At 44.6% G+C, this 57,671-nt stretch carries 53 protein-coding genes (1 of these 53 running past the window's edge); 39 read left to right on the top strand and 14 right to left on the bottom strand.

The window, feature by feature from the left end; genetic code table 11:
- The first annotated feature begins 99 nt into the window (after positions 1–99).
- The 18 genes from motB (at position 100) to motD (ending at position 19,598) form a co-directional block, all read left to right on the top strand.
- Positions 100–1,029, top strand: coding sequence for a flagellar motor protein MotB (motB, locus tag QN395_RS11905; RefSeq protein ID WP_322119058.1), 930 nt, complete (start codon positions 100–102; stop codon positions 1,027–1,029).
- 49 nt (positions 1,030–1,078) lie between these two features.
- A complete protein-coding gene (locus QN395_RS11910) occupies positions 1,079–1,627 on the top strand; it encodes a chemotaxis protein (RefSeq protein ID WP_322119057.1) in 549 nt (182 codons plus the stop codon).
- A 53-nt stretch (positions 1,628–1,680) separates the two neighbouring features.
- Positions 1,681–2,046 carry a response regulator gene (locus tag QN395_RS11915; protein ID WP_322119056.1) on the top strand — a complete coding sequence of 122 codons (366 nt, stop codon included), beginning with the start codon at positions 1,681–1,683 and terminating at the stop codon, positions 2,044–2,046.
- A 50-nt stretch (positions 2,047–2,096) separates the two neighbouring features.
- Positions 2,097–4,148, top strand: coding sequence for a chemotaxis protein CheA (gene cheA, locus QN395_RS11920; RefSeq protein ID WP_322119055.1), 2,052 nt, complete (start codon positions 2,097–2,099; stop codon positions 4,146–4,148).
- A 39-nt stretch (positions 4,149–4,187) separates the two neighbouring features.
- Positions 4,188–4,700 (top strand): chemotaxis protein CheW, encoded by a 513-nt coding sequence (locus QN395_RS11925; protein WP_322119054.1) that lies wholly within the window; start codon positions 4,188–4,190, stop codon positions 4,698–4,700.
- 91 nt (positions 4,701–4,791) lie between these two features.
- On the top strand, positions 4,792–6,498 hold the full coding sequence (locus tag QN395_RS11930) for a methyl-accepting chemotaxis protein (RefSeq protein ID WP_322119053.1): 1,707 nt from the start codon (positions 4,792–4,794) through the stop codon (positions 6,496–6,498).
- Positions 6,499–6,705: 207 nt separating this feature from the next.
- The gene (locus tag QN395_RS11935; RefSeq protein ID WP_322119052.1) at positions 6,706–7,599 is read left to right on the top strand and encodes a CheR family methyltransferase; all 894 of its coding nucleotides are present in this window, start codon (positions 6,706–6,708) and stop codon (positions 7,597–7,599) included.
- Positions 7,600–7,602: 3 nt separating this feature from the next.
- On the top strand, positions 7,603–8,211 hold the full coding sequence (gene cheD, locus QN395_RS11940) for a chemoreceptor glutamine deamidase CheD (RefSeq protein WP_322119051.1): 609 nt from the start codon (positions 7,603–7,605) through the stop codon (positions 8,209–8,211).
- Positions 8,212–8,251: 40 nt separating this feature from the next.
- Positions 8,252–9,328: a chemotaxis response regulator protein-glutamate methylesterase gene (locus tag QN395_RS11945; RefSeq protein ID WP_322119050.1), complete on the top strand. Its 1,077-nt coding sequence runs from the start codon at positions 8,252–8,254 to the stop codon at positions 9,326–9,328.
- A gap of 99 nt (positions 9,329–9,427) precedes the next feature.
- Positions 9,428–9,823 (top strand): chemotaxis response regulator CheY, encoded by a 396-nt coding sequence (cheY, locus tag QN395_RS11950; RefSeq protein WP_322119049.1) that lies wholly within the window; start codon positions 9,428–9,430, stop codon positions 9,821–9,823.
- A 267-nt stretch (positions 9,824–10,090) separates the two neighbouring features.
- A complete protein-coding gene (locus QN395_RS11955) occupies positions 10,091–11,272 on the top strand; it encodes an EAL and HDOD domain-containing protein (protein ID WP_323492434.1) in 1,182 nt (393 codons plus the stop codon).
- 701 nt (positions 11,273–11,973) lie between these two features.
- Entirely contained in the window at positions 11,974–13,143 is a 1,170-nt protein-coding gene (gene flhB / locus QN395_RS11960; RefSeq protein WP_322119047.1) for a flagellar biosynthesis protein FlhB, read from the top strand.
- Positions 13,140–15,224 (top strand): flagellar biosynthesis protein FlhA, encoded by a 2,085-nt coding sequence (flhA, locus tag QN395_RS11965; RefSeq protein WP_322119046.1) that lies wholly within the window; start codon positions 13,140–13,142, stop codon positions 15,222–15,224. Before flhB ends, flhA begins: the two co-directional genes overlap by 4 nt.
- On the top strand, positions 15,221–16,498 hold the full coding sequence (gene flhF / locus QN395_RS11970) for a flagellar biosynthesis protein FlhF (RefSeq protein ID WP_322119045.1): 1,278 nt from the start codon (positions 15,221–15,223) through the stop codon (positions 16,496–16,498). Before flhA ends, flhF begins: the two co-directional genes overlap by 4 nt.
- Positions 16,491–17,345, top strand: a complete 855-nt coding sequence (locus QN395_RS11975) for a MinD/ParA family ATP-binding protein (RefSeq protein WP_322119044.1) — start codon at positions 16,491–16,493, stop codon at positions 17,343–17,345. The genes flhF and QN395_RS11975 overlap by 8 nt, the downstream gene beginning before the upstream one ends.
- Positions 17,346–17,351: 6 nt before the next feature.
- The gene (locus QN395_RS11980; RefSeq protein WP_322119043.1) at positions 17,352–18,083 is read left to right on the top strand and encodes an RNA polymerase sigma factor FliA; all 732 of its coding nucleotides are present in this window, start codon (positions 17,352–17,354) and stop codon (positions 18,081–18,083) included.
- On the top strand, positions 18,065–18,805 hold the full coding sequence (locus tag QN395_RS11985; protein ID WP_322119042.1) for a flagellar motor protein: 741 nt from the start codon (positions 18,065–18,067) through the stop codon (positions 18,803–18,805). Before QN395_RS11980 ends, QN395_RS11985 begins: the two co-directional genes overlap by 19 nt.
- Positions 18,806–18,812: 7 nt before the next feature.
- On the top strand, positions 18,813–19,598 hold the full coding sequence (motD, locus tag QN395_RS11990) for a flagellar motor protein MotD (protein WP_322119041.1): 786 nt from the start codon (positions 18,813–18,815) through the stop codon (positions 19,596–19,598).
- A gap of 340 nt (positions 19,599–19,938) precedes the next feature.
- Here the strand turns inward: motD and QN395_RS11995 are convergent, their stop codons facing one another.
- The 3 genes from QN395_RS11995 to flgA form a co-directional block, all read right to left on the bottom strand.
- Complete coding sequence (locus QN395_RS11995; RefSeq protein WP_322119040.1) at positions 19,939–20,427, bottom strand: flagellar protein FlgN; 489 nt, start codon at positions 20,425–20,427, stop codon at positions 19,939–19,941.
- A complete protein-coding gene (gene flgM / locus QN395_RS12000) occupies positions 20,424–20,735 on the bottom strand; it encodes a flagellar biosynthesis anti-sigma factor FlgM (protein WP_322119039.1) in 312 nt (103 codons plus the stop codon). Before flgM ends, QN395_RS11995 begins: the two co-directional genes overlap by 4 nt.
- A gap of 113 nt (positions 20,736–20,848) precedes the next feature.
- Positions 20,849–21,508, bottom strand: coding sequence for a flagellar basal body P-ring formation chaperone FlgA (flgA, locus tag QN395_RS12005; protein ID WP_322119038.1), 660 nt, complete (start codon positions 21,506–21,508; stop codon positions 20,849–20,851).
- Positions 21,509–21,788: 280 nt separating this feature from the next.
- Here flgA and flgB point away from each other — a divergent pair, with 280 nt between their 5' ends.
- The 11 genes from flgB to flgL all read left to right on the top strand — a co-directional run bounded on the left by flgB (position 21,789) and on the right by flgL (position 32,883).
- Entirely contained in the window at positions 21,789–22,265 is a 477-nt protein-coding gene (gene flgB, locus QN395_RS12010; RefSeq protein ID WP_322119037.1) for a flagellar basal body rod protein FlgB, read from the top strand.
- 2 nt (positions 22,266–22,267) lie between these two features.
- Positions 22,268–22,672 (top strand): flagellar basal body rod protein FlgC, encoded by a 405-nt coding sequence (flgC, locus tag QN395_RS12015; protein WP_322119036.1) that lies wholly within the window; start codon positions 22,268–22,270, stop codon positions 22,670–22,672.
- A gap of 132 nt (positions 22,673–22,804) precedes the next feature.
- Positions 22,805–23,470: a flagellar hook assembly protein FlgD gene (locus QN395_RS12020; RefSeq protein ID WP_322119035.1), complete on the top strand. Its 666-nt coding sequence runs from the start codon at positions 22,805–22,807 to the stop codon at positions 23,468–23,470.
- A gap of 81 nt (positions 23,471–23,551) precedes the next feature.
- Positions 23,552–24,835, top strand: coding sequence for a flagellar hook protein FlgE (gene flgE / locus QN395_RS12025; protein ID WP_322119034.1), 1,284 nt, complete (start codon positions 23,552–23,554; stop codon positions 24,833–24,835).
- 347 nt (positions 24,836–25,182) lie between these two features.
- Positions 25,183–25,923, top strand: coding sequence for a flagellar basal body rod protein FlgF (locus tag QN395_RS12030; protein ID WP_322119033.1), 741 nt, complete (start codon positions 25,183–25,185; stop codon positions 25,921–25,923).
- 62 nt (positions 25,924–25,985) lie between these two features.
- Positions 25,986–26,768, top strand: coding sequence for a flagellar basal-body rod protein FlgG (flgG, locus tag QN395_RS12035; RefSeq protein ID WP_322119032.1), 783 nt, complete (start codon positions 25,986–25,988; stop codon positions 26,766–26,768).
- A gap of 7 nt (positions 26,769–26,775) precedes the next feature.
- Positions 26,776–27,450 carry a flagellar basal body L-ring protein FlgH gene (locus QN395_RS12040; RefSeq protein WP_322119031.1) on the top strand — a complete coding sequence of 225 codons (675 nt, stop codon included), beginning with the start codon at positions 26,776–26,778 and terminating at the stop codon, positions 27,448–27,450.
- A gap of 49 nt (positions 27,451–27,499) precedes the next feature.
- Entirely contained in the window at positions 27,500–28,618 is a 1,119-nt protein-coding gene (locus QN395_RS12045) for a flagellar basal body P-ring protein FlgI (protein ID WP_416200106.1), read from the top strand.
- Between the two features lie 9 nt (positions 28,619–28,627).
- Positions 28,628–29,545, top strand: a complete 918-nt coding sequence (gene flgJ / locus QN395_RS12050; RefSeq protein WP_322119030.1) for a flagellar assembly peptidoglycan hydrolase FlgJ — start codon at positions 28,628–28,630, stop codon at positions 29,543–29,545.
- Between the two features lie 132 nt (positions 29,546–29,677).
- Positions 29,678–31,651 (top strand): flagellar hook-associated protein FlgK, encoded by a 1,974-nt coding sequence (gene flgK / locus QN395_RS12055; RefSeq protein WP_322119029.1) that lies wholly within the window; start codon positions 29,678–29,680, stop codon positions 31,649–31,651.
- A 17-nt stretch (positions 31,652–31,668) separates the two neighbouring features.
- Positions 31,669–32,883: a flagellar hook-associated protein FlgL gene (gene flgL, locus QN395_RS12060; RefSeq protein WP_322119028.1), complete on the top strand. Its 1,215-nt coding sequence runs from the start codon at positions 31,669–31,671 to the stop codon at positions 32,881–32,883.
- Positions 32,884–33,117: 234 nt separating this feature from the next.
- On the opposite strand, the gene QN395_RS12065 is transcribed toward flgL, so the two are convergent.
- Entirely contained in the window at positions 33,118–34,443 is a 1,326-nt protein-coding gene (locus QN395_RS12065) for an amidase (protein WP_322119027.1), read from the bottom strand.
- Positions 34,444–34,726: 283 nt separating this feature from the next.
- Between QN395_RS12065 and QN395_RS12070 the strand changes: the two genes are divergently transcribed.
- Both QN395_RS12070 and purL read left to right on the top strand, forming a co-directional pair.
- Positions 34,727–36,412, top strand: coding sequence for a glycosyltransferase family 39 protein (locus QN395_RS12070; protein ID WP_322119026.1), 1,686 nt, complete (start codon positions 34,727–34,729; stop codon positions 36,410–36,412).
- A 243-nt stretch (positions 36,413–36,655) separates the two neighbouring features.
- On the top strand, positions 36,656–40,660 hold the full coding sequence (gene purL / locus QN395_RS12075) for a phosphoribosylformylglycinamidine synthase (RefSeq protein WP_322121574.1): 4,005 nt from the start codon (positions 36,656–36,658) through the stop codon (positions 40,658–40,660).
- Between the two features lie 304 nt (positions 40,661–40,964).
- On the opposite strand, the gene QN395_RS12080 is transcribed toward purL, so the two are convergent.
- The 8 genes from QN395_RS12080 to QN395_RS12115 all read right to left on the bottom strand — a co-directional run bounded on the left by QN395_RS12080 (position 40,965) and on the right by QN395_RS12115 (position 48,621).
- Positions 40,965–41,738: a peptidylprolyl isomerase gene (locus QN395_RS12080; protein ID WP_322119025.1), complete on the bottom strand. Its 774-nt coding sequence runs from the start codon at positions 41,736–41,738 to the stop codon at positions 40,965–40,967.
- Positions 41,739–41,779: 41 nt separating this feature from the next.
- Positions 41,780–42,055, bottom strand: a complete 276-nt coding sequence (locus QN395_RS12085; RefSeq protein ID WP_322119024.1) for a BolA family protein — start codon at positions 42,053–42,055, stop codon at positions 41,780–41,782.
- Positions 42,052–42,669: a septation protein A gene (locus tag QN395_RS12090; protein WP_322119023.1), complete on the bottom strand. Its 618-nt coding sequence runs from the start codon at positions 42,667–42,669 to the stop codon at positions 42,052–42,054. Before QN395_RS12090 ends, QN395_RS12085 begins: the two co-directional genes overlap by 4 nt.
- A gap of 32 nt (positions 42,670–42,701) precedes the next feature.
- Entirely contained in the window at positions 42,702–43,097 is a 396-nt protein-coding gene (gene msrB / locus QN395_RS12095) for a peptide-methionine (R)-S-oxide reductase MsrB (protein ID WP_322119022.1), read from the bottom strand.
- Positions 43,098–43,126: 29 nt separating this feature from the next.
- Complete coding sequence (locus tag QN395_RS12100) at positions 43,127–44,671, bottom strand: protein adenylyltransferase SelO (protein ID WP_323492948.1); 1,545 nt, start codon at positions 44,669–44,671, stop codon at positions 43,127–43,129.
- 587 nt (positions 44,672–45,258) lie between these two features.
- Positions 45,259–47,073 carry a chemotaxis protein CheA gene (locus QN395_RS12105; RefSeq protein WP_322119020.1) on the bottom strand — a complete coding sequence of 605 codons (1,815 nt, stop codon included), beginning with the start codon at positions 47,071–47,073 and terminating at the stop codon, positions 45,259–45,261.
- Positions 47,073–47,831 (bottom strand): protein phosphatase CheZ, encoded by a 759-nt coding sequence (locus QN395_RS12110; protein WP_322119019.1) that lies wholly within the window; start codon positions 47,829–47,831, stop codon positions 47,073–47,075. The genes QN395_RS12105 and QN395_RS12110 overlap by 1 nt, the downstream gene beginning before the upstream one ends.
- A 337-nt stretch (positions 47,832–48,168) precedes the next feature.
- On the bottom strand, positions 48,169–48,621 hold the full coding sequence (locus QN395_RS12115) for a putative toxin-antitoxin system toxin component, PIN family (protein ID WP_322119018.1): 453 nt from the start codon (positions 48,619–48,621) through the stop codon (positions 48,169–48,171).
- A 28-nt stretch (positions 48,622–48,649) separates the two neighbouring features.
- On the opposite strand from QN395_RS12115, the gene yaaA reads away from it, so the two are divergent.
- Entirely contained in the window at positions 48,650–49,426 is a 777-nt protein-coding gene (gene yaaA, locus QN395_RS12120; protein WP_322119017.1) for a peroxide stress protein YaaA, read from the top strand.
- A gap of 101 nt (positions 49,427–49,527) precedes the next feature.
- Here the strand turns inward: yaaA and QN395_RS12125 are convergent, their stop codons facing one another.
- Entirely contained in the window at positions 49,528–50,325 is a 798-nt protein-coding gene (locus QN395_RS12125; RefSeq protein WP_322119016.1) for an outer membrane protein assembly factor BamD, read from the bottom strand.
- A gap of 43 nt (positions 50,326–50,368) precedes the next feature.
- On the opposite strand from QN395_RS12125, the gene QN395_RS12130 reads away from it, so the two are divergent.
- Positions 50,369–51,415, top strand: a complete 1,047-nt coding sequence (locus QN395_RS12130) for an RluA family pseudouridine synthase (protein ID WP_322119015.1) — start codon at positions 50,369–50,371, stop codon at positions 51,413–51,415.
- Complete coding sequence (gene pgeF, locus QN395_RS12135) at positions 51,412–52,203, top strand: peptidoglycan editing factor PgeF (protein ID WP_322119014.1); 792 nt, start codon at positions 51,412–51,414, stop codon at positions 52,201–52,203. The genes QN395_RS12130 and pgeF overlap by 4 nt, the downstream gene beginning before the upstream one ends.
- Position 52,204: 1 nt before the next feature.
- Here the strand turns inward: pgeF and QN395_RS12140 are convergent, their stop codons facing one another.
- Positions 52,205–52,462 (bottom strand): hypothetical protein, encoded by a 258-nt coding sequence (locus QN395_RS12140; RefSeq protein ID WP_322119013.1) that lies wholly within the window; start codon positions 52,460–52,462, stop codon positions 52,205–52,207.
- A gap of 146 nt (positions 52,463–52,608) precedes the next feature.
- Here QN395_RS12140 and phaC point away from each other — a divergent pair, with 146 nt between their 5' ends.
- From phaC to QN395_RS12165, 5 genes are all read left to right on the top strand, one after another.
- Entirely contained in the window at positions 52,609–54,327 is a 1,719-nt protein-coding gene (phaC, locus tag QN395_RS12145; RefSeq protein WP_322119012.1) for a class I poly(R)-hydroxyalkanoic acid synthase, read from the top strand.
- Between the two features lie 22 nt (positions 54,328–54,349).
- The gene (locus QN395_RS12150; RefSeq protein ID WP_322119011.1) at positions 54,350–55,090 is read left to right on the top strand and encodes a 3-ketoacyl-ACP reductase; all 741 of its coding nucleotides are present in this window, start codon (positions 54,350–54,352) and stop codon (positions 55,088–55,090) included.
- Between the two features lie 245 nt (positions 55,091–55,335).
- Positions 55,336–55,890, top strand: a complete 555-nt coding sequence (gene phaR / locus QN395_RS12155) for a polyhydroxyalkanoate synthesis repressor PhaR (RefSeq protein ID WP_322119010.1) — start codon at positions 55,336–55,338, stop codon at positions 55,888–55,890.
- Between the two features lie 111 nt (positions 55,891–56,001).
- Positions 56,002–57,390, top strand: coding sequence for a 30S ribosomal protein S12 methylthiotransferase RimO (gene rimO / locus QN395_RS12160; protein WP_322119009.1), 1,389 nt, complete (start codon positions 56,002–56,004; stop codon positions 57,388–57,390).
- 4 nt (positions 57,391–57,394) lie between these two features.
- A protein-coding gene (locus tag QN395_RS12165; protein WP_322119008.1) for a hypothetical protein crosses the window boundary here: on the top strand, positions 57,395–57,671 show its 5' portion. 245 nt of this gene lie beyond the right edge of the window; 277 of the gene's 522 nt are visible here — the first part of the coding sequence; it begins with the start codon at positions 57,395–57,397; its stop codon lies beyond the right edge, outside the window.

Genomic DNA, 57,671 nt, shown 5'->3' on the forward strand with positions numbered 1-57,671 from the left:
CAAACAAGAAAACCAATCGCAACAGTGGCCACACCCATGCTCGACTTTACTGGTTTGGGTATTTTGCAAGAAGCTCGATAGTCTGATCAGGAATGCAGAATGGCTAATGAGGAACTAAGACCGATTATCGTCAAGCGAATAAAAAAGGTCGCTGGCGGGCATCATGGTGGAGCATGGAAAATTGCCTATGCTGACTTTGTTACCGCGATGATGGCGTTTTTTCTGTTGATGTGGTTGCTCGGTTCAACAGCAAAAGGTAATCTTAATGGGATTGCGGAGTATTTCCAAACTCCGCTCAAGGTCGCCATGGCCGGCGGTGATGGTAGTGGCGACAGCTCGAGTGTCATTAAAGGTGGCGGTAAAGATCTTACTTTGCGTGATGGTCAAAATAAAAAAGGCGATGTTGAGGCGCAAAAAAAGAGTTATAACCTTCAAGCTGCAGAGGCCGCATTAGCAAAAGCAGATGCCGAGCGGCTTAAGGTTTTGAAGGGCAAGATTGAGACGGCAATCGAGTCAAATGCGATATTAAAGCAGTATAAGAAGCAGCTATTATTAGATATTACAACCGACGGTTTACGTATCCAGATGGTTGACGAGCAAAACAGACCGATGTTTGCCTCTGCAAAAGCTGATTTGCAACCCTATACAAGAGAAATTCTGCATGAGATTGGTAAGGCATTAAACGATGTGCCAAACAGAATCAGTTTGTCTGGGCACACCGATGCAGCACCTTATGGCAGTGGCGAGAAGGGATATAGTAATTGGGAGCTGTCTGCTGACAGAGCAAATGCGTCTCGTCGTGAACTGATTTACGGCGGTATGGATGAAACTAAGGTTCTAAGAGTCGTCGGTTTATCATCATCGGTTTTGTTTGATAAAGAAGATCCTCTCAATCCGATTAATCGACGCATAAGTATCATCGTTATGAATAAAAAAGCTGAACAATCTGCTTCACAAGACGGTGGTTCAATTGAACTGACAAATCCTTCTGAGCCCTCAGCTGAAGTTCCTGTAAAAGTGGTGCAATAGTTACACGGGCATAATCGGATCAGATGAATAGAAAATTGGGATGCTGAATATGTCAAAAAAGAAAGTATTAGGGTCTCATGTAAAAGAGCTCTTGTCTGGCGTCTCAAGTCATGGGAACGAACATCTGCTGGAAGTAGAGACTGATCTAGTTCAAACTACTATTCTGCTCGCTGAGGCGATCGAAAAACTTGGGGCGAGTTTTTTGGCCTTGCATGCAGCCATAACCAGTCAGCAAGAAGAAATTGATTTGGTTATTTCCTCTGGCGCGGCACCAACTGCCAGTATTGATCGACTTAAAGTGATACAAGTTGACATTGCTGTTCATATTAATGCTGCTGTTACTAGCCTTCAATTCCAGGATCTTACTAGCCAGCTTATTTCCCGAACTGTTCAACGCAGTGCCGGTTTACGAGAGGTTTTGAGCAATCTAGGTTTGGTTGGCGATGGCATTCCGCTTGATAGTGAAACGGATGAAATAGCCTTATTGCTCAAAGATATAACCCAGCGGTTAGAAAAACAAAGCATTGAATTAAAAAGTTTATTGCGTAAAGCTGTAAATCAAAAACATTTAGATAGTGGTGACATTGAGTTATTTTAACTACTCAATGATGATGGGATGTGTGTCCCTTTAATCTGCATAACGGAGTGATGATGGCCAAGACAATTTTAGCAGTGGATGATTCTGGTTCTTTGAGACAAATGGTGGCGTTTAGTCTCAAAGCAGCTGGTTATCTAGTTATCGAGGCGGTCGATGGGCAAGATGGTTTGGAGAAAGCGAGAAATCAAGTAGTTGATCTCGTTTTAACTGATCAAAATATGCCCAGAATGGATGGCTTAACCTTGATTAAGTCCTTGCGTGCTCTACCAACCTATCAGCGAGTACCCATCCTTATGTTGACTACGGAGTCGAGTGACGATATGAAGGCGAAAGGTCGAGCTGCCGGTGCAAACGGTTGGTTGGTAAAACCTTTTGATCCTCAGAAGTTAACTGAGGTCGTTAAAAAAGTCATTGGATAAACCTCCTTTGAGACTACTTTTTTAATGCGAGCCAATCACGGAGTACGACAATGACGATTGACATGAGTCAGTTTTTTCAAGTTTTTTTCGACGAGGCAGAAGAGCTGCTTGCGGAGAAAGAAAAACTATTGCTGGCCGTCGATATTTCCTCCCCCGATCCTGAAGATCTGAATGCCATATTTCGTGCAGCACACTCCATCAAAGGTGGCGCCTCTACATTTGGCTTAACTGATATGACTGAAGTGACACATATACTTGAGTCACTTTTAGATAAGATCAGAAAAGGGGAGATGGCCTTAACATCTGAACACGTCGACGCTTTTTTGATTGCAAAAGATATCTTAAAAATGCAATTGGATGGACATAAGCATGGCAGCCCAGTGGATCAGGATGCCGTAGCAGATGTCAGAATGTTGCTGCAATCTTTGTCGCAAGACGCTGTACCCATTGCTGCGCCAGTTGCTAGTTTTGCGGATAGATCGAGAGATGTAGACCACGAGAACGTGATTTACACATCTTGTTTTCGGGTAGAGCTACCTCCGATATCTGCCGATGACATTAAAGCTATCGTATCTGAATTAGGTTTACTCGGATTTATTAGCAAAGAGGAAGTTGAAAAAGGTCGTACGGTCGTTACCTTGAACACCAACGAAAGTCAGGACGATATTATTGCAATATGTTCTTTTATCTTGAACCCTGATGATTTAAAAATTACTAGAACCGATTTTGTTTCAGCTAAAGCTAGTTCAAAAAATAATCAATCTGACGACGATTTAGGTTATGGCTTTTTCGAGCCAATTGAATCAATGTTTCCTCCTCTGGCGGGTGGTGAACAATCGCCGGCAGCTACTAATAAAGAGCCTGTATCCGGTTCTAATCTTGTCGGTGCTGATAAGAAAAATTTAGTTAAGAAAGAAGTTGAAAAAGCATCGGTATCGCAGGAGTCGTCGACGATCAGGGTTGGTATTGAAAAAGTGGATCAGCTGATCAATTTGATCGGTGAGCTAGTGATTACGCAAGCGATGTTGGAGCAACGCACCCAAGTACTGGATCCTATTGAACACGAGCGCTTAGTTAGTAGCGTGGCACACCTGACCAGAAATACGCGTGATCTGCAAGAGGCAGTGATGTCTATACGTATGATGCCTATGGACTATGTTTTTTCCCGTTTCCCGCGAATGGTGCGTGACCTAGCGAGCAAACTTGGTAAAAAAGTTGAGTTCGTCACTTATGGCGCCTCTACCGAGTTAGACAAAGGATTGATCGAAAGAATCGTTGATCCCTTAACTCATCTGGTCAGAAATAGCATTGATCATGGTATTGAGATGCCAGCGTCCAGGCTAAAGGCAGGTAAACACGAGGCCGGTAAGTTATCGTTATCTGCAGTTCACCAAGGCGGTAATATTGTCATCGAAGTTAGTGATGATGGCGGTGGATTGCACCGTGAAAAAATACTCGCTAAAGCCAAGCAAAATGGTTTGCCCGTATCTGATGCTATGTCTGACAGCGAAGTTTGGTTGCTTATTTTTGCGCCAGGATTTTCAACTGCGGAGGCCGTTACCGATGTTTCCGGGCGTGGCGTTGGTATGGACGTGGTTAAACGCAATATTACTGCCATGGGAGGCGTGGTCGATATTCGATCAGCTAAAGGATTTGGTACGACCATCACTATCTCGTTGCCGCTGACACTGGCAATCTTAGATGGCATGTCGATTAAGGTCGGTGAGGAAGTTTATATATTACCTCTTGGCTTTGTGATGGAATCATTGCAGCCTGCGATGCAAGATATCAAAGAAATTAGTGGTAAGGGGCGAGTAGTTAAAGTGCGTGGAGAATACTTACCCTTAATTCCTCTATACGAATGTTTTGATATCCAACCTAAATTTACACAGCCTTCTGATGGTATTGCTGTAATCGTAGAAGTTGATGGGAAAAAAGCAGCGCTATTTGTTGATGATTTAGTAGGGCAGCAGCAGGTAGTCGTTAAAAATATTGAATCCAATTATCGTAAAATCCCAGGAATTTCTGGTGCTACTATTTTGGGTGATGGTGGCGTATCTTTGATTCTTGATGTCGCTGCTTTATTGAGATCAGCTAGGTAGTTTTAGTATTTACAGTTAATAACAAGGGGTAGAAATATGATGCAGTCTGCGCAAACGTCTGACAATAAAGATGCCAAACTCGATGCTTCGGGATCAGATATAGCTACACACGAATTTTTAGCGTTTACTCTCGGCAACGAGGAATACGGAATTGATATTCTGAAGGTTCAGGAAATTCGTGGATACGAAGCCGTAACACGTATTGCTAACGCACCAAATTTTCTTAAAGGTGTTATCAATCTGCGCGGAATTATCGTTCCGGTTGTTGATATGCGGATTAAATTTAATTTGGGTGAGCCAACTTACGATCAGTTCACGGTCGTTATTATTTTAAATATTGGCGGACGTATTGTCGGCATGGTTGTTGATAGTGTCTCCGATGTGACAACTTTGTTGCCAGAGCAAGTACGACCGGCACCAGAGATGGGAACAACATTTAGTTCAGATTTTCTGATTGGTTTGGGTACCTTAGAAGAGCGCATGCTCATTTTGGTCGACATCGATAAATTAATGTCGAGTCCAGAAATGGGGCTTGTTGATTCTCAAGTTTAGAAGTGTAGACGTGTAATTAAGCGCGGTATTTTTGTCTAGTTGCAACAAGTGTCTGTAAAAATTAAACCTAAAAAATTGAGAGACTCGGGCTATGAATTTACGTCATTTTCGGATCGGTGCAAGACTAGGTATAGGTTTTGGCTTCATCATTGGCGGACTGATTATTGTGTTGATACTGGCTAGCCTGTTATCTTCACAAAACAGAAATACCATGATTCAAGGCTTAAATACAGCGAGCCAAAAGCAGGCCTTGGTTAATTCTATGAAAAGCTCTTTGCTCGAGGGTGGTATTGCGATGCGAAATATTGGCATTCAATCCGATGTCTCAGAGATGCAGAAAGAAGATGCCAAAGTAAAACTGCAACGCAAACGCTACGACGACGCAAAGGATAAACTGTCAAAGCTTGGGTTGAATGATGATGAGAAGAAAATTCTTGCAGAGATTGCGAGAATTGATCAGGAAATAGACAAGCCGTTTAAAGACGCTGTCGGTCAGGCTCTAGCGTTTAATGCTGAAGGCGCGATTAAAATTATCTCCTCGGTTATTGATCCATTAAGTACTAAATCTATCTTGGAAATGAACAAGTTAGTTGATCTGCAGGAGTCTGCATCAAAGCAAGTATTTGAAATCTCAGGCGCCAACAGCACCAAGCTAAACTTTTGGTTGTTCGTTGTATTAGCTGGTGCGCTAGCCATTGCCGTATTTTTTGCATGGATTATTACTAAGAGTATTACGCAGCCTTTAAAAGAAGCTATTTCTGTTACTGAACAGGTTGCATCTGGTGATTTATCTGCCCATGTTAGTGTGAGTGGTAAAGACGAAGTTTCATCTCTTTTATTCGCTTTAAAAGAGATGACAGAAAGTTTGGCTAATACTGTTGGTCAAGTACGAACTGGCACAGAAACGATCACAGTCGCATCCCAAGAGATTGCCTCAGGCAACGCCGATCTCTCCAGCAGAACAGAATCCCAAGCCAGCTCGCTAGAAGAAACTGCCAGCTCCATGGAAGAGCTCACCAGCACCGTCAGGCAAAATGCAGATAACGCCCGGCAAGCCAATCAACTCGTTGTCTCCGCTACTGGTGTTGCCGTCAAAGGTGGTGCTGTTGTCAATCAAGTCGTTAGCACCATGGGCTCGATTAAAGAAAGCTCCCGCAAGATTGTCGACATTATCAGCGTCATCGACAGCATCGCCTTCCAGACCAACATCCTCGCCCTCAATGCCGCAGTAGAAGCTGCCAGAGCCGGAGAGCAAGGACGAGGATTTGCCGTTGTCGCCTCAGAGGTGCGTAATCTCGCCCAACGCAGTGCCAGCGCTGCCAAAGAAATCAAATCTCTGATCGACGACTCGGTCGACAAAGTCAACCAAGGCGGCAAACTGGTAGACGAAGCTGGCAAAACCATGGACGAGATTGTCACCAGCGTCCAGCATGTCGCCGACATCATGAGCGAGATCACCGCCGCCAGCCAAGAGCAAAGTGCAGGGATAGAACAAGTCAATCTAGCGATTACGCAGATGGATGAAATGACGCAGCAAAATGCAGCGTTGGTAGAGCAGGCAGCAGCGGCAGCAGAGAGTATGGAAGAGCAGGCGCAGGCCTTGGCGCAGGCGGTTAGCGTATTTAAACTTACCTCCGCAAGTAACACTCCCCCGGCAAAGTCAATACGAGTGAATCCTGTGGTCCAGAAAAAAGACCTTAAACCAAAATTAAAACAAATCGCCTCTCGGGCAGAGTCTTCCGTATCAACTGGTAAAAGTGCAAAAAAGGAGAATACGGATGACTGGGAAGAGTTTTAATTTAGTATTTAATAATGACTAAAATGATTAAATTTACTTTTTTTGTTATATCGAATTTTGGTTAATCATAAAAATTAAAACACCTAAGCATCAAAGTGCAAATTTAATCTGATTAACTACCCTAGGCAGGTATATGCATATTTTTCTGAAATTAACTTAATCTAGGATGATGAGTTAATCAATATGCTTAATATTAAGGATAATTTAATGACCAAGTCTGCTGAAAAGGGTAAGAGCGAGACCTCAAAGGAATTTGACTTTAATGCAAAAGACTTTAATCGCGTCAGAGACTTGATTTATCAAAAGGCTGGAATTTCTCTTGCTGATAGTAAACAAGAGATGGTTTACAGCCGCTTAGCTCGTCGTCTTCGGGCAACAGGAATGAACTCGTTTTCTATTTATCTCGATAGTTTGGAGACCGATAATTCTGAAGCTGAGTGGGAGGCTTTTACTAATGCGCTTACCACCAACCTGACCTCTTTCTTTCGAGAGGAGCATCACTTTCCCTTACTTGCCGAACACGTTAAAAAAATAAAAGAGCCAATTAACGTCTGGTGCTCTGCTAGCTCCACTGGCGAGGAGCCTTATTCAATCGCAATGACCTTGTGCGAGGCATTTGGTACTCTGAAGCCTCCAGTGCATATTATCGCAACCGACATAGATACCAACGTATTAGCGACCGCCTCAAGAGGAGTCTACAACCTTGATCGCTTGGATAAGATGTCGCCAGATAGAGCGAAGAAATTTTTCCTAAGAGGGAAGGGCGCGCAAGATGGATTGGTTAGGGTTAGGCCAGAGTTGAGAGATTTAATCACTTTTAAACAGCTGAATCTGTTAGCCGATGTTTGGCCAATTAATGGTGTTTTTGATGCTATTTTTTGTCGCAATGTGATGATCTACTTCGATAAGCCGACCCAAGGTGCAATTCTAAAAAAATTCGTCCCATTAATGAAATCAGATGGTTTACTCTTTGCTGGACATTCTGAGAATTTTTTGTACGTATCTGATGACTTCAAACTTAGAGGCAAAACAGTCTACGAGCTGGCAAGTGAACATGAAGTACGTAGTAAAGCAGTTTCGCGCCATTCGAACAAAGGTTAAGCCATGAGCCAGTTAAGTGAAGAGCATTTCGCTACGAATATTTATTACGACCGTACCTTTGATTGTGACGCTGCAAAAATTTTGCCTGGTGAGTTTTATTTCACAGGAAAAGATATGTTGATTGTTACCGTTCTTGGTTCTTGCGTCTCCGCTTGCATAAGGGATCGTGTTTCTGGTGTCGGAGGGATGAATCATTTCATGCTGCCAGATGGCGGAGCAGATTCTGATAATCCTGTTTCTGCATCAATGCGCTACGGTACCTATGCAATGGAAGTTCTGATCAATGAATTATTAAAAGCGGGTGCTAAACGCGAAAACATGGAGGCCAAAGTATTTGGCGGGGGTAATGTTTTGAGAGGGTTTACTGCGATCAATGTTGGTGAAAGAAACGCGAAATTTGTGCTCGATTATTTGCGCGCTGAGCGAATGCGCGTTATTGCTGAGGACTTAAACGACATCTACCCTCGCAAAGTATATTTTTTTCCAAAAACAGGTAAGGTTCTTGTGAAGAAGCTCAAAGTTGAACACAATGATACGTTGAGGAAACGCGAAAATGATTACGCCAGTCGACTCAAAGCCACGCCTGTTAGTGGTGAAATTGATTTGTTTTAAGCAAAAATAATAAGAGACTGTTGTACGCGCGGAGTATGTGATGAAAATTAAAGTATTGATTGTGGACGATTCGGCGCTAATACGGAGCGTTCTCAGTGAGATCATTAGCAGACAGCCCGATATGGAAGTCGTTGGCGTCGCGCCCGATCCGTTGGTCGCCAGGGATTTGATCAAGCAAACAAATCCAGATGTTTTGACGCTTGATGTTGAAATGCCAAAGATGGATGGGCTAGATTTTTTAGAAAAACTCATGCGCCTTAGACCGATGCCAGTCATTATGGTTTCGTCTTTGACTGAGCGTGGATCTGAAATCACCATGCGAGCGCTAGAACTGGGCGCAGTCGATTTTGTTACCAAACCAAAGCTATCGATTCAAAGCGGTATGTTGGAATATGCAGAACTGATTGCCGATAAAATTCGTGCTGCTTCAAAGGCGCGAATTCGACCACGGGCAGTTCATGCAAGTGATTTGAATAAAGGTGACTTAACTGCACTGCCAATGGTGAAAAATCCGCTGACCAGTAGTGAAAAACTCATCATCATTGGCGCTTCTACTGGTGGAACAGAAGCGATCAAGAATTTTTTAGTTCAAATGCCCTCGGATTGCCCTGGGATTTTAATCACTCAACATATGCCTGAGGGTTTTACTCGTTCTTTCGCTAAAAGATTAGACGGGCTTTGTAAAATTTCAGTTAGTGAGGCCGCTGGTGGCGAGCGTGTATTGCCAGGACATGCTTATATTGCGCCTGGCCATTCCCACTTGCTTTTGGCCAGGAGTGGCGCAAATTATGTGACCCAGCTAGATGCCGGTCCTGCAGTGAACCGACATCGCCCCTCTGTAGATGTTTTGTTTCGCTCTGCGGCCACCTATGCCGGTAAAAATGCAGTTGGCGTTATTCTGACCGGAATGGGCAAGGATGGTGCTGTTGGTATGTTGGAGATGAAAAACGCAGGCGCCTATAATTTTGCCCAAGACGAAGCAACTTGTGTAGTATTTGGAATGCCTCGAGAAGCAATCGCAATCGGTGCGACACATGAAGTTGGTCCCTTAAATGAGTTGCCAACCAAGGTTTTGCATTATCTTGCGTTACACGGTAGTCGAGCCTTGCGCGTTTAAGTGAGCAAAATTCATATTCTTGTGGATTTTGCTCACCACTTTGTATTAATTTGACAGATAATGTTTATAACTATACTTAAAGAAATAATGGAGTAATTTATGGCCGATCAGAATCTCAAATTTTTAGTTGTTGATGACTTTTCAACGATGCGCCGTATTGTACGTAATTTGCTTAAAGAGCTTGGATACTCTAATGTCGATGAGGCAGAGGATGGTGCCATGGGATTAGCCAAATTGAAAAGTGGTGATTTCGATTTCGTGATTTCTGACTGGAATATGCCTAACATGGATGGGCTGACGATGTTGCAACACATTCGTGCTGATCCAGCGCTTGCTAAGTTGCCAGTATTAATGGTGACTGCCGAGGCGAAAAAAGAAAATATTATTGCGGCTGCTCAAGCAGGTGCAAATGGTTATGTTGTAAAACCATTTACAGCAGCGACTCTTGATGAGAAATTATCGAAAATTTTTGAAAAATTAGGAAAGCCTGCATAGCAGAACTTGTATTTATTAAGAAGTAAATATGAGTGTAGATATGGACAACACTATTCCATAAAATGAGCTCTGTACCAAAGTCGTTAATATGACCAGGCTGTTGCATGACAGCCGTCATCGTCTAAGCTTAGTTACCTGAACGAGCTGTGTAAGAATTGCTTGATAGCGTTGCTTTTTAATTACTGAATCTTGTATCTTTTTTTCTGTTTAATTCCACTATACCTATTGTGCCTTATGAGTGACGCTAATTTCATTGTAAGAGAGCCGTTGCTTGATCCCAAACAGCGCGTTATCGGCTTCCAGTTATCTTGGCAAAGTCCAAGTCAATCTGCGCCAATGAGTATTCAGGATCTGGATTCCTTGATGGAGTTTGTTGCTGAGAATTTGAACGATGAAGAAACTGGATTTTTACTAGGAGATAGCGTCTTATTTTTAGAGGCAGCGCCAGAACTATTGCTTACCGACGGCCTGAAATTATTACCACCTAAAAACACGGTATTGATATTGTCAAAACGTGATTTTACTAACCCGACTACCTTAGAGGCGATAAAAGAACTACGTGCTTTGGGTTATGGTATTTGTATGCGTGGCGCTGATCTGAGCACCTTGGAGAGATCTTTCTTCATGCAGATTTCTCATATTGAAGTCCAGTTGAACGCGTCTAACTTTGCATCTCAGGCAAAGGTGTATGCAGCGTTAAAACAATCCGCCATACATATGGTTGCTCGCAATGTGTCAACTTGGCAGGATTTTGATGCATGCTCTGCGCTTGGCTTAGAGTCGTTCGTTGGTAAGCTACATTTAACGCCTCGCCCTAGCGCGGACAAAAAAGGATTAAATACAGCGCAGACGACCATTTTGCAGTTAATGGAAATGATCAGGAAAAACGCTGACATTCAACAATTAGAATCTGTTGTAAAGAGAGATGCTACTTTAGCGTATAAATTATTGCGTTACATCAACTCTGCTGGTTTTGGTTTGCGTACAGAAGTGCAATCCCTCAAGCATGCTGTGCAGATACTAGGTTATAGCCCTTTATATCGCTGGCTATCTGTATTGCTGGCGACCGCAAGTACCAGCGGTTACTCACCAGTTTTATTAGAAACAGCCATTGTCCGTGGTCGATTTGCAGAGTTACTTGGACAGCCTCACATGTCCAAATCTGAAGCTGAAAATCTTTTCGTTGCCGGTATGTTCTCTTTGCTGGATAGATTGCTGGGCGTGCCTATGGATGAGGTTTTATCAACGATCCAATTACCAGAAGCTGTTACCGAAGCGCTGATTTCCAGAGGCGGAAGCTATGGCCCTTATTTGGCATTAGCCGAGGCTTGTGAGTTAAATAGTATGTTGGTTGGCTCTTTAGCAGAGTCGCTGCGTATTACACCAACAGATGTCAACACGGCACATCTTGCGGCTTTAGTTTGGGCTAAAAACATTGCCTCGCTTTAACAGAGGCAGGCAAAACAAGTCTTAATTACGATATCTTAATTGCAGAGATGAGGAGCCATGTTTTTCCTCATCTCGCGCAAGCTGTAACACTTCTTTTTTTAAATCAAAATTTTCCAGTAGAACAACGCAAGGCAGTTCGCCAAAGGTGCAATTGTAGGTGTAGCGTTTGTACTTAAACCGTGATGGCGTTAATCCCCTGGGCGCCGTACGCTATCTGGGTTGCAAAGAAGTGGTAGCGGTCTAATAGAAAGTCTAAATTTAATATACTCCCCACCATTTCTGATAAATATGCTCTATTGTCCAGTGATTACCTGGACAATAAAATATACCCGTGGAGAGTATATTTTCTTTCTCTAATTCCTCTTTAATGCATTCGCGTTTAATTCAACTATTTGAACGATAGATAAAAGCCATCGTTCTATCTCTGATTCCGCTCTTCAATATTGCTTGTTCTAATCACGCCATCGCTATTGCGCGTGCAGATCAAGAGTGCTTCGTCGCTTTTAAAAAAGCTGTCTTTTCTGAAAATCTAAGTTTACGTCACATCTCACTCGCTCCGTTTTTTTTGGTTTACTGAAATAGGGGGTAAATCGTCACTTGTTCGGCGCATCTACAGAATGCAACATCGCCAATAATCACACTTGTATAAATGTGTAATAGCAGCGTTTTGCTTGCTTCTTAGAAATAGATGGGAGTCGGTAATGGCCGAAGATAGCGATCTCGAAAGAACCGAACCGGCGTCGCCCAAGCGCTTAGAGCAGGCGCGTGAGGAGGGTGATGTCCCGCGCTCAAGAGAGTTGTCTACTTGCACGATCTTGCTTGCTGCGGGCGCTGGCTTGTGGATGTCCGGCGGTTCTTTAATCAGACAGTTGAATCATATGCTCATCGATGGATTATCGATGGAGCGAACTTTGGCGTTTGATCACGATATGTTGTTTTCTCACATCGGCATGATCTTGATGGATGTGTTGCTTGCTTTTGCTCCGCTAGGTGGTTTGTTGATGCTGGTTGCGATTGGATCTCCGTTACTAATCGGTGGCTGGCTTTTTAGTGCTAAAGCCTTGCAACCTAATTTTAGTCGTATGAATCCTTTGTCTGGTCTGACGAATATGATTTCGTCCAAGGCCGGTGTGGAGTTAGTTAAGGCAATTCTCAAAGCGCTGATTGTTGGAACGGTTGCTTGGATCGTCGTAATGAATCAAAAAGATGCCATCTTCGGCCTTGCTTCCGAGCCTTTGGCCGCTGGCAGCGCGCACATGGCAACCATGCTTGCGATCTGTTTTTTATCGATCGTCGGTGCCTTGGTATTGATTGCCGGAATTGATGTTCCATACCAAATGTGGAGTTATGCCAAAAAGCTCAAAATGACACATCAAGAGGTTATACAAGAATCAAAAGAAGCCAATGGTAATCCCCAGATTAAAGCCAAAATCCGCGCGCAACAGCGTGAAATGGCACGTCGCCGGATGATGTCAGAAGTGCCGACAGCGGATGTCGTGGTCACCAACCCAACGCATTATGCAGTCGCTTTAAAATATAAAGATGGTAGCAACGGTGCGCCAAGAGTGGTCGCCAAAGGCGCTGACGCCGTCGCTGCAAAAATTCGTGAATTGGCCGCTGAGAACAATATTCCTTTGCTGGAGGCACCACCGTTAGCACGTGCTTTGTTCAAGCACACAGAGTTAGGCGACGAAATCCCAGAAACACTTTACGCCGCCGTTGCAGAAGTGTTGGCTTACGTCTTCCAGTTAAAAACATTCCGTCAGCATGGTGGCCTCAGGCCGTCTGCGCCTTTCGATCTGGCAGTTCCTGCCGAACTTGATCCAAATAACGCTCCTCAACCAGCCAATACCGTCGGAGCTAATCCATGAATGGTTTTAAATTACCCGCTTGGATGAGCATATTTAGCAATAAGGCCATTGCTGCACCGATACTCATCATCATGATGTTGTCGATGATGATATTGCCGCTGCCCGCCTTTGTGCTCGATGTCTTTTTTAGCTTCAATATTGCCTTGGCAATCATTGTTTTGCTGACCAGCTTATACACCATCAAGCCACTAGATTTTATGGTGTTTCCAACCGTGTTATTGGTAAGCACGATGTTGCGCTTGTCACTCAACGTGGCATCAACCCGGGTAGTGTTGACCGAGGGGCATACTGGTCCAGATGCTGCCGGTAAAGTGATTGAGGCCTTTGGTCATTTTCTGATTGGCGGTAACTATACAGTTGGTATTGTGGTATTCGTTATTTTGACGATTATTAACTTTACTGTCGTTACCAAAGGTGCTGGCCGTATTGCGGAGGTCGGTGCCAGATTTGCATTGGATGCGATGCCTGGTAAGCAAATGGCGATTGATGCAGATTTAAATGCAGGTCTGATTGTAGAACAAGAAGCACGTCGTCGCCGTACCGAAGTCGCGCAAGAAGCTGAGTTTTATGGCGCGATGGACGGTGCTAGTAAGTATGTGCGTGGCGATGCCGTGGCAGGCATTATGGTCACTATCATCAATATTGTCGGTGGCTTAATTGTAGGTATGGTGCAGCATGATCTGGATTTTGCAACGGCGCTAAAAAACTATACTTTGCTGGCGATCGGTGATGGTTTGGTTGCGCAGATCCCATCACTGATTATTTCAACAGCAGCAGGTATCGTCGTATCTCGGGTTGCCAGTGATCAGGATATTGGCGGTCAACTGATAGGCCAATTATTCGCTAAACCACAGGTGCTGTTTATTACAGGTGGTATCGTTGGTGGAATGGGTCTGATTCCAGGTATGCCACATGTGGCTTTTTTATTGTTAGCCTTACTTTTGATCGGTGGCGGTTATTTATTAACCAAAAAATCGGATGTCGTCGCAAAGCCTGAAGAGCAAGTTGTAGCGCCAGTTGCGCCATCTGAAATGGAAGAAGCAACATGGCAAGACATCCTGCCAGTAGATACTTTAGGTTTAGAAGTTGGTTATCGCCTCATTCCTTTAGTTGATAAAGGGCAGGGCGGGGAGCTGCTTAGACGCATTAAAGGTATCCGCAAGAAGTTTGCGCAAGAGGTGGGGTTCTTGTCGCCTCCTGTGCATATCAGAGACAACTTAGAATTGAAACCGTCTGCTTATAGGATCACGCTCAAAGGTGTTGAGGTTGGCGTTGGTGAGGCAATTACTGGTCAGTATCTGGCGATTAATCCTGGCATGGTATCTGGTACCTTGCCGGGTCCGATTACTACAGATCCAGCGTTCGGATTGCCTGCAACCTGGATTGACGCTGCCATGCGCGAGCAAGCCCAGACGATGGGTTATACCGTAGTGGATGCCGGTACTGTCATTGCTACTCATCTCAACCATTTAATTACATCGCATGCGGCTGAATTGTTAGGTCGTCATGAAGTTCAGCAATTGATGGATCACCTTGCAAAAGATACGCCAAAGTTAGTCGAGGAATTGGTGCCCAAACTATTGCCACTCTCTATTTTGCAGAAGGTATTACAAAACCTCTTGATCGAGGGTGTGCACATCCGCGATATGCGCACCATTATCGAAACCTTGTCAGAGCATGGCATGCATACCCAAGACGCGAACGAGCTAACGACTTACGTTCGTATTGCATTAGGTCGTGCAATTGTGCAGCAGATATTCCCGTCCACCAATGAGTTGACTGTCATGACATTAGATAACCGGTTAGAACGTTTGCTGATGCAAGCATTGCAAACGAGTGGCTCTGATGGTGCTGGTATTGAGCCAGGATTGGCCGATACCTTGGCAACACAGACAGAGGCCGCAGCCAAGCATCAAGAGCAGATGGGTTTAGCGCCGGTTCTCTTAGTACCCGGTCCTTTAAGAGCGCTGTTGTCGCGTTTCTTGAGACGCACTTTGCCTCAGTTAAAAGTGTTATCGCAAGCAGAATTACCAGAAACAAAAACAATTAGAGTTACCGGCCTGGTTGGAGGGCAATTATGAACGTGAAGAAATTTTCAGCGAATACATCGCGCGAGGCAATTCGTATGGTGAAGGATGCACTCGGTTCGGATGCGGTCATTCTCTCTAACCGTAATGTCGATGGAAAAGTGGAAATACTGGCGATGACAGATGAGACGATGAGTTCAATTGCGACATCATCGGATTCGCGTACGATCCCAGAGATTGCGAAATTTCCACCACGGTTACAGCAGGCTGAACAGGGACGGCAAGCCAGCGAATCGCCTCTGTTCTCAAAATCTCAGCCACACGCCTTAGATAACTTAGTCAGTGGCGGTGAATTAGCCGACGTGATGACTGAAATCCGGTCTATGCGCAGTATGCTGGAAGCGCAGCTGGCGGAGATATCCTGGACGAATACCCAAAAGCGTCAACCTCAAAAAACAGAAGTAATGCGGGAGATGCTGGCAACGGGTTTCAGTGCAAGCTTGTCCCGTTATCTCGTCGATAAAATGCCAGATTCAGAAACTGTCGCTAGCAGCATGGATTGGATTAAAGCGGTCTTAAATCGCAATTTATCTACCATCAATAATGAGAGCGAAATCTTAGAAAAAGGCGGCGTTTATGCTTTGGTTGGCCCTACAGGCGTAGGCAAAACCACCACCACAGCAAAACTCGCTGCCCGCTGCGTGATGCGCCATGGCCCTGCCAAACTGGCATTGATTACGACGGATGGTTATCGTATTGGTGGCTACGAACAATTGCGTATTTACGGCAAAATATTAGGCGTGATGGTGCACTCGGTCAAAGATGAATCTGATTTACGAATTGCTTTGTCTGAACTAAAAAATAAACATACCGTATTAATCGATACGGTCGGCGTCAGCCAACGCGACAAAATGGTGACGGAGCAGGTTGCTATGTTGTCTGGTGCAGATGCCAATGTGAAACGCTTATTGTGTTTAAACGCGACCTCTACAGGCGAGACACTCAGTGAGGTCGTTCGGGCTTATCAGGGTAGCGGGTTGGCGGGATGTATTTTGACCAAGCTTGATGAGGCCGCGACTATCGGCGGCGTGTTAGATATCGCAATTCGTCAAAAGCTTCATATCTATTATCTCGCCAGTGGCCAGCGTGTGCCTGAGGATTTGCACATCGCAAACAAGCAGTACCTGGTTGATCGCGCATTCAAATTAAAACGAGAGACATCTGCCTATCGATTGCAAGATGAAGAGCTACCGATGGTGATGGCAAATGCGGCTATCGCCTCCGCCGCGAATACCAATAATGGTTTGAGGGAGGTGTCTTTTGGCTAGTTTTGATCAGGCAGAAGGCTTGCGCCGGATGTTAGAGGCGCCAAGACCTCGTGTGCTCACGTTTTTATCCGCTTTGCGTGACGAAGAAAAAAGTGGCATGCTTATTAATTTAGGTGCTTCTCTTGCGAGAAAAGGGCAGCAAGTCTTGATGGTTGACGCCAGATCTTCGGCCAATAGTATTGGCGCGTGGCTCAATGCAAATACCGAGCAGACCTTGTTGGACGTTGCAAGACAACGGCGTACAATGCAAGAGGCAGTAAAAATTGTATCAGCAGGCTTATCTGTGACGATGCTCTCAAAATATGCGACTGCATTGGCGCGACTGCCGGCCGAAAATACTAAGCGTTTATCCCGTGTTTTTGATGTTGCTGCAAACAGTGCGGACTTAGTCATTGTGGACAGCGAAATTGATGGCGATGATGCGTTCCCGCTAGCTTCATTTGAAGAGAGCGAAGTCGTAATACAAGTATCTGCCAATGCGGCCACGATTAAAGATGCTTATGGTTTGATTAAACGTGTCAATAACCGCGTAGGCCGTCGTTCTTATGGTATTTTAGTATCGGGTGTAACAGAACCGGAAGCACGATTGGTTTATACCAATATGGCACAAGCAGCTAGTCGATATTTAGCAGTACCTTTGCATTTTGTTGGCTACGTGCCAGAGGACGATCACATGAAAAAAGCAGCGCATTTAGGTCGTTCGGTGATTGATGCATTCCCATTGGCGGGTGCCTCTATTGCGTTTTCTCAATTAGCTGAGCGGCTTGCCTTGACCGCAAGATCAACAGCCCGCTCAACATTAGGTTTACATGGATTGCCAGAGTTAGGTATTCGTCTCGGAATTTGATTGATTATGTACACCGCTAGCGGAAAATCAGATAAAAATTCCCTACTTACGGAGCATGCTCCACTAGTGAAGCGACTCGCTTATCAATTAAAAGCGAGATTGCCCCCCAGCGTCGAAGTTGATGACTTAGTGCAGGCCGGTATGATAGGTCTGCTAGATGCCGTTAACCGTTATGAAGACAATCACGGCGCACAATTTGAAACCTATGCAGTGCAACGCATACGCGGTGCAATGCTGGATGAATTGCGCAGCAGTGATTGGCTGCCGCGTGGTGTGCGCCAAAACATGCGCAAAATTGAAAACGCAATGAACGCATTGCAGCAAAAATTAGGACGTCCACCGCTAGAAACGGAAGTTGCTAAGTTGCTGAAATTGAGTCTGGCCGAATACCAGGATTTGCTGGGTGAGAGTGGCGGACATCAACTCGTGTATTACGAAGATTTTCATGATGCAGATACCAAAGAGCATTTCCTCGATCATTACTGTAACGATCGTTCAGGCGATCCTTTAGAAGATCTTTTGCATGGCGATTTTCGTGATGCTGTGATCTTCGCGATTGATAGTTTGCCCGAGCGAGAAAAGCTACTCATGGGTTTGTATTACGAACAAGAGCTCAATTTAAAAGAGATAGGCGCCGTCATGGGCGTATCCGAATCCCGGATATCGCAACTTCATAGCCAGGCAGTAGCCCGACTCAGGGCTTCGTTAAGGGAGAAAGCGTGGACTGGGCTAGCCTAATTGGATTTATCTTAGTAGTTGTCGGCATCTTTTCAGGCCAGCTGATTGAGGGTGGACGCTTATCCTCCTTAGTGCAGCCTGCTGCGTTTGTTATCGTTGTCGTCGGCACGATTGGCGCTGTTTTGTTGCAAAGCCGGATGCCCACGTTTATCCGTGGCATAAAAATGCTACGGTGGATCATCTCCATGCCAATAGATACAAGTAAAAAAACTATACAAGAAGCCTTGATCTGGAGTGTTGTCGCACGTCGTGAGGGTTTCCTCAGTCTTGAGCGCTACATGGATTCTAGTAAAGATCAATTTATTAGCAAAGGCTTACGCCTGGTGATTGACGGTGTTGATCCATCCCGCTTAAAAGACATTCTTGACGTCGATATTTCTTTGTACGAGATGGAGCAAAGACAAGCAATAAAAATTTGGGAAGCCGCGGGAGGCTACTCGCCGACGATAGGAATCTTGGGGGCGGTACTCGGCTTAATCCATGTTATGGAGAATCTGACAGACCCAAGCAAACTCGGTAGTGGTATTGCAGTCGCTTTTGTCGCGACTATTTACGGTGTTGGATTAGCAAACCTACTTTTTCTACCCATTAGTAATAAGCTCAAAGAAATTATTCACCGGGAAGTTGTCCGGCGCGAGATGTTATCAGATATTTTTTATAGCATTGCTCTTGGTGATAGCCCTCGTGTAATCGAAGAGCGCCTGGCAAACCATAAAAATTAAATTGGTCATGAAGAGAAAGAAATACCAGGAAGAACATGATAACCATGACAGATGGTTAGTTTCTTACGCCGATTTCATCACCTTATTATTTGCTTTTTTTGTAGTGATGTACGCGATATCATCGGTCAACGAAGGCAAATATCGGGTGTTGTCTAATTCTCTTACGGGGGCATTCGGTAAAGCAGTTTTGGTGCAATCAGTAAAACGGGATATCGACGTTGAACCGACGATTAAGCTAGATCCTCTTCCCATCATCAGACCCAAAAATGCGGAACCATTACGCAAAGAACGTGAGCAAATGACTGGCATTGCACGCGATATTTTGGCCGTGCTGGAACCGTTGGTCAGAGAGGGGAAAGTACGCGTAACTCAGACTAGTCGCGGCGTAACGATAGAAATTAATGCTAGCGTGCTTTTTGCCCCTGGTGAAGCGAAGCTCAATGATGATTCAAACCAGGCATTAACGGCGATCGCTTCTGTATTGAAGTTAGATAGTCACGCAATTCAGGTCGAGGGATATACCGATAATCTTCCTATCAAAAATACTAATTTTCCCTCGAACTGGGAATTATCTGCTGTACGTGCAAGCACCGTAGTTCGATTGTTCACAGAAAATGGGGTCGATGAGAATCGAATGACTGCAGTTGGTCAGGGACCAAAAATGCCAGTTGGATCAAATGACACTATAGACGGCAGAGCGAGGAATCGACGCGTCACTGTCACTATCTTGGCTATTTTGCCGGAATCGGGTATTGATGTTCCGGTTACCTCTGCCGATAAAAGAACTAACTGAGCTTGTAATCTGCGTGTAATGTGTTAGTGCAAGTATAAGTGCAATACTAGTTATCAGCCTTGCACAAAAATACAGCTACGTGCTCGTTATATTTTACTTTTTTGCTAGGTAACGTGAAATACTGGATCAAATACTCATTCTCGATTAGACTATACTCACTATGAGTATAGTCTAGTCGTACAAATAATTATTAGGCGATAAGATATATTTGGAGGGTATGGTAGGGGAGTATATCAAGCTACCTAGTTTGTAAAACAATATATAGCTATCAAAAATTGTTATCTAATTGTGACTTTCGCAGACAAACCAGAGTTGACGCAGTAACTGTCGTTGGGTTCAATTAACCTGCAACGACACCACGACCCGTCATATTTTTGACAGTGGACTGACCATTAGGTCCGTACATTGATCCAGCGGGATTATTTTGTTGCAGTATATTTAATGCGTTTTGGTTGCGAGTGAATTGGCGGTTAATTAAAATGCCATTTGTGCGGTTATTTTCTTGCGCTTGCTCAGAAATTGTTAAAAGTGTTTTCCAGTAATTCGATGTTTCTACTTCTGCCGGAGCTTTTTCTAGTAATGCCTGCATGCCGGAATTATCTGAAGTGAATCCTAATTCTTTTAAGCTTGATGCGCGCAATTTTTCTAATTCTGACACTTTTGCTATTATGAGACTCTTGTTTTTAGTCAGATCAATTAGATCATTCACACGTGCTTCAACTAGCGCAGCTTGTTCCAATTTCAACAACTCAGATAATGATGTCATTTCTACGACTTCATCTTCAAGGCATTGATTTAATTGGAGTAGTTTTGCGCTGGAGAGGTTCATGATGATTGTTTTCTGGAGTTTAATAAATCTTTAACAGTCTCAAGCAAGCCATCAGCTACTTTTTCTGAGTTGACCTGGAAGCGTCCTTCAGAAATGGCGAGCTTAATTTCTTCCACTTTTTTTGTTGCAAACACACCGCTATTAGCCTGAGTATTTTGTAAAGCCTGCAATTGCGTCGACAGGGGCGAGATCTGCACCGTATGCGAAGGCGTCGTTGCTACCTCTGCTTTATCGGGCGAGCGATCAGTACGAACCTGAGTACCAGTTGGTACTGCCGGCGTACTTGGTAGTGCGTCATTAATTTTCACAGCGTTACCCTCTTTATTCGGATTTATATACATCTACGTTATGTATATCGGCTGCGTTATTTTAAACTTTAACCTTGAGTAAGGAAATATCGTTCCAAATGGTAATTTCCGATTCAATAGGTGACCTCAATGATCCCACCAGCTCTGGCTATTCCGCTAACTACTTGACCTGACATTGTCTTTGCTTTTGCTACTTGTCCTTCGCTGGCATTGTTTAATGCCTGTCCGTCAGTCGCCACTTGAAATCCTTTACCCGTACTGGTTACGCGCACGGATTGTCCTTGTTGCACTACCGGAGGATTTTTTAGTATGTCTCCTCTTAATGTAGTGCCAGACGTGACGGATGTCGTTATTGACCTGCCTATCGCTTGCTCTGGATTTGTCACAACACCATTTGGTAGGCTTGATAATTCTCCTTTGGTTTTGATTAGATCCGAGGCTGTCAGAACATGTCCTATCGCCAAAGATCCCGCAGTGACATAGTAATCGCCAGTAATTTGCACATTTGCTGTGAGATACACAATCCAAGGCGTTGGTTCTGCGCAGCGTACGCCTACCGTAATCTTGCCCCAAGGTTTACTTCCCTGAGGTAAAAATGGCAATAAATTAGGGCATGCAGCTAAGTTTAAGCGACTATCCAGTGGCCCAACGCTAATGCGCACATCGCCAGATTGGCCGGCGGACTGTGTTTTTAAAAAGTTTTCTGCTGCCTCTCTCACCGCCAAGGGATTTTGCTGAGCGTTGTTTGGCTCGGCAACGACTTGCGTGCTCAAGATTATGCTTAGGATGGCCAGCATTGATCTCGATATTAATCGCTTTTTCATTGGATTCTCGGTGGAAGCATTGAATCAAATTGTAGGTTTTATCTTGGAAAGTAAATCGAGGAATAGACGGTATTTTGGTCTTCTTTTTAGACGATTGGACTTGCCTTTACGGGGATAACATGCAAAGCATCAAAAACCGTTTAAACAGCCGCTGATATTGCTTTTACTTAAATTATCGCGTTGTTATCAAGCTAAAACTGGACTAAAGCAGATCGTAATTGGAGGGAATATGGCTAACAGAATCGACGATTATTTTCGTTTTCAAGAAACTGCGCTATCTGTCAGAGGGCAGCGTCAGCAATTGATTTCATCCAATATCGCTAACGCTGACACGCCCAATTATAAAGCGCGCGATATCGATTTTTCGTCCGCGATGAGTAATGCATTGAATAATGCAGCCACTTCAACATCGACTGGCGCTGCCGTCAACCAGAATGGCAATTTGGCTAATAATGCAATGAGCCAAACAGTAAATCAATCCTCAGCTGAGTTAATAAAAACATCTCCTAATCATCTTGACGGACAAAATAGTGCCGGCACTAGTCAGCTATTGTACCGAAACCCCGTACAGAGCAACGTGGACGGCAACACGGTAGATATGGATGTGGAGCGCAATCAATTCGCGGATAACTCTTTGCGTTATGAGGCTAGCCTTACTATGATTAATATGCAGATTCGCGGCATGTTGGCCGCTATCCAGGGGTAATTATGTCCTTATTCAATATTTTTAATGTCGCAGGTTCCGCCATGAGTGCCCAGGCACAGCGCTTGAATGTGGTGTCTAGTAATTTAGCCAACGCCGATAGCGTAACCAGCTCAAACGGTCAGCCCTATAAAGCCAAACAGGTCGTTTTTAGCGCCGTGCCGTCCAGCGATGCCACTGCCACATCCGTCAAGGTGAAGGAGGTCGTCGAAGATGGTAATCAACCTAAATTGATATATGACCCTAAGCATCCTCTTGCCGATGAAAAAGGTTATGTGGCGACGCCAAATGTCAATGTTGTCGAAGAAATGGTGAATATGATTTCTGCCTCTCGCTCTTACCAGACAAACGTTGATACGATGAATGCCGCTAAAACTTTGTTGCTTAAAACCCTTACTTTAGGTCAGTAAGTAATCATGTTGTTCAATGCTACTTAGTTTTGTTATTAGCAAAATTAGTAAAAGCATTGTGTTAAAAATGTCTCATCAGCGTATCAATAAAATACTTTTGCAACGCTCTAAATACTGGATGAAGGAGTTCAAATGACTACTATTACTAATACCGTTGATCCAGCTTTACTGGCGACGCAGAACGGTACTGCAGCGACAAAATCGACTGTAGCAGATACTCAAAATCAATTTTTGAATTTGCTCGTAACGCAAATGAAAAATCAGGATCCACTGAACCCGATGGACAACGCTCAGGTGACAAGTCAGTTAGCCCAGTTATCCACAGTAACAGGGATCAATCAGCTCAATGCTGCAGTCGCTACTTTAAGCACCAATATGATTGCTGGACAAAATTTACAGGCCGCCAACATGATTGGTCATGGTGTGATTGCACCTGGTAGTGCAATTAGTTTGTCTAGCGGTAAATCGATTTATGGCATCGATTTAGTTCAGGGCGCAGACAAGGTCGATGTCACGATTAAAAATGCCGCCGGTGCTACGGTTAAGACAATTAGTCTTGGCTCAACAGCATCAGGCCTTAATCAATTAACCTGGGATGGTAGCACCGATGCTGGTGGTGTTGCGGCTGACGGCCAGTACACATTCTCTGTAGCTGCAACTTCAGCAGGCAAAGCGGTGGATGCAACTGCATTAAGTTTTGGCCTCGTGTCTAGCGTTACATCCAACGCGCAAGGAGTTAAATTGAGTGTGGCGAATATTGGTGATATCAGTATGGCCGATATCAGAAAAATCTATTAAGAACAATCTGCAAAAAATCTATTCTTGTCATTTTAAGTTCAACTTCAGTTAATTTAATTCTAGTAAATAAGGGGAAATATCATGGGTTTTCAACAAGGCTTAAGCGGCTTAAACGCGGCATCCAAATCGTTAGACGTGATCGGCAATAACATCTCCAATGCCAGCACGGTTGGCTTTAAACAGGCAGAAGTGCAATTTGCCGATGTCTATGCCAATTCTCTCAATGGCTCAGGTGGTGGACAAGTTGGTATTGGTACTAAAGTTGCCGCGATTGCTCAGCAATTTACGCAGGGTAATGTGACCAATACGAATAATCCTTTGGATATCGCGATCAATGGCAATGGATTTTTTAGAATGAACACGAATGGCTCAGTGTCTTATACCCGGAATGGTCAATTCCAGTTAGATAAAAACGGCAATATTATCAATGCGCAGGGTGCACAGCTAACGGGCTATGTTGCTAATGCAAACGGTGTCTTATCGACTGGTGCCCCAGCGCCGATTAATATCAACACGGCTGATATTTCGCCAGCGCAAACCAAGGTCGCAAATGCACTCGTCAATCTGGATTCGCGTCAGACAAATCCTGGTGGTGCTTCACCGATCGCGTTTTCACCAACGGATCCAACTTCTTATAACAACGCGACTTCCGTATCTGTCTTTGATAGCTTGGGTAATTCACATGAGCTGCAAACTTTTTTTGCAAAAGACCCCGCCGCGTTGACATGGAATGTTTATGCCACAAGTGATGGAGTACCGATTGGTTATGTGCCTCCAGCAGCGCCTGTTGCCTTAGGACAGTTGACCTTTGACAATTTGGGCAAGATGGTTGCTGCAACGCCGGCATTTTCTGCAAATGATCCAAGAGCGTTAAAGGTTGCTGTTCCAGTTACCACTGGCGCGGTTACCCCAATTTCAACGCCGATTGATATCAAATTAGATTTTACTGGTTCAACCCAATTCGGTTCTAATTTCAGTGTTAGTACGCTCAAGCAGGATGGTTTTGCGTCAGGTAAGTTGTCCAGTTTTAGTACCGCTAAAGACGGGACGATCGTTGGTAGTTATACCAACGGTAAAACAGCAGTGTTAGGGCAAGTTGTTCTGGCGAGTTTTACCAACGCAAATGGTTTGCAGTCAGTTGGCGATAATCAATGGAACGAGACTTCAACCTCTGGCCAAGCGTTAATTGGCGCACCAGGCTCTAGCGGTCAAGGAACTTTGACCTCGTCTGCCGTTGAGGATTCAAACACAGATCTTACGGCGGAACTGGTCAACATGATTACTGCCCAGCGAGTTTATCAAGCTAATGCCCAGACGATCAAAACAGAAGATCAAATTCAGCAAACCTTGGTGAACTTGCGATAAGCATTAAATCAATAGACTGATATGACTCGCGCGAATGCGGGGTGCGCCTTTACGTTGGTGTGGTGGGCGTGAAGCAAATCCGTAGTTACACCGCGCGGGTTGACGTTAAATGGTTCGTACGATGCTTTACTCTTTTATGTTTTAATTTATATACTCCTAGTATGTATATTTAATTGTCTAGGTAATTTTTTGCTAATAGGGCGATTTTTAAGAAAGTGATGGGGAGTATATTAAGTTCCTCGTTATAAATTTGAAGCAATAGAAATGAAATTACGGTAATTGTTAGCGTTTAATTGTGTTTGTATGATCAGTAAAAATGTGTATTGCTTATTGAAGAGAGATATGAAATGGATCGTTTGATCTATACCGCGATGACGGGAGCGAAGCACATCCTTGAGCAGCAGGCGACAAATTCTAATAATCTCGCCAATGCGACTACTACAGGGTTTCGTGCTCAGATAGATTCTTTTCGTGCGGTGCCAGTGATTGGACCGGGCTTACCAACACGCGCTTTTGTTGTCGATGCGACGGTCGGTTCGGATTTTTCTACTGGTAATGCCCAAATCACAGGCCGCGCGTTAGATGTGGCGGTGCAGGGGAAGGGGTGGCTAGTCGTTCAGCGCGATGATGGCAGTGAGGCGATGACCCGCAATGGCAGTTTAAAGCTGAATGAAAATGGCGTACTGCAGACCCTAAGCGGTCTTAATGTCGTCGGTGAGACCGGACCGATCACGGTGCCGCCTGACGTAACGATCACCATTGCGAGCGACGGCACAATTTCCAGCGTTCCAAACGGCCCAAAAACCAGTGCAGTGGAGATTATCGGGCGTTTAAAACTGGCCAATCCCCCTGAACAAAACTTGGTTCGCGGTGACGACGGTTTATTTAAGACCAAAGATGGCAGCGCGCTCGACGCTGATCCTGCGGTAAATGTTGCCGGTGGCACGTTGGAGGGTAGCAATGTCAGTGTTATCGAGTCTATGGTCTCAATGATTAATCTGGCCCGACAATTTGAAATGAATATGAAGTTACTCCAGAACGCTGAGAGTAACGCTACTAAAGCTAGTCAGATTATGGCTTTGACTTGATGCTATTAGCCTCAAAATGACTAAAGAATTGATATGTTGCCTTCGTGCTCAGGAGAAATAAAATGATACGCTCATTATGGATTGCCAAAACCGGGCTTGATGCGCAGCAGACGCAAATGGATGTCATCTCAAACAATCTGGCCAACGTCAGTACCACGGGTTTTAAACGGTCGCGTGCGATATTTGAGGATTTGCTTTATCAAACACTGCGTCAGCCTGGCGCCCAGAGTTCTCAACAAACTCAATTACCTTCAGGTTTGCAATTGGGTACGGGCGTCCGTCCAGTTGCGACAGAGCGCATTTTTACTCAAGGCAATTTGCAACAGACAAGTAATTCTAAGGATGTTGCCATCCAGGGAGAAGGTTTCTTCCAGGTGTTGCTGCCCGATGGCACTACTGGTTACACCAGAGATGGCTCATTTCAGACCGATAGCCAAGGCCAAATGGTGACGTCTAGTGGATTTGTGATTCAGCCTGCTATTTCGATCCCAGCAAATGCACAATCTATCACGGTAGGGCGGGATGGCACTGTCTCCGTGACGCAGCCCGGTTCCGCTGCGCCGGTGCAAGTCGGTTCCATACAGTTGGCTACTTTTATCAATCCGGCCGGATTGTTAGCGAACGGTGAAAATCTATATACAGAAACAGCGGCATCAGGTAGCCCGGGCACCAACACGCCTGGTACAAACGGAGCTGGATTACTGACACAAGGCTTTATTGAGACGTCTAATGTCAATGTTGCAGAAGAGTTAGTCAATATGATTCAGACCCAGCGTGCTTACGAGATTAATAGTAAGGCGATCACAACCTCGGATCAAATGCTGCAAAAATTAACGCAAATGTGAGTTTCATATGAAATCTACATCCTTCCTTTTTGTCTTGTTCTTAGCGGTTTTATTTTCTATGGCTGGCTGTGCTGTCGTGCCGCCGCCAATTATTCATCAACCGATGACGATAGCGCCACAATCAGCTAAGCCGCAGAGGGAGCTTAATGGCGCAATTTATCAATCAGCATCTTACCGGCCTTTATTTGAAGATCAAAAAGGTCGTTTGTTAGGCGATGTATTGACCATCTCTATCAGCGAAAAAACCAGTGCCGGTAAAGCCGGTGCAAGTTCTGCCAACAAGAGTGGTAGCACCTCGTTCAATGTACCTTCATTTCTTGGCTTGTCTTCTGCTATTACCAGTAATGCCGGTTTATCAAGTACATCGTCCAGTAAATTTGACTCAGCAGGTGCACAAACAGCGAGTAATAATTTTACGGGCACGATTGCAGTCACTGTGATTGATGTTTTACCAAACGGAAATTTATTGGTCAGTGGCGAGAAGCAAATTGCCTTTGATCAAGGGGCTGAATATGTGCGTTTCTCGGGCGTAGTAACACCGGCTAGTATCTCGGCCGCCAACGTGGTCGCATCAGGACAAGTTGCTGATGCTCGTTTTGAATATCGATCTACCGCCAGAATTGATCGCGCTGAGGTTAATTCCTTACTGACGCGGTTTTTCTTAAGTTTTATTCCACTTTGATTGTGGCAATGGAAGTTGTAGTTGAGTGGAATAGAGTTGGGGGCTTGAAATGATGATATTAAATTGGATCAGACGCAGCATGGTCTGTATGTGCCTGTTGGGATCAACGGTGGCAATGCAATCCCATGCCGAGCGCTTGAAGGATATCGCTGGTATTCAAGGCGTGCGTCAGAATCAACTGCTGGGCTATGGACTGGTAGTCGGTCTGGATGGCAGCGGCGATCAGACAACGCAAACGCCGTTTACGGTACAAAGTGTGATTAGTATGTTGCAGCAATTGGGCGTGAGTATTCCCGTCGGCACGAGTTTGCAATTAAAAAATGTAGCGGCTGTCATGGTAACGGCATCGCTTCCTCCTTTTTCTCAGCCAGGGCAAACACTCGATATCACCGTTTCTTCTATGGGCAATGCCAAGAGTTTACGAGGCGGTACCTTATTGATGACGCCGCTCAAAGGTGCCGATAACCAAATTTATGCAATGGCACAAGGCAACGTTTTAGTCGGTGGTGTTGGCGCTGCCGCTGGTGGAAGCAAAGTGCAGGTCAATCATCTGAGCGTTGGACGTATTTCTTCCGGTGCGACTGTCGAAAAAGCCGTCGCATCCATATTGGGGCAAGATGGTGTAGTGCATCTGGAATTGAACACCAGTGACTTTTCTACTGCGAGCAAGGTTGTTGATGCAATCAATAAAAAATTCGGTGCTGGTACAGCGGCGGCGATGGATGGTCGCGTAATCCAGGTCAGAACACCGCTTGGCAGCGATCAGCGAGTCGCATTTTTAGGCAATCTTGAGAGCATAGAAGTCACACCTGCCCAAATTGCAGCAAAAGTTATCCTGAATGCGAGAACCGGATCAATTGTGATGAATCAAGCGGTTACTCTAGACGCTTGCGCCATCGCGCATGGCAATCTGTCTGTGGTGATCAATACAGATACCGCAGTGAGTCAGCCAAATGCACTTGCTGCCGGGCAAACCGAGCTTACTCAGAAATCTGATATCACTATTACCAAAGATGCAGGGCAGCTCGTTATGTTGAAGGCAGGTACTACTTTGACCGATGTCGTTAAAGCACTCAATGCCATTGGCGCAACACCGCAAGATTTGCTTGCAATATTGCAGGCAATGAAAGCTTCCGGTGCTATGCGTGCCGATCTTGAAATCATTTAAGGTGTTGCCATGATAGGACGTGCAGACATTTCGGATAAACTTGCTTTTGATACCAAAGGTTTGGATGATCTCAAGCAATCTGCCAAGAACAATTCTCCAGATGCGTTGAAGGCGGCTGCCAAGCAGTTCGAGGCCTTATACATGACGATGATGTTGAAGTCGATGCGACAGGCAGGTGGTCAGGATGGTCCTTTTGATAATGAGCAAAGTAAGATGTACACGTCCATGCTCGATCAGCAGTTGTCACAAAATATGGCAAAACGCGGCATAGGATTGGCAGACGCTTTGGTTAAACAGCTTTCGAATACGCAATTGAGTCAGGCATTGCAAGGTGACGGTTTATCTCAAAATAGTGGTTTAAATAATAATCTTACTAGTATCAATGCGCGTGGAATTGACTCTTACCTGAGCAACATGAAGCTGGGGCAGAAAATGAGTATTGCCGATGATTCTCCCATTAGTGGAACTGGCAATGTGAAGGAGTTCCAGCAAAAATTATCTGCGCATGCAGAACAAGCCAGTATAGAAACGGGTATACCTGCCAAATTTATGTTGGGGCAGGCGGCGTTAGAGAGTGGTTGGGGCAAAAAAGAAATCAAATCAGTTGATGGAACGCCAAGTCACAATATTTTTGGCATGAAAGCTAATAGCAAATGGAAGGGCAAGACGGTTGATGCGGTTACGACTGAGTATGTGAACGGAGTTGCGTACAAGAAAGTAGAAAAATTTAAGTCCTATGATTCTTATGGCGACGCTTTCAAAGATTACGCCAAATTACTGACAAATAATCCTCGTTATGAAGGTGTAATTGCAAACTCAAAAGATGCTTCTAGTTTTGCGCAAGGTTTGCAAAAAGCGGGTTATGCAACCGATCCTCAGTATGCTAATAAGTTGTCAAAAATCATCAATCAAACCTTGTCAACTTAGCCAGGCATTTGATTTCAACCATTCTTCGGTAGATTTACTTATTAAAGTTTTGTAGGATTTCTCCGAAAACAATATTGATACCTCTCAATAGAGTAACAACAGAAGCAATAAAAGCGTCAGGCAGGAACATCCATGGGTTCAAATATTCTTAGTGTTGGGCAGAGTGCCTTAGCTGCAGCTCAGTTGGGTATTACGACGACCGGTCATAATATTGCTAATGCATCAACTCCAGGCTATAACAGGCAGGTTGTAATTCAAACAGCGAACACACCGCAAAATTTAGGCGGTAATTTTGTTGGTCAAGGTGTGCAGGTTAGTCAAATTAGTCGTGTTTATGATCAATTTTTAGCACAGCAAGTCAATGCTTCCCAATCTAGCAGTAATCAGGTTGGCACTTATTATTCCCAAATTCAGCAAATCAATAATTTGATTGCAGATCCTTCTGCCGGCGTTTCTCCGGCACTACAAGATTTTTTCAAGTCGGTACAAGATTTAGCTGCCAGCCCTAATGGCACGGCTGGTTCTGCCGCGAGACAATCGACATTGTCCTCGGCTCAGGCACTTAGCTCCAGATTTAACAGCTTACAAAATCAATTGGACCAAATTCGTAGCGGCGTGAACGATTCTATTCAATCGACGGTTGGTTCAATTAATAGCTATGCGACACAAATATCTGAATTAAATAATACTATTGCCACCGCGGAGAGTTCAACTAACGGTGGTGCTATACCAAATGATTTACTCGATCAGCGCGATCAACTAGTAACTGAACTCAGTAAGTTGACAAAAGTATCCGTCATATCTGATGGCCCCAAATACAATGTTTTCATAGGCAGTGGCCAACCACTTGTAGTCGGCGCTAACATAAATAAGTTGCAGGCGGCGCAGTCTTTGACTGACCCGTCGCGTTTAGATGTTGCCTATGTTACCAATGGAAAAACTGTTTTATTAGGTGAGAATAGTTTGCCTGGTGGGACACTGGGAGGCTTATTTGACTTTAGAAGTAATACGCTCGATGTGGCGCAAAATTCTTTGGGACGTGTAGCAATTAGTCTTGCGACCACTTTCAATGATCAGCATAAACTCGGTCAGGATCTTAATGGGCAACTGGGTGGCAATTTTTTTAATGTGGCAACTCCTTTAACGAATGCCAGCAGTAATAACACTGGTACGGAGACTGTCACTACATCGATTGCCAGCGCCAGTGCTTTGACAACTAGCGATTACCGCTTGCAATACGATGGTACCAATTACAAACTGACGAGACTGTCTGATGGCGCAACGTTTCCAACTTCACCTGCTACAGCGACTACCCTCGCAGCGCTAGGCACGGTTGACGGGCTGAGTTTTGCTGGTACCGGCACACCCGCAGCGGGCGATGAATTTTTGATCAAGCCAACGATTAACGGCGCCTCTTTCTTGAGCGTAGCGATTACTGACACCTCTAAAATCGCTGCTGCATCGCCTGTTACCACGTCAGTACCAAGTACCAACACCGGATCTGGCGCGATCAGTGCAGGTGTCGTGAATTCGACTTACACTTCGGCAAGCCTATCCACACCTGTAAAACTGGCTTTTTCTGCTAATGCGTTCACTGGTTTTCCCGTCGGATCAAATGTAAGTGTGACTAACAATGGTGTAACCACCTCGTACGGTCCTTATGTCGCTAACACGCCAGTACCATACACAAGCGGTGCGACGATCAGTTTTAGCGGTGCAAGTTTTAATGTCTCAGGTTCGCCCGCAAACGGCGATATATTTAATATTGCACAAAATACGACTGGTACCGGCGACAGTCGAAATGCTGTTTTGCTTGCTGGCCTACAAACAAAAAATAATGTCGCTGGCAATACGACTACATACCAAGGGGCATACGCTCAATTCGTCAGTTTGGTAGGTAATAAAACGCATGAATTAGAAGCCACTAGTGCATCAGAAACGCAGTTGTTGGCGCAAAGTGTTCAGATTCAACAATCTCAATCGGGTGTTAATCTTGATGAAGAAGCCACTAATTTACTGCGCTACCAGCAAGCCTACCAAGCGGCGGGAAAATTGATGCAGATTGCTAGTCAATTATTCAGCGTATTGCTCAACATTAATCCTTAAATCTTTAAGGCATCATCATGCGTATAAGCACTAGCACTATTTATGATACTGGCGGCTCGAGGATTAGCGACTTACAGGTCAGTTTAAACAAGACGCAACAGCAAATCGCAGCGGGTAGAAAAATTTTGACGCCCTCCGATGACCCAGTCGGTTCGGCACGTGCTTTGGTCATTTCGCAGTCAGATGCTATTAATGACCAATATGCCGTCAATAGACAAAACGCGACTAATAGTCTGAGTACCGCTGAGGGCGTACTGCAAAGCGTAACGACCACTATACAGAACGTTAAAACTTTAGTGGTTAGTGCTGGTAATGGTGCTTTGTCAGATACTGACCGTGGTTATATTGCGACGCAATTACAAGGTAATCTGGATGATTTAATTAGCTATGCTAATTCGACTGATGGCACGGGTGGCTATTTGTTTGCAGGTTTCTCGAATTCCAACGCTCCTTATACCAAGACCGCCAACGGCGCTGCATATAGTGGCGATCAAGGACAACGTTTATTGCAGGTCGATACGTCAAGACAGCTTGCTATCAGCGATATTGGCTCTGCTATTTTCGGTAACATTCGTACATCGACTGGGCAATTTAATATCGTCCCAAGTTCGGCTAATACAGGGCAACTGGTGACCACTGCGGCAATTGATCCGGCAACCCAAAACGCATTAACAGGTAACGATTATCAAGTTATATTTGATAATACCGGCACTAATTTCAGTGTGTTAAATAAAACTACTGGGGCCACTGTCGTCCCAAGTACTGCTTATACCAGCCCGCAGACGGTAACTTTTGATGGCATCAGCACGACGTTGACTAATACGCCAGGTGCACCAGCGCCGGGGGATAAATTTACCATCCAATCGGGCAATCAAGATATTTTTAAGACGTTGACCGACATTATCAAAGCGCTAAATACGCCAACAGCAACCGCTGGCGCTAGGGCAGATTTGACTGCCGCTTTATCGCAAGCGAATAACAATGTTGATAAGTCCTTATCCAACGTGTTAACATCAAGAGCTGCTATCGGTACCAGCCTGAAAGAAATCGATGGCCTCAATAGCGCTGGCGATAGCATTGGTCTGGTATACAAACAATCTCTGTCTGATATTCAGTCTCTGGATTATGCCAAGGCAATTACTGAGCTGAACCAGCAACAAGTGACTTTGCAAGCGGCTCAACAATCGTTTGTAAAAACATCGTCGTTATCTTTATTTCAGTATATTAATTAAGCGAACTGAATAAGCAGCCTGAAACCGTCGCCAGAATGTACGGAAATAAGTGATGCAAAATTGCGTATGAAAAATTGGGATTCTCCACTTCAAACGGCCAATCCCAATTTTTTATGAATCTCATTTGAAATATACTCCCCAATATTTTTTTATAATATCTACTATCCTCCAATGATTCTATGGGGAGCTAATATATACACTACGTGAGGATATATGATCGTTTGAAATTAAAAGCTATCGAATACGAGCCAGCTCGGCCTCAACTGCGCGAGCAATAGCTAAAATTTTTGCATCCGAATTTGCCACACCGGCAATACTTAAACCAGCAGGCAAACTATCAGGTGTATGGCAGGGAATCGATATTGCACAGCCATTTAAAACATTAATTGTTGCGGTATTTCTTAGAAGTTGTCCGTTGATATCAAAAAACACGTCGTCGGATGCTTCCAAGTCCGCGATGGCTGGCGCTACGATAGGCACTGTTGGCATGATGATCGCATCAAAGGGCGCAAATAAAGTTTCCATGATTTGTATCCATTGATTACGCGCTTTATGTAAATCAATATAGTCTGCCGCAGACAAACTTGCGCCAGACTGGATTCGTTGCGCCACCCGATGATCGTATTCATATGACCTGGTAGCCAAAAGTGTGCGATGCCAGGCATATGCCTCTGAAGCAGAGAACGACCCCATCTTCCGGTAATCGGCCAGCGGTCTCATTTCTACTTCAATGATGTTTGCCCCCGCTTTTGATAAGCACGACAAAGTAGTGCTAAATGCGCGGGCGACCGCACTATCCAATCCATCTAACACCAATGTTTGTGGTACCGCCAGACGTAAGCCTTTCAGCGGTAAATCAACGATGCTTAGTGAATGATCTGCAATGATGTGATCCATCGCGATGCAGTCGTCAACGTTATTTGCCATGGCGCAAATGGTGTCTAAGCTAAAGGACAATGGCACCGTACCCGCGTTAGAGACTCTGCTAGCAGTTGGTTTAAATCCAGTCAATCCGCAGAGTGCCGCAGGGATACGAATCGATCCTCCGGTGTCCGAACCAATCGCTGCGATACACAGGCCAGTCGCAACAGAAACCGCCGCGCCAGAAGACGAGCCGCCTGGTATTCGCGCCACCGTTTGATCTGCTGGATTGGATGCAGTACCGTAATGTGGATTAAGCCCAACACCGGAAAAAGCAAATTCCGTCATATTGGTTTTACCAATAATCGCAGCACCCGCTAACCTAAGGCGACGCACAACAGGTGCATCTTGCAATGCTGGTGCTGCGTTTCTCAGCACAACAGAGCCTGCTAAAGTAGGTTCTCCTGCCACATCTAATAAATCTTTAATCGAAACCGGCAAGCCTGCAATTGGGGAGAGCGCAGGCATGCCGAGACTGCGCATATGGTCTGCTTGCACGGCCGCAGCCAAAGCCGATGCTGGATATAGTTTCGTAAAAATGGATCGACTTTGGGTGGCAACCTCTAAGCTGGCTTCTACTAGTGCTTTGCGAGAATAAGAATTTAGTGTGCTAATCGATTTGGAATTAGTGGGCTTCATGCGAAAATAGAGGTTATGTGAGCAAGAGAAAAATGCGATAGAAAAATATGACAGAAAACGATAGCATAGACTCCTGTCATGATTGCGACTTAGTTTTAGGACTTAGGTAATAACGTAAATTCTATGACAGCTATCGGATGAGACGTCAAAACGATAATAAACATATCAAAATGCGCAGCTACTTTATTCAAAATATTTAAATTATTTATTAATGCTGCACACCTCGCAAGCGAAAACTAATAGAGATACTTTTATATTATCCATTCCTGTTTGGATGGTATGGATGACCGCATTTTTCTTTGTTGGTATCGGTTTGGGTAGCTACGCTATTCTCGATAATAACGAAGGGCTGTACTCAGAAATATCCAGAGAAATGCTGCGCTCTGGCGATTGGCATCAGTGGGTTATTCCGCATTTGAATGGCCTCGCCTACATGGAAAAACCCCCGTTGTTATATTGGCTGACAGCGTTGTTTTTTGCCGTTTTTGGTGAATCTGAATGGTCTGCCAGACTGGTGCCCGCTTTATCCGCGTTGTCTTGTGTAGGCTTATTGCTCTGGTTTGGTCGTAAATTGGGACGACCTCAATCGGTGCGCTTAGCCGCAATCATGTTTATCTCTGGTCTTGGCGTCATGGCAATGTCGCGTACTTTGATGTTTGATATGTTGCTGACTGCTTTATTGACGGCAGCCCTGATGTGGGCCTATTTTTTTGTCGTTGATCATGATGCTCGTACTGCACGTTTTTCCTACGCTTTTCTTGCTTTGGCGGTGATGGCAAAAGGATTTATTGCGATCATTTTGTTTTGTGCCGTCATTGGTAGTTTTATCTTAAGTCAATCGACGTCAGTCAAAGATTTTTTTATTCGCTTAGGTAGATGCGGGAATTGGAAAGCGATCGGTATTTTTTTATTAATCGTTCTTCCGTGGCATATAGTTGCGGTTCTCACCGAACCAATTTTCGCCTGGTTTTATTTTATTAATGAGCATGTTCTGCGTTTTTTAGGCAAGCGCGAGCCACATGATTATTACGCTGGAGCCTGGTGGTATTACTTGCCGAGAATGGTCTTATATCTTTTTCCTTGGTCTTTTTTAGTACTTGGGGTATTTTTTGCTAAAAAAAATGTAGAGCAAACTGACTTAGTTGGACAAGCCGAACAAGCTGGGTCGGCAGAGTCTCAATCGAGCAGACCATTAACAAAGCAACTACAGTGGTTTTTGAGTTTGGCCTGGTTAATGCCAATGCTGTTTTTCTCAATCTCTAGTGCAAAGGCAAATTATTACCTTGTTACGGTGATGCCACTAGCGAGTTTTCAACTGGCGCTGCTACTGGAAAACAGGCAATACGGCGGCCGATGGGGGCGTTTATTGCCTGGATTACTTCTGGCAATCTTGTTCGGCGGTTTGGCATGGTTTCTATTCCGCCACCCGCAAGAGAAGCTGGATGCGGTCCAAATAATGGGCTTGAGCGCCAATCAATTTCTACTTTACGCTTTGCTTGCACTAGTGTTTGTTGCAGCGATATCTGGCATATCGGCATGGCGTTGGTCACGTGTTGGTATTCTCGCGTATGTTTTGTTACCGATGGCAAGCTTGTTTATTTTTTTAAATGTTTTGCATGTTTCCGCTGAGTGGACATCAGCCCGTCCAATTGCAGATGTGCTAAAGAGTGAGTACTCAGAGCGTAAGATATTTTTATTTCAAATATTTGAAGATCAGTCTTCGCTGGCTTTTTATTTAAAAAAACCAATTTATATAATCGAGAGTCGTAGCAGTGATTTGTTCTGGGGGAATAAGCTACATAAAAATAATATTGCGCTGAGTTCTTCCGATTTTGAACATGTAGCAAATACGTCATCTTTAGCAGTAGTCGTGTTAAACCGCGACGTCGCCTTGTTTACCTCTAAGACCTATTCGAAGAATTTTAGACTTAGTCAAAAATTTGCCAATGTAAGTTTATTTTTGAACTAAGTCCTTGTGCGTATTAGACGCACCAATACACATGATGTATGCATAGACTGCTTACATCGCACATGTGTCATTCACCACGCTGTATTTGTCTTGCACACACCTTGCTGATGTAGTCACTGGCTTTAGGTTTCAGGCTGGAGTGCAGGCAGGCATCAAGGTATAATCTTGCTTTTTGATTCCACCCGTGATGTCGCTGATGTCATCCCTGACTTTCGTGCGCATTACCTCAACTACTCTCTCGCCATGTTGATATTGCCAGGCTCTAATGCCTTGTCTGCTTTCCGTACCCAAGGTCTGTTATCCAAATTGCAAGCTATCGATCCGCACATTATCGGTATTAGTGGTCGCTTTACCCATTTTGTGGATACAGCAAGCACGTTGCCGCAAGATGATATTGCTCGTCTAAATGCTTTGCTGACGTATGGCGATGCATTTGTCGGAAAAGAAGAGGGCGATGTATTTGTGGTGATCCCTCGCTTTGGTACGATTTCTCCGTGGGCCAGCAAAGCCACAGACATCGCTCACAACTGCGGCATGAAGCAAATCAAGCGAATTGAACGCGGCATCTCCTATGTTGTGCAAGTCAAGTCGGGTTTGCTGGGCGGCGCTAAAAAACTGGCAGAAGAATCCAAGCAAGCAGTGGTGGCCTTATTGCATGACCGTATGACAGAGATGGTGCTGCCGGATGTTGAGTCAGCTCAGACACTATTTTCTGAGCTGGAAGCGAAACCATTAGCTTCTATCGATGTGCTGATCGGTGGTAAAGACGCATTATTGCAAGCCAATACTGAGCTTGGCTTAGCATTATCCGATGATGAGATTGATTATCTGGTGGCTGCGTTTGTCACAGCTAAGCGTAATCCTACCGATGTTGAGCTGATGATGTTTGCGCAGGCCAATAGCGAACATTGTCGTCATAAGATTTTTAATGCAGACTGGACCATTGACGGCGTCGCGCAAGATATCTCCTTGTTTGGCATGATCAAAAATACCCATTTGTTACAACCCAAAGGCACCATCGTTGCGTATAGCGACAATTCTTCCATTATGGAGGGGGCGACAGTAAAACGTTTCTATCCGCGTGGAGCGGCAGAGGGCAATGTGTACCAGGCGTCAGAAGAATTGACGCACACCTTGATGAAGGTGGAGACACATAATCATCCGACAGCAATTTCTCCATTCCCTGGCGCATCGACTGGCGCTGGTGGCGAGATCCGTGATGAGGGTGCCACAGGTCGTGGTGCTAAACCTAAAGCAGGTTTGTCTGGTTTTACGGTTTCTAATCTGATGCTTCCAGATGCGCCGCAACCTTGGGAAAACACAACAGATACGATAGCTAGCTCTGACAGCGCGCCTTCTGGCCAGGTCTACGGCAAGCCAGATCGCATCGCGTCACCTTTACAAATTATGATCGAGGGCCCGCTGGGCGGTGCTGCGTTTAATAATGAATTTGGTCGTCCTAATCTGGGCGGCTACTTCCGTACCTATGAGCAAAATGTTGGCGGCACGGTACATGGTTATCACAAGCCCATTATGATCGCTGGCGGTATCGGCAGCATCTCAGATAAACATACTAAGAAAAATGATCTGCCCGTTGGCACCTTGCTGATTCAGCTAGGTGGTCCTGGTATGCGTATTGGTATGGGCGGTAGTGCCGCGTCATCCATGGCGACAGGATCGAATACCGCTGATCTGGATTTTGATTCGGTCCAGCGTGGTAATCCTGAGATGGAGCGTCGGGCACAAGAAGTGATTAATTCTTGCTGGCAAATGGGCGATGCTAATCCGATTTTGTCGATACACGATGTCGGTGCTGGCGGCTTGTCGAATGCTTTTCCAGAGATCACGAATGATGCCAAACGTGGTGCGATTTTTGATTTGCGTAAAGTCCCTCTGGAAGAGAGTGGTATGGCGCCAAAAGAAATCTGGAGTAACGAGTCTCAGGAGCGTTATGTGCTTGGTATCGCTCCGGAAAGTCTGCCGCTATTCCAATATTTCTGCGAACGTGAGCGAGCTTTGTTTGCAGTAGTCGGCACTGCGACAGAAGAGCGCCAATTAAAAGTCATCGATCCTCAACACGACAATGTACCGGTTGATATGCCGATGAATGTGTTGTTGGGCAAACCGCCAAAAATGCATCGCGATGTGAAGCATGTAGAGAAAAAATTTCCTGCGATTGACTTAACTGGCATGGATTTAAAAGTCGTGGCTGAGCGGGTATTAAGCTTGCCGACGGTTGCTGATAAATCCTTCCTGATCACGATTGGCGATCGTACTGTTGGCGCCAGTACAGTGCGTGACCAAATGGTCGGCCCTTGGCAAGTTCCGGTCGCCGATTGTGCCGTCACAACCATGAGTTTTGAAGGCTATTTGGGTGAAGCCATGTCGATGGGCGAACGCACTCCACTCGCCGTGATTAACGCTGCTGCATCGGGGCGTATGGCAATTGGTGAGGCAATTACCAATATCGCTGCTGCGCCGATTAAAGATATCTCTGACATTAAGTTGTCCGCTAACTGGATGGCTGCCTGTGGTCAGCCCGGTCAGGATGCTGCTTTGTTCGATACGGTCAAAGCGATTGGCTTGGAATTATGCCCAGCGTTAGGCATCAGTATTCCCGTTGGTAAAGATTCGCTGTCAATGCGTACAACGTGGAAAGAGGATGGCGAAGACAAGTCAGTCACATCACCAGTCTCGCTGATTATTTCCGCCTTTGCGCCCGTGTTTGATGTGCGTAAAACTTTGACCCCACAAATTCGTCTGGATGCTGGCGACACTAGCTTGTTACTGATCGATTTAGGTCGAGGTAAAAATCGTCTTGGCGCATCTTGTTTCGCCCAAGTCATGCAAAAACTCGGTGATCAGACGCCAGATGCGGATAGCGCCGAAGATATCAAAGCGTTTTTCGCTGCGATTCAACAATTAAATAGTGAAGACAAATTACTGGCGTATCACGACCGCTCTGATGGTGGTTTGTATGCGACGCTCTGCGAAATGGCGTTTGCCGGTCGTAGTGGTTTATCCGTCAATCTGGATATTTTGACGATGGATGAGGCCGCTGACTGGGGCGATGCCAAAAATTGGGCAGGGCAGGTAGCAGAACGTCGCAATGACCAGACGTTGCGTGCTTTGTTTAACGAGGAGTTAGGCGCTGTTATCCAAATCCGTACCGAACAACGCTCAGAGGTGATGGATGTATTACGCGCACATAATCTGGGTGCTTGTAGCCATATAATTGGCAAAGTCAACGCTAGTGACGTGATTGAATTTACCCGCGATGCTAAGCAGATTTATAGCCAGCCACGCGCAAGCTTGCATCAGATATGGAGTAAAACCAGCTGGCAAATCGCTCGTCTGCGTGACAATCCAGCCTGCGCCGATGCTGAATACGCGCGCTTGCTGGATGCTAGTGACAAAGGTATGCAGCCGAAACTGAGCTTTGATCCGCAACAAGATATTGCCGCGCCGTTTATCAATACAGGTGCTCGTCCTCGCGTGGCAATTTTGCGCGAGCAGGGTGTCAATTCTCATATTGAAACTGCCTATGTCATGCACAAAGCAGGCTTTGAGTCGGTTGATGTCCATATGAGCGACCTGATCGCTGGACGTGCGCGTCTGGCTGATTTCAAAGGCTTGATGGCAGTGGGTGGTTTCTCGTATGGCGACGTATTAGGTGCTGGTGAAGGTTGGGCTAAAACGATTTTGTTTAATGCCATGATGGCAGAGCAGTTCTCTGAGTTCTTCCAGCGTGACGACACTTTCGGCCTAGGTATTTGCAATGGTTGCCAGATGATGAGCAATTTAAAATCGATTATTCCTGGCGCGCAAGCCTGGCCTAAATTCACCAAGAATAAGTCAGAGCAATTCGAGGCGCGTTTCGCTATGGTCGAAGTGCAAGAGTCTGCATCGATCTTTTTCCAGGGTATGGCCGGGACGCAAACTCCAATCGCTGTTGCGCATGGCGAAGGCTTTGCCGATTTCTCTATTACTGGCGACATTAAAGCGGCACAAGTGGCAATGCGTTTTGTGAACAACAACGGTGCTACAACAGAAGCTTATCCATACAATCCGAATGGATCACCGCAAGGTATTACGGCGGTGACAAACACAGATGGTCGTTTTACCGTCATGATGCCGCATGCCGAACGCGTATTCCGTACGGTATTGCAGTCATGGCATCCAGATGCTTGGGGCGAGGATTCTCCGTGGATGCGGATGTTCCGCAATGCACGTCAGTGGGTAGCATAAGGGATTTGCGTAGACTTAAACATAAGTTCACGCATAGTAAGTAATGCAAAAACGCCGCAGTTTGCTGTGGCGTTTTTTTGTTTTGAATAATTATCTACATTCATATACTCCCCATCATTTTTTAAAAAATCGTTCTATTGACCAATAAAAATATGGACAATAAAATATACATACTGGAGTATATTATTTGATGCTGGAGTGAAACCATTTAAATCTAATCATAAAAATAAAAAAGACGCCGTAGCGTCTTTTTTGTTGCAGCTCAATTAAAGCAGAATCGAAGCTTTATCAGATCTGTAATTGCTTATTGGATCTTCGCCTTTTTCAACAAAGACTGTTGATAAGCTTGTACTTTTTGCTGTTGCAAGCCATTCACGATTTGTGGTTTAACTTCTTCCATCGTCGGGAATTTAGCAGTACGTACATCATCCAATTTGATGATGTGGTAACCAAATTCTGTTTTCACTGGTGTTTCAGTGAACTGACCTTTTTGCAAAGCGACTAACGCTTTTGAGAATGGCTCAACAAAGGTTGCTGGTGATGCCCAGTCTAAATCGCCGCCTTTGCCTGCAGAACCCGGATCGATTGATTGCTTTGCCAATTCGTCAAACTTAGCGCCTGCTTTCAATTTCAAAATAATCGCTTTTGCTTCATCTTCAGTTTTTACCAGAATATGGAAAGCGTGGTATTCCTTGTCGCCAGCTTGTGCTTTTGCTTTGTCGTACTCTGCTTTGACTTCAGCATCAGTTACTGGGTTTTTCTTGACATAATCAAGCATTAAGGCACGGATCAAAATGGATTGACGCGCAACTTCCAATTGAGTTTTGACGTCTGGATTCGAGGCTAAAGCAGCCTTGTCAGCTTCTTGCATCAGCACTTCACGGTTGATCAGTTCTTTCTTGACCATTTCGCGCAGTTCTGGCGAATCTTTCTGACCTTGTTCTGCAAGTTGTTTGACCATTGCGTCAACACGATTAGCAGGAATTGCTTTGCCGTTAACAACGGCGAGATTTTGAGCCATGACAGGCAGGGCAGTTGCGAAAAGTACTACCAGCAAATGAGCAGGTTTAAAAGTCATTATCTGTTCCTAAAATAACAAAGTAAGTAAAAACAAAGTGGTTAGGTCGGTATCTCTGACGGAGCCAACGCAGTGATTGCAAGGGCATGAATTTCCGTATGCATCATATCGCCAACGGCATCATACACCAGTCGATGTCGGGAAACACGATTTAAGCCCTCAAATTGGTAACAAACTATTTTTACGCTGTAATGACTGCCACCAGATGCTGCGCCAGCATGACCTGCATGGGCGGCTGAGTCGTCTTGCAGATTGCAAGAAACGGGCTGTAATTTTTCTTGTAAATAGCTTTCTATGCGTTGAAAACGATCGTTCATGTCGGCTCTTCCATATATTTTGACAGGTAAAAGCCTTGCAAAATAACAAAGACAGGCAAAGCAGCAATGGAATAAAGCTTAAAGTTAACCCAAGTCGTTGTGGGAAAGGAGAATGCTACATATATATTGCCTAAGCCCATCACGATAAAGTAACTTATCCAAGCTAGGCTAAGCTTCCCCCAGACCGGTTCTGGTAAGTTGATTTGGGCTCCCATGGCTGTGCGCAATAGATTTTTTTTAAATATAAATTGACCCATCAAAAAAGCGCCTGCATAGCACCAATAAATGACGGTTGGTTTCCATTTAATGAACGTTTCACTATGAAAATAAATCGTCGCGCTACCAAATACGGCAATGACGATGAATGAAATCCACAACATTGCATCGACTTTTTTACGCCGTATTAGTAGGAAGCCAATTTGTACGATCGCAGCAAGAATCGTGATGGCGGTAGCTAATAATATTGGTGCCAGATCGGGTGCAATTACCCCGCCAGAGATGAATTCTGACAGGTAGCGGTTGACCAATTCTTGCGCGTTAACAGGGTATTTTTCACCTAATTTAAAAGTGGCGAAAAACAGAAGGACAGGAAAAATGTCGTACAAAAATTTCATAGGTACTTTACTAAAAGATTTTATTTAAAAATCTAGGCTTTTGGCTCGAATTTTAACGAGGCAGAATTAATGCAATAACGCAAGCCAGTTGGCGGCGGGCCATCTGGAAATACGTGCCCTAAGTGAGCGTCGCAGATATTACACAATATCTCGGTGCGCGTCATGCCATGTGTACGGTCAACTTTTTCTAACACATTGGCGGGATTGAGTGCTTTAAAGTAGCTTGGCCAGCCACAACCAGAATCAAATTTAGTGTCGGACTCAAATAAAGGAGTGCCGCAGCAAACGCAGATATAAGTGCCAACCTCGTGGTGATCCCAAAATTTGCCGGTAAAAGCGCGCTCAGTGTCGGCATGCCTTGTGACTTGATATTCAATCGGGGTTAAAGCAGCGCGCCATTGCGCATCGGTTTTGGTGATTTTTGACATTTTTGTGCCTTTCGGTATGTTTTTTCAAATCAGGAAGAGCAGCTCACTTCTAGTTCGCGTGCCCAGTCTGGCGGCAAATCGGCATAGTGATCATGCTCTGGTTGTTCATCAAACGGATTTTCTAATATTTCTAACAGCTTGGCGACCTCTGAAAAATCCTTCTTTTGGGCTTTTTCGATAGCAATTTGCGCCAGATAGTTCCTCAGTATATATTTGGGATTAACCTTACGCATGGCTTGCTGGCGTTCTGTATCATCGCTTTTCTCCGCATGCAACCGGGTTCTATATTGCACTAACCATTGATCCAGCGCTTGACGATCTATAAAACCATCACGCAGTGCCTCGTCGGCGTCTGATTTTTCTGATGTCAGATTACTTAAATGACGGAAGCTTTGTGTAAAGTCGGCCTGATTCTCCTGCATCAAAGCAAAAAATTGGTCAAATAAAATACCATTTTCTGCTCCCTGTTGTTCAACGAACGGCAAGCCAAATTTTTTATGTAGCAAGCGATCCATGGCTTCTTTGTACGTAGGCTGATATACCGCCAATCCGGCTTGGGCATCTTCTACTGTGCCGATCAATGGCAATAATGCCTGAGCAAGTGCATGACAATTCCAATGTCCGATTTGTGGCTGGTTGCGGTAAGAATAGCGTCCCTGGGTGTCGGTGTGGTTACAGATATGGTTGGCATCAAATGCCTCCATAAAACCAAATGGACCGTAATCCAGTGTCAGTCCTAGAATCGACATATTGTCGGTATTCATCACACCATGCATAAAGCCGACGGCTTGCCATTGCGCCATCAAGCGTGCAGTCCGCTGCGTGACTTCTATGAGCAATGCTTGATAAGGATTGGGCTGTTTTAATAAATCAGGGTAATAGTTATTCAGTACGAAATCGGCCAGGGTTTGCAATTGTTCTGGCTGGTTGTTGTAGTACCAGTGCTCAAACGAGCCAAACCGGATAAAACTCGGGGCGAGCCGGGCAACGACGGCGGTAGTTTCCGGCGTTTCACGCATGACGTATTGATCCGAGCCAGTCACGCAGAGTGCGCGTGAACTTGGAATGCCGAGTCCTGCCATTGCTTCCGAACATAAAAATTCGCGTATTGATGAGCGAAGCACGGCACGACCATCCCCCATGCGCGAGTAAGGTGTCATGCCAGCGCCTTTGAGCTGGATTTCAATTCGGGCTGACGGATTCGTTTCTTTCTGGTCAGGTGCGTTATCTGCTACGTCGCCCAGTAAGATCGCGCGTCCATCGCCTAATTGACCTGCCCAAACACCAAATTGATGACCCGAATACACCGCAGACAGTGGCTCGCTATTACTGGCTAACTGGTTACCGGTAAAAATGCTGGTAAATATCGGATCGGCAAAGCTATCTTTGCTCAGGCCTATGCTTGCCGCGACTTTAGCGCTAGCGCCAACCAGATACGGTGCAGCTAAGGGGGTAGGGGATAGTTTTGTATAAAACTCGGCAGGCAGTGTTGCAAAATGATTACTTAAGTTGAGACTGCTGAAATCGTGCAAGTCAGATGAATTATGTTGCGTGCTGATAACGGTGTTGGTCATTGCGTAATTGTCGCAGCCAGTGCGAAATGGATATTAACGAACTCCATTTTGACAGACTCAAGCAAAGTCGGTTTTTTATCTATCAGAGTTGTTTATGTTGTTGGCTGAAGAGTGGATTGCCGTAGCCACTTTCGCCAATTACTTTGATATTACTTAGAATATTTTTATACAAAATAATTGAATTAGTCGACCGATCAACATATTGATAATTTATATACTGATCCTTAGTATAGTTTAATTGTCCTAGTATTAATTGGTTAAGCGCTTAATTTTAGGTGATTAGTAGGGGAGTATATGATTTTCTATCTTTTTTTGGTCAATCTCAGTCATATCGCATTGATATCTTACTTAGATTTTGATCGGTGGTATTACGAGACAGACGTAATATAACTTTGGGATATTTTGTGATGACTCAGTCGTTCGCTGACGTTACTAAAACTGATGAACTGCAGTTTTAAACTCGGAATGATTTATTTTCTTTTTTAAAAAAGTAAAAGCTCTTGAAATAGATCGCTATTTCAAGAGCCAATTTGCCAGAACGCAGCATTGCTTAGTTATTAAGCTTAATTAAAACTGAGTTGTAAAACTTAAGCGGTGAGTCTCTCCGTAATTTTGCAGCCATCAAGCAAGAACGAGAGGCTAGTGACTAACACTAATTCTCCCTCGGCAGATCGTGCCGTTCCAGTAATACCCGGAGTAGAAATGCATGTGAGTGGTTTGATGACCAAATCTGCTGTTCCATCGACCGAGTCCACCGATAAGATATAAGGATTTGGCGCTGCAATCACGATACCGACGCGTTCTGAACTTTTTTCATAGCCCAAAATTTGTCCGAGGGAGCGTACCGGCAATGGTCTGCCTAAATCACGCAATACAGGATGACCGCCGACGCTTTCGAAGGTTTCTGGCAATTCCACCACACGCTGTACTGTCGCCATAGGTAAGGCTAAAGATGCGCCGTCAGTACGAACCAGCATCGTCGGTACGATCGATAATTCGATTGGCAGGCGGATCAAGAAGGTGGTTCCAGTACCTAACTGCGATGAAATACGAATCGCACCACGATGCCGCTCTACCGCCGTTTTCACCACGTCCATGCCGACACCACGACCAGATACGCTGGAAGCGACTTCTTTGGTGGAAAATCCTGGTAAAAACACTAATTGGAATGCCTCATCATCGGTACGAGCATCATGAGAGTTGATCAGACCTTTAGAAATTGCTTTTTCACGCAGGCGCTGAGCATCCATCCCTTTGCCATCATCGGTGACTTCAATCATGACACTGCTAGCTTCTTGCCATGCTTTGAGCGAGATCGTCGCTCTTACCGATTTTTTAGTGGCGGCGCGCTCTTCCGAGGTTTCAATCCCATGATCCAGCGCATTACGCAACATATGCACGAGCGGATCATACAAACTGTCTACTACGACGCGATCTACTTCTGTTTCTGCACCTGAGATATTCAGATCAACATCTTTACCCAAATCGCGGGCAAGCTCACGAATCAAACGCGGGAATTTCTGAAATAGTCGACCCACCGGCTGCATGCGTGTTGCTAGCGTTGCTCTTTGTAGCTCAGTGGAGTAGCGCGATGCTCTCGTCAAGGTTTCAGTCAATGCCGACATCAGTGGCGCTGCCTGACCATCAAATTTAAATTGAGAGAGTTTTTCCAGTAAGACTGCAGCCTGGTTTGCTGCTTGTACCGATTCACCTGCAACTTCTAGCAGCACATCTAGCTTGACTGCGTCGATACGAATACTTTCTTCTTTAGCTGGCGCGTTTTGTTTTACATCGGTTGTTGGCGAAGCTAAGGAAGTTTTAACCGCCTCGTGCTCTTCAATGACTTGTGTATTTTCATCTTCAACTAGCTCGGGGAGGGTACCTTCAGGCACGACCGCGCGGAAGTAGGCTTCCCAATTAACGCCGTCACTACTGGCTGGCGCTACGCTGGTATCGAGTTTGGCTGCAGCCGGCGCTGGTGCTTCTTTTGCCAGCGTTGTTTTTTTGCGCGAGGTAATTTTACCCTCGATCGCATCAGTCAACAGCTGTTCCAGCGATTTGGGCATGGTAGACAGTTGATCCGGACGCGTGCCATTAGATAGCGCCGTCAGTTGGTCAGCAACAAATCCGCTGGCTTCTAATGCCGCTTCAATCGCAATCGGAGTGACTGGTGCTTGGCCTGTTCGGAGTGCATCGAACAGATTCTCGGTCAGATGACAAGCAGACACCATTGCCGTCAAATTCATAAAGCCAGCACCACCTTTAATGGTGTGGAAAGAACGGAACACCGCATTAAGCGTATTCATGTCACCCGGGTTGCGTTCCAGGGTAAGCAAGTGTTCTTCTACGTTTGTCGCCAGATCCAAAGCTTCGACGACAAATTCTTTGAGCATATCATCCATCAGAAGCCCAGACTATCAAGTAGGTTATCTACGTCGTCCTGTTCTAGTGCAGCATTTGGAACGGAAGGCCCTTCCATCAATTCGATGGCTTTCTCTTTCAACTCTACCGGTGCATTATCGATCAAAATTTGTGCTAATTCCCGTTCTACTGCTTGGGTAATAATCAGCACTTTTTTAATTAACTGTCCCGTTAAATCCTGGAAGTCCTGCGCCATCATAATATCGAGCAGCCGAGCTTTCTCTGCATCGGTGGAGGCGATTACCGTGTTAGCAAAGGTTTTTGAGTCATTTGCCAGTATTTTAAAATCGTCGATACTTAATTTGCCTGCGAAAACGCTCGCCCAGCGGGTATCGATATCTTTTGCTCCTTTTGCCAAAGCGTCTTGTTCTGGCATGCCTGCATCAGTTGCATTCAGCACTTTATTAGCTGCTTGTTCTGTGAGAGACGCGACATATTCTAGTCGGCCTTGAGCATCAGAGATTTGTGAGGCAACGTCAGAAAGTGAACGGTCATAACCAAGTTCTCGCATGGAGTCGTGCATCATGCGCACTAAACCACCCAGACGGTCAAACATCGGTTTGGCGGATTGATCTTCAGTACTTTGGAATTTATTTTTAAGTGCTAGCGATGGATCTTCAACTTCTGCTGTGTCAGCAGTTCCTTGTGCACTTGCTGCGGGAGGCGGGGGAACGGCCTCTACGCGTTGATTGGCCATTTCTTCGAATAATGCGTCCAGATCATCTGCTGAATCGGTCATAGTCCTCTATTCTCCATAATCGCTTTGATAGTTTTGTGACGGTATTCACAAATATCATGGTATCTCATACAGATCAAATTTCGCGTGACGAATGAATAATTACAATCACGCCCCTTCATGCCATAGTAACAGGACTTACATGAGCTTAGAATAACTCTAGGAAATAAAACTTGTCATCTTTTATTCACGTTTTTACCGATTGATTTCACTTGACGGATTAGTTGCAAGCGTTATTACAACACTCTGCAACACACATACGTCCGATAACGATATTAACAATGCATCGATCATTCTTGGTTGTTGCAAATCATCGAGTAAAAACAAGGTGAGGAAATTGTTAATTATCTTTAAAAGTTGTTTGTAAGCGGAGCAAAAATTTTTCAGGTGTTTCGATTTGATATAAACCGGCTTGGATCGCTTTTCTAGCTAGTTTTAATAAAGCCTTATCTTTTGTTATAAGCACGTCCACTTTTGCATCCCTCGCAATTTCCAAGAATTTTTGGTCATCCTTATCGCTACAAATTGGTAGTCGTATGTTGACTTGTTCCATCCCAGCTTGCAATTCGATTAGTGCATCAAAGCTCGAAATAATAGAGCTACGCTGATCTTCTTTAATTGGCAGATGAGGGTAGGTCAGCACGACTAGCCACTCTTGCCTGCAATCCTCCCTTGTAACTGCCTTGATGCTGCCATCCTTTAATCCCTCTAATAATGCAGTCCATCTTGGATCATGGAATACGAACAAATCTAGGCACACATTAGTGTCAAGAACCACACGCTTAGGTATCATTGAGGTAATCATCTTTCTTTAAATTATTATGCTCATTATATTATCTCCTGCCAAAAGCCTAGACTACGATACGCCTGTAAAAAGTAAAATTGTGACTCATCCAGAATTAATGGACGAGGCGGCAGAATTAATTAAAGTAGCTAAAAAATACAAAGTAGATCAGTTGGCGCAGTTGATGGATATTTCTCCTGCGTTAGCACAATTAAATGTAGATCGCTTTCAAGATTGGACGCGTTTACCAAAGGCGGACAAAGTTAAGCAGGCTATTTTGGCTTTTAATGGTGATGTTTATGAGGGCTTACAAGCGCAACAATTAAGTCATACTCAATCTAATTATCTTCAAAATCACTTACGGATTTTGTCTGGACTCTACGGAGTATTGAGACCATTTGATTTGATGCAAGCGTACCGACTGGAGATGGGTACTCGAATGGAAAACCCAAACGGTAAGAATTTGTATGCTTTCTGGGGCGCTAAAGTGACGGAGACTTTAAATCAAGTTTTATCGGAGCAAAAAAACAAAGTGTTGTTGAATTTAGCTTCAGAAGAGTATTTTAAAGTGGTGCAACCTACGATGTTGAATGGCTCTGTCGTTACGCCGATTTTTCAGGATTGGAAAAATGGTAAGTACAAAATCATTTCTTTTTATGCAAAACGAGCAAGAGGGTTAATGGCACGTTACTGCGCATTAAATAAAATACAGAATCCTGAAAAAATAAAAACTTTTGATTTTGAAGGATATTCCTTTAATCAAGAAGAGTCTGATTCGCAACATTGGGTATTCAGGCGTAAATTGGAAAGCTGAAGTAAGGGACGTTTAATTATTTTTCTTGTATACATTCTGCTCACTCAAACAAAAAAGCCTCCATGTCGGAGGCTTTTTCACTTAATGAGTTCTAGTAAGTTTTACCAGAACTTCCACCAGGCAGTTTTTCCGGCTGCTTTGCCAGTTAAAAACGGACTATTAGGAAAGTTCTTTAAAAATACCCGGTTAGCGTCATCACGCAGATCTGTCATGCCCATCGCATCGTAGGATCGAACCAATATGTACATCGCTTCTTCAATTGCTGGCGCGTCTGGATATTCTGTAATGGCTGATTGGGCGCGGTTTGCAGCAGCCAGATAAGCACCACGACGAAGATAATACTTTCCTACATGAACGTCATATTGCGCTAAGGCGTTTACCAGATATTTCATACGTAAAATCGCATCTGGCGTGTATTTACTGTCTGGGAACTGGATAGCAAGTTGCTTGAAAGCGTCAAATGAATCACGTGATGCTTTAGGATCTCGTTCAGTAATATCTTGGTTGGCAATAAAATTCATAAAGCCAAGTTGATCATTAAAATTGATCAAGCCGCGCAAGTAGTACATATAATCAACACTTTCGTGATTTGGATGCAGTTTAATAAAACGTTCTACCGCGGCCAGAGCTTGCGCTTGATCGCCTTGTTTGTAGTAAGCATAAGCAATTTCCATTTGTGCTTGCTGGGCGTAGGTACCAAACGGGAAGCGCGATTCCAACCTCTCAAAGTACTGAACTGCTCTTTCATAACCACCATTGTTCATTTCGTCTTTTGCTTCAGCGTATAATTTTGCAGCAGACCATGTTTTAGTTTCGTCCGATTTGTCGCCGAATACGCCGCAACCTGTGAGTGCCAAGGCGAGGATGAGACTGAACAATTTTATAGATTTAATTTGCATAAGTTTTTGCGTGTGCATTAGAACAATTTACGGATTATAGCCGATGGCAATTAATGTTAGACCAACTGAAGCAGCGATTTTATTAGATCCTCAATTTAAAGAGGGGCTTGTCGAGCTTGAAGATGGTGACGAAATCGATGATTTGCCTCCGCAAATCGATGTTATTGAACTCAAATTAAGCCCAGACGTTTGTGGCGAACGCTTGGACAAGACTTTATCAAAACTGGTTCCACAATATTCAAGAAGCCGCATTCAACAATGGATAGAGGCTGGCTTTGTTAGTTTGGATGGCCAGATTGTACGCGGTAAGACCACCGTATTAGGTGACGAACATATTATTATCCAACCACAGGCAGCGCCAGATGAAGGTGCTTACAAGCCTGAAGAAATGCCGTTGGATATTATTTATGAGGATGATGCCATTCTTATTATCAATAAGCCAGCAGGTTTAGTCGTGCATCCTGCTGCAGGTAATTGGTCAGGTACTTTGCTTAATGGCTTATTGCATCGCTTTCCTGCTTTGGCAGGTGTGCCGCGTGCAGGCATTGTGCATCGGCTTGATAAGGATACCTCGGGTTTGATGGTAGTCGCCAAGACTTTGATTGCGCAAACTGAGCTGGTAAGGCAATTGCAAGACCGTACTGTAAGTCGTGAATACTATGCTTTGGTTTGGGGGACACCTAAACCAACCGGGACGATTGATGCCGCAATGGCGAGACATCCGAGAGATCGAATCAAAATGGCGGTATCTGAGAGTATGTTGGCTAAGCCCGCGATTACTCATTTCCAACGGAAAGCTGCAGGTATGCTGGAGCGCTTCCCAGTCAGTCTGGTCGCCTGCCAACTGGAAACCGGACGTACGCATCAAATTCGTGTGCATATGCAATCGTTGGGATTTTCTCTGGTTGGCGACACTCTGTATGGCAAACAGCATCTCGCACGGTTTTTCCCACGCCAGGCATTACAAGCTCGTAAGCTGGGTTTGATTCATCCGATGACACATGACTATGTGGAGTGGGAGGTGAATCTGGCGGATGATTTTTCTGACTTGTTACTGCAAGCAGGCATTACAACTACTATGTTGCTATGAATTTTTCAGGCCAGATAAATGAAAGTTTATTGAGCCTTCCTATTATTCATCCGAATTGGAAGGGCTTGCCTGCTAACGTACAGGCTTTTTCTACCACTCGCGCTGGAGGATTTAGTTTAGCTCCTTACGATAATGGATTGGGAGGTGGCGGCAATAATCTTGGCGATCATGTAGGGGATGATATAAAAGTCGTTGCCCAGAACCGCGAGATACTTAATCGTTTTTTACCTGAAGATGTCAGATTTTTATCGCAAGTGCACGGCACAGTTGTGTTGGATGCGGCAATGTTGATTGATACAAGTGTCGGTGATGCAGTTTTTGCTACAGAACCAAATACTGTTTGCGGAATTTTAACGGCGGATTGTTTGCCTGTTTTGTTTGCAGATATGAAAGGCAAAGTGGTGGCAGCAGCCCATGCTGGATGGCGCGGTTTAGCCGCAGGAGTATTGCAAAATACATTAGCTAAAATGCGTGATTCTGGCGCTGAAGATATTGTCGCATGGATGGGACCCGCCATTGGCCCTGATGAATTCGAGGTGGGGCAAGACGTGCTGGACGCGTTTCGTTTAAGTAGCAGAATATCTGAAAAATTTTTTAAAAGAAGAATAACGCAAGATAAATATGTGGCCGATATTTATGGGCTAGCTCGTTATATTTTGGTAAAGGAAGGCGTGGACAAAGTGTATGGTGGAGATCGCTGTACCGTAACTGAAAAAGCTCAATTTTATTCTTACAGAAGGGATGGCATCACAGGGCGGATGGCAAGCCTCATTTGGATCGCAGAATAAATTAACTTTCTGCTGCATCTTGGCTGGAGGCCTCTGCTTTTGTATTGGCAGCGGTCGTATTATTGGCTAGTGCGGCTTTCATCAGTTCTTTGTCCCTAGCCCTTTGTTTTTTTCTTGCTGGCGTCAGCCACAAGTATAAAAATAAGCCTAAAGGCAACACACAGTACATTAAAAACGTCATAATTCCTGCAACAACTGATGCTTCAGTAATTGACATCATTAAAACAACGTAGATCCAGGCAATCGCGATAATATACATACTGCTAAGCCTTAAAGTTAATCCGAAGAGATTAGAGATTTATAAGTAATTTGTAAGTCGCACTAAAACATCCATTGAAAAATTTTAGTGTGTCACAACGTAACTGCAATAACATAATAACGACAAGTTAAAAACAGGAGACACGCATGACGACTTTTGATCCTCAAGCTACGTACTCCAATTGGATGTCACAGCTAATGAAGCAGGACAAATGGCAGGATTGGATGAAGCCAGCAGAGGCTATCAATCACATCCCAATGTTGGAGTCACTAAAAGAAGTTGGTGCAAAAATTGACCCCGCAACCATGTCTAAACTGCAAAGTGATTATATGCAGGAATTTAGCAAGTTGTGGCAAGATTTTGCTGTCTCCAAAGTACCTGATTTTAACGATAAACGTTTCTCATCCCCCGATTGGCATAATCATGCCATGCATGCTTATAGCGCAGCGTCATATTTGCTAAATGCTCGATTTTTGATGGCAATGGCTGAATCAGTTCAGGCTCCCGAGAAGACGAAGCAGAAAATTCGTTTTGCGGTGCAGCAAATGACCGACGCAATGTCGCCTGCAAATTTTCTTGTTACTAATCCTGAAGCTCAAACAAAAATTATAGAAAGCAAAGGCGAAAGCCTGGCAAAAGGTATTACGCATATGTTGGCTGATATGCAAAAAGGACGCATCTCACAGACCGACGAATCTGCATTTGAAGTTGGTAAAAATGTTGCTACATCCGAAGGTACAGTGGTTTTTGAAAATCGCCTATTTCAACTGATCCAGTACAGTCCATTAACCAAAACTGTACATCAACGCCCATTGTTGATGGTTCCCCCTTGCATTAACAAGTTTTACATTCTTGATCTACAACCAGAGAATTCGGTAGTGCGTTATGCGGTAGAGCAGGGTCATACTGTTTTCCTTGTTTCATGGGCTAATCCGCATGAGTCTTTGGCGACCGTTAGTTGGAATGATTACATAGAGGAGGGTGCAATTCAGGCGATCCATACTGTTCAAGAAATTAGTAAGCAAGACAAAATTAATGCTTTTGGTTTTTGTGTTGGCGGCACAATTATTTCCACAGCGTTAGCTGCTTTGGCTGATCGTGGAGAGCATCCCGTTAGTAGTCTAACGTTACTTACTACGCTATTGGATTTCTCAGACACAGGTATTTTGGATGTGTTTGTCGATGAAATGCAGGTAAGCATGCGTGAACAAACGATTGGTCAAGGCGGTCTGATGCCCGGGCGTGATCTGGCGAGTACTTTTTCCAGTTTGCGCGCGAATGATTTAGTCTGGAATTATGTTCAGACTAATTATTTGAAGGGGGATAGTCCACCTCCGTTTGATTTGTTGTACTGGAATGCAGATAGCACTAATTTGCCTGGACCAATGTTTTGCTGGTACCTGAGAAATACTTATCTGGAAAATAAATTAAAAAAACCAAATGCACTGACGGTTGCTGGAAACAAGATTGATCTCGGTAAAATTGATGCGCCTGTCTTTATTTATGGTTCGCGCGAGGATCATATTGTTCCTTGGCAGGCTGCATACGCTTCCTGCGTTTTGCTTAACCCCAAGAAGAAATCACGTAATCAATTTATTTTGGGGGCGTCTGGTCACATTGCCGGAGTGGTAAATCCTCCAGCGAAAAAGAAGAGAAGTTACTGGACTAATTCTAGCCTCGGATCAGATGCACAAACCTGGTTTGATGGTGCAACAGAACATCCTGGCAGTTGGTGGCCAGAGTGGGCAATTTTTTTGAGTGAGCACGGCGGCAAGATGGTGAAAGCCCCGGTAAAGCCAGGAAATGCCAGTTTTAAACCAATAGAGCCTGCACCTGGGCGATATGTCAAAGTAAGAGCAGATTAAATAAAAAAATTGGAGATTTAGTATGTCAAAACGTATAGCTTATGTAACTGGTGGTATGGGTGGAATTGGAACTCCAATATGCAAGCGCTTATGCCAGGAGGGTTTTATCGTTGTTGCCGGATGTGGCCCAAACTCTCAGCGCAAAGATAAATGGCTAGCTGATATGCGGGCAGAAGGTCATGATATTCATGCCTCCGAAGGCAATGTGTCTGATTGGGAGTCTACTAAAGCAGCTTTTGATAAAGTTAAAGCGGAAATCGGTGAGGTCGATGTTCTGGTCAACAACGCAGGCATTACGCGTGATGGTCAATTCCGTAAGATGAGTAAGGCGGATTGGGATGCTGTAATGGATACCAATCTGAATTCTTTATTCAACGTAACTAAACAAATTATTGATGGTATGGCCGATCGTGGTTGGGGGCGCATCATTAATATTTCTTCTGTTAATGGCCAAAAAGGTCAGTTTGGTCAGACAAATTATTCCACGGCCAAAGCCGGTATTCACGGTTTTACTATGGCATTGGCGCAAGAGGTAGCGACTAAAGGAGTGACGGTTAACACTGTTTCTCCAGGCTACGTAGGTACTGATATGGTACGTGCAATACGTCCCGATGTACTGGAGAAGATCGTTTCTGGCATTCCAGTCAAGCGCTTAGCTGAACCGTCTGAAATTGCTTCTATCGTTGCTTGGATTGCTTCTGACGAAGGTGGCTACGCCACTGGATCAGACTTTTCAATTAACGGTGGTTTACATATGGGCTAGTTGATCCTTATTTTTTGTCGCATTGCGGCGAAATAATGCCTGTCGGAATCATTGATTTCGATAGGCATTGTCATTTAAAACAAAAATAGTTGTACTATCGAAAATAGGTGACAAACAAATTTAATGTTTTTCATTACTTGCAATGAATACATTATTTGTTTGCTTAGATTGGGCATAAGTGCAAACGACGGGCAATACTTAAGTCGTTTGCCGAAAAGCTTAACGATTTGTTAATTGAGACTTCAATGAATAGTGCAAAAAAATCGACGCAGCATTTGATCAAAAAATATCCTAATCGTCGTCTTTATGATACCCAAACAAGTAGCTACATCACTTTGGTTGATGTAAAACAGTTCGTTTTAGAGAATGATGATTTTGCAGTAATAGATGCTAAAACCGGAGAAGATTTAACCCGGAGTATTTTGTTGCAAATCATTCTTGAAGCAGAAGCTGGTGGCACGCCCATGTTTTCCAGTGTTGCTTTGTCCCAGATTATTCGCTACTACGGTCACGCTATGCAAGGCATGATGGGCTCGTATCTTGAGAAAAACATCCAAGCTTTTATCGATATCCAGAACAAACTGACAGAAAACTCTAAGGGAGTTTATGAAGGGAAACCATTTAGTCCCGAGATGTGGGCGCAGTTTATGAGTGTCCAAGGCCCAATGATGCAGGGAATGATGGGTAATTATATTGAACAAAGCAAAAGCTTATTTGTACAAATGCAAGAGCAAATGCAAAATCAAACTAAGAATATATTCGGCACATTTCCTTTCAATCCAGACGGTAAGCCAAAGTAAATCGCTATAAATTTAATAAACTCACCAATTAAATGGTGATAACCAGTCACTTTTGAGGTGGCCATGTGAGTAAGAGGTACAATAGCGGATTGCTTTGTACCTCTTTTTATTATGTCCATAGATACTCTTATCACTTCAGTCAAACCTTCAGCAATTAATCCTAAGGTCGGTTTTGTCTCTCTCGGCTGCCCAAAAGCACTGGTTGATTCCGAACAAATCCTGACACAATTGCGTGCCGAAGGTTACGATACCGCTAAATCTTATGATGGCGCCGATCTAGTGATCGTCAACACCTGCGGTTTTATTGATGCGGCAGTTCAAGAGTCTCTGGATGCAATTGGCGAGGCACTGGCTGAAAATGGTAAAGTTATTGTCACAGGTTGCTTAGGGGCCAAAAAAGACGCCAATGGTAATGACATGATTATGTCTATCCATCCCAAAGTGTTGGCGGTGACGGGGCCACATGCCTTGGGTGAAGTGATGGATGCTGTCCATTTGCATTTGCCTAAACCACACGAACCTTTTATTGATTTGGTACCGGCTCAAGGCGTTAAACTGACACCTAAGCATTACGCTTATCTCAAAATTTCTGAAGGCTGCAATCATCGTTGCAGTTTCTGCATTATTCCATCCATGCGCGGGGATCTGGTATCTCGTCCGATTGCCGACATTATGCTGGAGGCAGAAAATCTGTTCAAAGCTGGAGTAAAAGAATTACTCGTTATTTCACAAGATACCAGTGCTTACGGGGTGGACGTGAAATTCCGCACCGGTTTTTGGAATGGCAAACCAGTCAAAACCCATATGACACAATTAGTCGAGGCATTGGGTGATTTGGCAAAACAATATGATGCCTGGGTACGTTTGCATTATGTTTATCCTTATCCGCATGTTGATCAAATTATTCCCTTCATGAACAACGGGCATGTCTTGCCGTATCTTGATGTGCCGTTACAGCATGCGCATCCAGACGTGCTAAAACGCATGAAGCGCCCAGCTAGCGGCGAAAAAAATATTGAGCGGATTAAAGCATGGCGCGCAATGTGTCCTGAAATTACAATACGTTCAACTTTCATCGCCGGTTTTCCTGGCGAAACTGAAGAAGAGTTTGAATACCTGTTAGATTTCTTAAAAGAAGTTGAGATTGATCGCTTAGGCTGCTTTGCCTATTCGCCCGTAGACGGCGCTACTGCGAATGAACTGGCGAATCCAGTTCCAGAAAATATCCGTGAAGATCGTCGTCGTCGCGTCATGGAATTGCAAGAAGGTATCTCCAAAAAACGTCTGCAAGCGAAAGTTGGCAAAACGATTCGCGTGTTGATTGACTCTCTTGACCGCAGTGGCGGCGTTGGACGTTCCTCTGCAGATGCGCCAGAGATCGATGGCGTAGTCTATGTAAAACCGCCATTCGAGCCACATCGCAAACTTAAAGTAGGTGACTTTGTCGAGGTCAAACTCACGGCAGCTGATGCTCACGATTTGTGGGGCGAAGCGATTTAAGTCTATGCCGGCTCTGAATATTCAATTTAGGATTTTCTCCTTAGTCTTGTTGCTTGCAACGCTGTTTTTATCATTTTCCGCTGCACACGCTCAGCAAGATACTGCTAATACGGTCACCAACGCGGCAGCTACGCGAGTGACCACGCCCATTTTTAAAGAAGCACAAAGGTGGCGTGGTAAGTTGGGAGAAGATGTCGTTGAAATGCGTCTACAGCCCAAGCTAGAAGATATTGACAGTGTCGAGGGCGACTACATCGTCTTTGGTGGAAACAGAAATAAAG

The sequence above is a fragment of the Undibacterium sp. RTI2.2 genome, from assembly GCF_035018705.1.
Classification (GTDB): Bacteria; Pseudomonadota; Gammaproteobacteria; order Burkholderiales; family Burkholderiaceae_D; genus Undibacterium.

Excerpts from the sequence above, each read along its gene's own strand:
- motB (WP_322119058.1), top strand. The coding sequence starts at position 100 with ATGGCTAATGAGGAACTAAGACCGATTATCGTCAAGCGAATAAAAAAG.
- QN395_RS11910 (WP_322119057.1), top strand. The coding sequence starts at position 1,079 with ATGTCAAAAAAGAAAGTATTAGGGTCTCATGTAAAAGAGCTCTTGTCT.
- QN395_RS11915 (WP_322119056.1), top strand. The coding sequence starts at position 1,681 with ATGGCCAAGACAATTTTAGCAGTGGATGATTCTGGTTCTTTGAGACAA.
- cheA (WP_322119055.1), top strand. The coding sequence starts at position 2,097 with ATGACGATTGACATGAGTCAGTTTTTTCAAGTTTTTTTCGACGAGGCA.
- QN395_RS11925 (WP_322119054.1), top strand. The coding sequence starts at position 4,188 with ATGCAGTCTGCGCAAACGTCTGACAATAAAGATGCCAAACTCGATGCT.
- QN395_RS11930 (WP_322119053.1), top strand. The coding sequence starts at position 4,792 with ATGAATTTACGTCATTTTCGGATCGGTGCAAGACTAGGTATAGGTTTT.
- QN395_RS11935 (WP_322119052.1), top strand. The coding sequence starts at position 6,706 with ATGACCAAGTCTGCTGAAAAGGGTAAGAGCGAGACCTCAAAGGAATTT.
- cheD (WP_322119051.1), top strand. The coding sequence starts at position 7,603 with ATGAGCCAGTTAAGTGAAGAGCATTTCGCTACGAATATTTATTACGAC.
- QN395_RS11945 (WP_322119050.1), top strand. The coding sequence starts at position 8,252 with ATGAAAATTAAAGTATTGATTGTGGACGATTCGGCGCTAATACGGAGC.
- cheY (WP_322119049.1), top strand. The coding sequence starts at position 9,428 with ATGGCCGATCAGAATCTCAAATTTTTAGTTGTTGATGACTTTTCAACG.
- flhB (WP_322119047.1), top strand. The coding sequence starts at position 11,974 with ATGGCCGAAGATAGCGATCTCGAAAGAACCGAACCGGCGTCGCCCAAG.
- flhA (WP_322119046.1), top strand. The coding sequence starts at position 13,140 with ATGAATGGTTTTAAATTACCCGCTTGGATGAGCATATTTAGCAATAAG.
- flhF (WP_322119045.1), top strand. The coding sequence starts at position 15,221 with ATGAACGTGAAGAAATTTTCAGCGAATACATCGCGCGAGGCAATTCGT.
- QN395_RS11980 (WP_322119043.1), top strand. The coding sequence starts at position 17,352 with ATGTACACCGCTAGCGGAAAATCAGATAAAAATTCCCTACTTACGGAG.
- motD (WP_322119041.1), top strand. The coding sequence starts at position 18,813 with ATGAAGAGAAAGAAATACCAGGAAGAACATGATAACCATGACAGATGG.
- QN395_RS11995 (WP_322119040.1), bottom strand. The coding sequence starts at position 20,427 with ATGAACCTCTCCAGCGCAAAACTACTCCAATTAAATCAATGCCTTGAA.
- flgB (WP_322119037.1), top strand. The coding sequence starts at position 21,789 with ATGGCTAACAGAATCGACGATTATTTTCGTTTTCAAGAAACTGCGCTA.
- flgC (WP_322119036.1), top strand. The coding sequence starts at position 22,268 with ATGTCCTTATTCAATATTTTTAATGTCGCAGGTTCCGCCATGAGTGCC.
- QN395_RS12020 (WP_322119035.1), top strand. The coding sequence starts at position 22,805 with ATGACTACTATTACTAATACCGTTGATCCAGCTTTACTGGCGACGCAG.
- flgE (WP_322119034.1), top strand. The coding sequence starts at position 23,552 with ATGGGTTTTCAACAAGGCTTAAGCGGCTTAAACGCGGCATCCAAATCG.
- QN395_RS12030 (WP_322119033.1), top strand. The coding sequence starts at position 25,183 with ATGGATCGTTTGATCTATACCGCGATGACGGGAGCGAAGCACATCCTT.
- flgG (WP_322119032.1), top strand. The coding sequence starts at position 25,986 with ATGATACGCTCATTATGGATTGCCAAAACCGGGCTTGATGCGCAGCAG.
- QN395_RS12040 (WP_322119031.1), top strand. The coding sequence starts at position 26,776 with ATGAAATCTACATCCTTCCTTTTTGTCTTGTTCTTAGCGGTTTTATTT.
- QN395_RS12045 (WP_416200106.1), top strand. The coding sequence starts at position 27,500 with ATGATGATATTAAATTGGATCAGACGCAGCATGGTCTGTATGTGCCTG.
- flgJ (WP_322119030.1), top strand. The coding sequence starts at position 28,628 with ATGATAGGACGTGCAGACATTTCGGATAAACTTGCTTTTGATACCAAA.
- flgK (WP_322119029.1), top strand. The coding sequence starts at position 29,678 with ATGGGTTCAAATATTCTTAGTGTTGGGCAGAGTGCCTTAGCTGCAGCT.
- flgL (WP_322119028.1), top strand. The coding sequence starts at position 31,669 with ATGCGTATAAGCACTAGCACTATTTATGATACTGGCGGCTCGAGGATT.
- QN395_RS12065 (WP_322119027.1), bottom strand. The coding sequence starts at position 34,443 with ATGAAGCCCACTAATTCCAAATCGATTAGCACACTAAATTCTTATTCT.
- QN395_RS12070 (WP_322119026.1), top strand. The coding sequence starts at position 34,727 with ATGACCGCATTTTTCTTTGTTGGTATCGGTTTGGGTAGCTACGCTATT.
- purL (WP_322121574.1), top strand. The coding sequence starts at position 36,656 with ATGTTGATATTGCCAGGCTCTAATGCCTTGTCTGCTTTCCGTACCCAA.
- QN395_RS12080 (WP_322119025.1), bottom strand. The coding sequence starts at position 41,738 with ATGACTTTTAAACCTGCTCATTTGCTGGTAGTACTTTTCGCAACTGCC.
- QN395_RS12085 (WP_322119024.1), bottom strand. The coding sequence starts at position 42,055 with ATGAACGATCGTTTTCAACGCATAGAAAGCTATTTACAAGAAAAATTA.
- QN395_RS12090 (WP_322119023.1), bottom strand. The coding sequence starts at position 42,669 with ATGAAATTTTTGTACGACATTTTTCCTGTCCTTCTGTTTTTCGCCACT.
- msrB (WP_322119022.1), bottom strand. The coding sequence starts at position 43,097 with ATGTCAAAAATCACCAAAACCGATGCGCAATGGCGCGCTGCTTTAACC.
- QN395_RS12100 (WP_323492948.1), bottom strand. The coding sequence starts at position 44,671 with ATGACCAACACCGTTATCAGCACGCAACATAATTCATCTGACTTGCAC.
- QN395_RS12105 (WP_322119020.1), bottom strand. The coding sequence starts at position 47,073 with ATGGATGATATGCTCAAAGAATTTGTCGTCGAAGCTTTGGATCTGGCG.
- QN395_RS12110 (WP_322119019.1), bottom strand. The coding sequence starts at position 47,831 with ATGACCGATTCAGCAGATGATCTGGACGCATTATTCGAAGAAATGGCC.
- QN395_RS12115 (WP_322119018.1), bottom strand. The coding sequence starts at position 48,621 with ATGATACCTAAGCGTGTGGTTCTTGACACTAATGTGTGCCTAGATTTG.
- yaaA (WP_322119017.1), top strand. The coding sequence starts at position 48,650 with ATGCTCATTATATTATCTCCTGCCAAAAGCCTAGACTACGATACGCCT.
- QN395_RS12125 (WP_322119016.1), bottom strand. The coding sequence starts at position 50,325 with ATGCAAATTAAATCTATAAAATTGTTCAGTCTCATCCTCGCCTTGGCA.
- QN395_RS12130 (WP_322119015.1), top strand. The coding sequence starts at position 50,369 with ATGGCAATTAATGTTAGACCAACTGAAGCAGCGATTTTATTAGATCCT.
- pgeF (WP_322119014.1), top strand. The coding sequence starts at position 51,412 with ATGAATTTTTCAGGCCAGATAAATGAAAGTTTATTGAGCCTTCCTATT.
- QN395_RS12140 (WP_322119013.1), bottom strand. The coding sequence starts at position 52,462 with ATGTATATTATCGCGATTGCCTGGATCTACGTTGTTTTAATGATGTCA.
- phaC (WP_322119012.1), top strand. The coding sequence starts at position 52,609 with ATGACGACTTTTGATCCTCAAGCTACGTACTCCAATTGGATGTCACAG.
- QN395_RS12150 (WP_322119011.1), top strand. The coding sequence starts at position 54,350 with ATGTCAAAACGTATAGCTTATGTAACTGGTGGTATGGGTGGAATTGGA.
- phaR (WP_322119010.1), top strand. The coding sequence starts at position 55,336 with ATGAATAGTGCAAAAAAATCGACGCAGCATTTGATCAAAAAATATCCT.
- rimO (WP_322119009.1), top strand. The coding sequence starts at position 56,002 with ATGTCCATAGATACTCTTATCACTTCAGTCAAACCTTCAGCAATTAAT.